Raw genomic sequence first — 54932 nt, forward strand, 5'->3', positions numbered from 1 at the left:
TATGCTCCGGTCCGCATCGATCATCGACCAAACCGCCCGCATATCTCTTCAGATATCTATCAATGTCAAAGAGCGCGGAGACAAAATCAACCGGCCTCGCCTCAATCCCTTGGGGCGCCGCCTGCCAACCGTATCTCCAAAATTTCCTTCGCCTTCAGTCTCTTGCGATCCCTTCCGGCGCCCCGTTGCGGTGTGTGCCGCTTCGGTGAGGCGGTATTTACGGATCACTCCGCGGAGTCGCAAGTGCCTTTTTCGAAAAACTGTCACTTTTCTCGAAAGAACAACGCAACACACTGAAATCGCTACGCTTTCAACACCACCGCAAATGCACCCAATTCACCCCGAACCAGCGCAGGGAAGAATCTTGCGCAAATCACCCGCCCCCGCGAAACCTCCTGAGCACCCTGCCCCAAGGGCAGCAAACCAAACCAACCGAGTCACCAGCGAAACGTACGGAATCGAACAGCAATCAAAGCGAGGAAAACACCAAGCCAGAGCCAACCCTCGCTGGAAATCACCTTCATCTGCCAAAGGTAGTGAATCACGCCGAGCGCCACCGCCGGGTAGACCAGCATGTGAATCCGCCGCCAGTTCTTCCCCAGCTTGCGGATCGAAGCGTTGTTCGACGTGACAGCCAAGGGGATCAGCAGCACAAAAGCCGTGATGCCAAAGAAGAGGTAGGGGCGCTTGATGAGATCCGCCGCGGCTTGTGCCCAGAGCATCCCCATATCCAGCACCACCCAGGCGATCAGGTGCAGCGCCACATAGAAGAAGGCCAGCAAGCCCACCGCGCGGCGATACTTGATCAGGTTAATGCCGAGGAATCGGCGCGCCGGTGTGATGGCCAGCCCGCCGATCAGGAACCACAGGGCGATCTTGCCGAGGCGATGCTCGATCGCTTTCACGGGGTCGACGCCGATGCCGCCGGTCAGAGTCAGCCAGACCACCCATGCCAGCGGGATCAGTCCTGCCAGGTAGACGACCCAGCTGGGCACACGCCGCAGTGCGGTGTTGATCGGGGCGGAGAGGGTTGCGCTGATCATCAGTAATACTTCGCGAGGTCCATGCCCTTGTAGAGCTGCGCGACCTCGTCACCGTAGCCGTTGAACATCAGCGTCTCCTGACGGCCGGCAAAGAGGCCCGCACCCACGCGGCGTTCGGTGGCCTGCGACCAGCGCGGGTGATCCACTTTCGGGTTCACATTGGCATAGAAGCCGTATTCACGCGGCTGCAACTGGTTCCACGTCGTCGGCGGCTGCTTATCGGTCAGCGAGATCTTCACGATACTCTTGATCGACTTGAAGCCGTATTTCCACGGCACGATCAGGCGGACCGGCGCGCCGTTCTGGTTCGGCATCTCTTCGTCATAGAGACCGGTCGCGAGAATGGTCAGCGGGTTCATCGCCTCGTCGATGCGCAGCCCCTCGACATAGGGCCAGTCGATACCGCCCTGCTTCTGCCCCGGCATCTGCTCGGGACGGTAGAGCGTCTGGAAGGCCACGTATTTCGCGGACGGCTGCACGCCCACGCGGTTCAGAAGACTGGACAGCTCGAAGCCGATCCACGGCACGACCATCGACCACGCCTCCACACAGCGGAAGCGATAGATGCGCTGCTCGAGCGTTACGGGCTTGAGAATATCGTCGAGCGGATAGGAGCCGGGCTTGTCGACCATCCCGTCGATCTCGATCGACCACGGGTCGGTGACCAGTTGGCCCGCATATTGCGCGGGGTCCGACTTGTCCCAGCCGAACTCATAAAAGTTGTTGTAGGAGGTGATCTCCTTGAGGGTGTTCGGCTTGGCGTCGGTCGAGAATTTCGAGGGCTTGGCGTCGATGCTGGCAAAGCTGGGCCCGGCAATCGAGCCAAGCGCCATCGCGCCTGCGCCGGCCATGATTTGGCGGCGGTTCAGGAAGTCGGCCTTCGGCGTCACATCGGCCCAGCTCGGATCGTTCGGTCTTATCTTGCGCATGGAAATCTCCTCTCTGCCCCTACATATGGGGCGGTGCCCGTCGCTTACACTTCGGAGCTTACAGCGACATTGTTACCTCTAGGCACGTATAAAAATACGCGCCAGTATCGAGACTGGATCAACGGACGGCGCAAAGTCGTCCGATCGGGAGACAAGGGAGAGAGAGATGAAACGCTTCATCGGCGCCGCACTCGCGGCGGTCATCACAGTGGGGGCGAGCGCGGCAACGGCCGAGGACGCCCATACCTGGACCACCGAAGACACCTTCGACAACGTCACCTTCGCAGTGCAGAACGCAATCATCGGCGCGGGGCTCGTGGTGGATCACGTCAGCCATACCGGTGACATGCTGGAGCGCACGAAAGACGCGGTCGGCAGCACCAAGACGCTTTTCACCGGCGCGGACGTATTCTCCTTCTGCTCGGCGCAGACGTCGCGCGAGGTGATGGAGGCGGATATCACCAACTTCCAGTACTGCCCCTACACGATCTTCGTGTACCAGACGCCCGAGGACACGGATCACGTGACGGTGGGCTTCCGCTCCTATGACGAAGAGTCGATGCAGCCGGTGACCGACATGCTGACCGGGATCGTCAAAGACGCGCTGATGCTCGACTGACGGATATATAGCTCGCGTGCGCACCCGCGCGCGCGAGCACAGCAGCTCAGCTCGCGCCACGCTCGGCCCGGGCTTCCAGCTGGCTCTTGCGCACATGCCGGATCACCTCGACCAGCAGCGCGGTCAGAAGCCCCACGTTCAGCAGTCCGTTCGCCGCCGCCATCCCGCCAAGGATGCGCCATTGATGCGAAAGCAGGATGTCGCCGTATCCCAGCGTGGTGAAGCTCACGAGCGAGAAGTAGACCGACTGCTCCATCGTGTTAAACACGCCCAGGATGCGGAAGCAAAAGGCCCAGAGCCAGACGCCCGCCGTGACCATCGCCAGCGCCCAGAGCGCGGCAACGACGACCATAAGCATCAGTTTCGGGCGGTGCGGCTCACGCAGCATCCACCAGTGCAGCCGCGAGAATGTCGCCTCGATCGCCCAGGCGCTGAGCGCGGCGATGCAAACGGTCAAAAGCATCATCACCGAACCGATGGCGATCTGAATGATCATGGGCGTTCCTCCTGCCCTAGCTATTTCGCGCCACCGCACGGGCGTCAAGCGTAGCGGTGCCGCACTGGACAGAGCCGCTTGCCTGCCCTATCTCGATGCGACTATGGCAAAGCATTCAGACCCCAATTCCAAGCTGATCGCCGAGAACCGGCAGGCACGTTATCACTACGCCGTCGAGGACACACTCGAGGCGGGCATCGTGCTGCAAGGCTCCGAGGTGAAATCGATGCGCGTCGGTCAGACGAACATCGCCGAGAGCTACGCCTCGGTCGAGGATGCCGAATTGTGGCTGATCAACTCCTATATCGCGAGTCTGAACCAAGCCTCGCATTTCGGCCATGAGGAGCGGCGCAAGCGCAAGCTTCTGGTGTCCAAGCGAGAGCTGGCGCGCCTGTGGAACGCCACCCAGCGCGAGGGCATGACCATCGTGCCGCTGAAGATGTACTTCAACGAGAAGGGCATCGCGAAGGTCCTGATCGGGATCGCGAAGGGCAAGAAGCAGGCCGATAAGCGCGAAACTGAGGCGAAACGCGACTGGAACCGCCAGAAACAGCGCCTTCTGAAGCAGAATTACTAGGGACACGGGGCGGATTTACCCGCCCTGCCCTTGCGTCTTGCGCGCCGCTGAGTCTAAGCAATCCCGACCGGCAAAAGAGGCGCATGACGATGGATGACCCGAAAACGCTCGTATCGACGGATTGGCTTGCTGCCCATCTGAAGGACCCCGACCTGCGCATTCTGGACGCTTCGTGGTTCCTGCCGCAGATGGAGCGGGATGCGAAGGCGACCTATGACGCTAAGCACATTCCCGGTGCGCGCTTCTTCGACATCGACGATATCGCCGATAATCGCTCGGATCTGCCGCATATGGCGCCGCCGCCCGAGAAGTTCATCTCGCGGATGCGCGCGATGGGCGTGGGCGACGGCCATCAGGTCGTGATCTACGACCAGCATTCCGTCTTCTCCGCGCCGCGCGTCTGGTGGACCTTCCGCCTGATGGGCAAGACGGATGTGGCGGTGCTCGATGGCGGTTTGCCGAAATGGGAGGCCGAAGGCCGCCCGCTCGAAGACATGCCGCCGATGGTGCGCGACCGTCACATGACGGTGCAACGCCACCCCGGTCTGGTGAAGGACGTCACGCAGGTCGCCCATGCCAGCAAGCTCGGCGATCACGAGATCATCGACGCGCGCCCGAACGATCGCTTCCTCGGCAACGGCACCGAGCCGCGCCCGGGGCTGCGTTCGGGTCATATCCCCGGATCGCGCAACCTGCCCTTCGGCGAACTGCTGACCCCCGAGGGCACTTTCAAATCCCCAGAAGAGATCAAGGCCCTGTTCGAGGCCGCCGGCGTCGACCTGTCGAAGCCCGCGATCACGACCTGCGGCTCCGGCGTCAGCGCCGCGATCCTGTCGCTCGCGCTCGAACTGATCGGCAAGTCCGACTGGTCGCTCTATGACGGGTCCTGGTCGGAATGGGGCATGTATAACGACCTCAAGGTCGCAACGGGAGAAGCATGATGCTGAACAATCTCAAGCCGCAGGCGCCGGACAAGATCCTTGCGCTGATGGAAGAATACCGCGCCGATGAGCGCGACCAGAAGGTCGATCTCGGCGTCGGCGTCTACAAGAACGCCGAAGGCGAAACCCCGATCATGCGCGCCATCCACAAGGCGGAAAAGCAGGTCTGGGACAACGAGACCACCAAGAAATACGCGGGCCTCGCCGGCCAGCCGGAATTCCATGCGGCGATGGCCGAGATGGTTCTGGGCAAGGGCTACCCGGCCGATCGTCTGGCCTGCCTGTCGACCGTGGGCGGCACCGGCGCCTGCCGCATGGGCTTCGAGCTTGCCCGCATCGCGAACCCCGGCACCAAGATCTGGGTCTCCGATCCGACCTGGCCGAACCACCTCTCGATCCTGAAATTCATGGATCAGGACTTCACCACCTATCGCTATTTCGATGCCGAGACCCGCTCGGTCGATTTCGACGCGATGATGGAAGACCTGAAGGGCGCCAAGGAAGGCGACATCGTGCTGCTGCACGGCTGCTGCCACAACCCGACCGGCGCGAACCTGACGCTCGAGCAATGGGGCAAGGTTGCGGACCTTCTGAAAGAGACCGGCGCCGTGCCGATGATCGACCTCGCCTATCAGGGCTTCGGGGACGGTCTTGAAGCCGATGCCGCAGGCACCCGCCTGATCGCCGAGCGTCTGCCGGAAGTGCTGATCGCGGCGTCCTGCTCGAAGAACTTCGGTATCTATCGCGAGCGCACCGGCTGCCTGATGGTTCTGGGTTCGGAAGAGACCAAGAAGACCGTTCAGGGCAACCTCGCCTATCTTAACCGTCAGACCTACTCCTTCCCGCCCTATCACGGGCAGGCGCTGGTCACCCGCGTGCTCACCGATCCCGAGCTGCGCGCCGATTGGGAAGCCGAGCTGGAAGAGGTTCGCACCGGCATGCTGGAGCTGCGCCAGCAACTCGCCGACGAGCTGCGCAAGCTGTCCAACTCCGACCGCTTCGACTTCGTGGCAGAGCACCGCGGCATGTTCTCGCGCCTTGGTGCGACGCCCGAGCAGGTCGCTGCGATGAAGGAAGGCAACGCGATCTACATGGTCGGCGACTCGCGTATCAACATCGCGGGCCTGAACAAAAACAGCGTGCCGCTTCTGGCCCGCGCGCTGATCGACGCAGGCGTCTAACCGCTTCCGACAACACGAAAATTCGAAACGGCGGTCCACTCGGGCCGCCGTTTTTCTTGGCGGATTTTTCCGCATTGCGCACTTGAAATAATAAGCAGGCTCATAATATAGAGGCTTACTTTAATTTCAACGGAGCCCCGGATGCCCGATCAGAGCCTAGGTTTTCTCCTGCACGACGCGACGCGGTTGATCCGCCGTCGCTTCGAGGCACGCGCCAACGAGTTCGGCCTGACGACCGCGCAATGGCGGCTTCTCGTCTACCTCAAGAAGGAAGGCGCGCTGCCGCAGGCCCGACTGGCCGAGCTGCTCGAAATCGAACCGATTTCGGTCTCGCGCCTCGTCGACCGCATGGAAGAAGCCGACTGGGTCTGCCGCAAAGCTGATCCGAACGATCGACGCGTCAAGCTCGTGCATCCCTCGGCCAAGGCGCGCAACGCCTTCGAGGATGCTCGCTCCATCGCGGATGACATCTACGAGCAGGCACTGGCCGGGCTGAGCGATGACGAAGTCGCGACCGCATTGAACACCCTTCGGGCGATCATCCGTAACCTCTCCGAAGACACCTCCTCCACGTCAGAGACACATCATGAGTGACCAGAACCCGACCGCGGACAGCGCGGCAAACCAACCGAAACAGAAACAGAAGAAGGGGCCGAAATTCTGGCTCCTCATTCTCGTGCCCGCCCTCATCGTGCTGGGCGGCGCGTGGTACTGGCTGAGCGCCGGTGGCTCGCAAAGCACCGAGAACGCCAATTTCCAGATGGCGAGAATCCCCGTCGCCTCGCAAATCTCGGGCCGTGTGACCGAAGTGTTCGTGCATGACAACGAGCACGTCAAAAAAGGCACGCCGCTTTTCGAACTCGACAAGAAGCCATATGAGCTGGCGCTGGCCAAGGCAGAGGCCGCACTGTCGCAGGCCCGCCTTCAGGTCGAACAGCTTCGCGCCTCCTACAAGGCTGCGCTCGCCGACGAGAAACAGGCAGCGGATAACGCGGCGTATCAGGAGAAACAGCTGAACCGTCAGGAAAAGCTGATCAAATCCGGCACTACGACGCAGCAGGCGCTCGACCAGCAGCGCACGGCGACGCAAGCGGCGCAGAACACGCTGGCCGCGGCCAAGCAGAAAGTGGCGTCGGCCAAGGTTGCGCTCAACGGCAATCCCGAGATTCAGGTGGACGAGCATCCTTCGGTGAAATCGGCGATCGTGGCGGTCAACGACGCCAAGTACAATCTCTCGCAGACCGAGGTCGATGCGCCTACCGACGGCATCATCTATCAGGCCTCCTCGTTCAAAGCGGGCGAGATGGTCGGCGCCGGTGCCAGCCTCTTCACGCTGGTCGATACCAGCGACGTCTGGGTGATCGCGAACTTCAAGGAAACTTCGCTGACCCATATGCAAGCGGGCCAGTCGGCCACGGTCGAATTCGACGCCTTCCCGGATCGCGAATATCACGCGACGGTCGATGCGGTCGGCGCGGGCACCGGGGCCGAGTTCTCGATCCTTCCGGCACAGAACGCGACCGGCAACTGGGTGAAAGTAACCCAGCGTGTTCCGGTGCGCCTGCGTCTCGACGACGACGCGAAACTCGACGGCCTGCGCGCAGGTCTTTCGGCCAGCGTCACCGTCGATACCGCCTCGCAGCCGCGTTACAAGCGCATCCTCGACAAGGCGAACAGCTCGGCCGCGGTGGCGGGCACGACCCAACAGGGGCAGTAAGTCATGGCCGAGGCCGCAGAGAAACAACCCAAGGGGATCGACCCGCATAACGTGCCGCATCGCGCGCTGATTATGGCGTCGCTGATGCTGGCCGTGATCATGCAGGTGCTCGATACAACGATTGCGAACGTGGCCCTGCCCGACATGCGCGCCGACCTCGGCGCGTCGCGCGATACGATCAACTGGGTGCTGACTTCCTATATCGTGGCCGCAGCCATCGTGACGCCGCTGTCGGGCTGGCTTGCCAACCGTTTCGGGCGGCGCGAAATCTTCATGGTCGCAGTGATCGGCTTCGTCGTCTTCTCGATGCTTTGCGGGATCGCGTGGTCGCTCGACGTGATGGTGATCTTCCGCCTCATGCAGGGCGTGTTCGGTGCGGCCATCGTGCCACTCGCGCAGAACTTCATGCTCGACATCAACCCGCGCGAGAAGCACGGGCAGGCGATGGCGATGTTCGGCGCTGGCATCATGCTTGGCCCGATCATCGGCCCGACGCTGGGCGGCTATCTGACCGAAGTGATCAACTGGCGCTGGGTGTTCTACATCAACGTGCCGCTCGGGATGATCGCCATCGCGGGCTCCGCCTTCTTCCTGCCCGAGACCCCCAAGAAGAAGATCGGTTTCGACTTCTTCGGCTTCGCGGCACTGGCCGTGGCGATCGGGTCGCTGCAGATGATGCTCGACCGTGGGTCCGATCTCGACTGGTTCGCCTCGCGCGAGATTTGGATCGAGGCCGCGCTCGCGATCAGCGGATTCTGGGTGTTCCTCGTGTGGATTCTCAGCGCGAAAAAGCCTTTCCTCGAGCCGAAGATGTTCCTCGACCGCAACCTCTCGATGGGGCTGCTGTTCATCTTCGTGATCGGGATCATCCTGCTCGCCTCGCTGGCGCTGCTGCCGCCGATGCTGTCGAACATCTTCAGTTACCCGACGCTGACGACGGGCCTCGTGATGTCACCACGCGGCGTGGGGGCGATGATCATGATGCTGCTGATCGGGCGGTTGGTGAAGGTCATCGACCTGCGCATTCTCGTGGTGGTCGGCCTGTCCTTAACCGCCTATTCGCTGCACATCATGTCAACCTTCTCGCCGCAGATGGGGCCGAAATGGATCATCATCTCGGGCGTGATTCAGGGCTTCGGGCTGGGCTCGGTCTTCGTGCCGATCTCGACGCTGGCCTTCGCAACGCTCGCCCCGGAATATCGCGGCGACGGCACGGCGCTGTTCTCGCTTCTGCGCAATATCGGCTCGTCCATCGGGATCTCGATCGTGACCGCGCTGCTCACCCACAATATCGCGGTGAACCATTCCGAGATCGTCTCTGCGATCAATCCGCAGAACCTCTCGGGCGTGATGAACGGCGCGAGCGGCATGTCGCGGGAAGCGGCCCTGACGGTGCTCAACAACCTCGCGACGCAGCAGGCGGCGATGATCTCTTACGTGGACGACTTCAAGTTCATGATGTGGGTCACGCTGGCGGCGATCCCGCTCGTCTTCTTCCTGCGCAAGCCGGATTACCAGAACAGCGGCGGGCAGCAGAAGCAACAAGGCGCTCCGGTCACCGAGTAAGCCGACATCAGACGCAATGAAAAAGGCCCGGGATCGCTCCCGGGCCTTTCGCTTTGTCTTGGATGAGGCGTCTTAGTTGACGAACTCCGGATAGGCTTCCATGCCCAGTTCCGCCTTGTCGAGGCCCATCATCTCGTCCTCGGCCGGGGCGCGGATGCCCATGACGGCTTTGAGGATGAACCAGATGATTGCCGAGACCACGAAGACGAAGATGCCGACGATGATGATCGAGACGATCTGGCCGTAGAAGGTGCCGTCGGGGTTGGTGATCGGAACAGCCAGCGTGCCCCAGATACCAGCGCCGAGGTGGACCGGGATAGCGCCCACGACGTCGTCGATCTTCAGCTTGTCGAGCATCGGAACCAGCAGGACCACGATGATACCGCCGATCGCGCCGATGATGGTCGCTGCACCGAGGCTCGGGGTCAGCGGCTCAGCCGTGATCGACACGAGGCCAGCCAGAGCGCCGTTGAGAACCATGGTCAGATCCGGCTTCTTGTAGAGGATCTGGGTCAGGATCAGCGCTGCGATCGCGCCACCGGCAGCTGCCGTGTTGGTGTTGGCGAAGATGCGCGAGATATCGGCGACGTTGCCCACGGTGTTCATGTAGAGCTGCGAACCGCCGTTGAAGCCGAACCAGCCGAGCCACAGGATGAAGGTACCGAGCGTAGCGAGCGTCAGGTTCGAACCGGGCATAGCCTGGACCTTGCCGTCCTTATACTTGCCGATACGCGGACCGAGGATCAGAGCGCCTGCGAGAGCTGCCCAGCCACCGACCGAGTGCACGACGGTCGAGCCAGCGAAGTCGAGGAAGCCGAAATCGGCGTCCAGGAAGCCACCGCCCCATTTCCACGAAGCCTGGATCGGGTAGATGAAGCCCGTCAGGATCACGGTGAAGATCAGGAACGGCCACAGCTTGATGCGCTCGGCCAGGGTGCCCGAAACGATCGACGCGGTGGTGGCGCAGAACATCAGCTGGAAGAAGAAGTCCGAACCGACCGAAGCGTAGGTCAGGTCGACCGAATCCGCGCCGACGCCAACGGGCTCGAGCGAGGTGGTCGAGAAGGCACCGAGCACGCCGTTGATCGACCAGCCGTCGCCCGGGTACATCAGGTTGTAGCCGATGAGGTAGTACATGATCGCCGCGATCGCGAAGAGCGCGATGTTCTTGAGCGACTGCATGGTCACGTTCTTCGAACGCACGAGGCCAGCCTCGAGCATCGAGAAGCCCGCGCCCATCCACATCACCAGGAAGCCGGTGACGAGGAACATGAAGGTGTTCAGGATGAAGCCGATCTCATTGGCCGGCGGATCCATCGCCGCGGGCGCGGCGGCATCCTGCGCCAGCGCCGGCAGAGCCACCGCGGTCAGAGCGACCGCAAGGCCGGTGATTTTCGAAAGCTTGTTCATTTTCCTACTTTCCCCCTGTCGCGCCTTAAAGCGCGTCGTCATTGGATTCGCCGGTGCGCACGCGAACCGCCTGCCCGACATCGAGAACGAAGATTTTGCCGTCGCCGATCTTGTCGGTTTTCGCGGCTTTCATGATCGTGTCGACAACCTCGTCGGCGAGGCCGTCCGCGACGACGATCTCCAGCTTGACCTTCGGCACGAAGTTCACGGCGTATTCGGCACCACGATAAATTTCCGTGTGACCCGACTGGGCACCGAAGCCTTTGATCTCGGTCACCATCATTCCGCGCACGCCGATGGTGGTGAGCGCCTCGCGCACCTCCTCCAGCTTGAACGGCTTGATTGCTGCAATGATGAGTTTCACCTGACATCCCTTCCTTGTTCAGCCCTTTCGATGCCCGCTTGGTGACATCGCACGGTGTTAAAAGGCCCGCTGTGCCCCTTTCGCACAAGGAAACGAGGTTCCGTCCGAGTAGCAGCCTCAGCGGATTCTGGCTCAAATTTGCACAATTTGTGCGCTTTGCCGCTTTTTTAATCACATTGCAAATCTGAAACGTGATTTTTCGCGGGTGCACATCTCGGGTCGGCCCGTGTAGATTGCGCGCAATTAAAACGCAGGCAGCGGAACAGGCAGATGACTCAGAAAGGCGGAGGGCGCGGGCGCCTCGTGGCTGACAAGCGCTATTCCTCTTCGAAGCAGCCTCCCAAGGCATCGAAGCCCACCAAGCCGCGCAAGAATGCGCGCCGGGGTGGAGGTAACGGCGGAGGTGGCCGAGGCAAGCCGCCGCGGCGCAACGGGCCGGTCACCGGTCTGATCATCGGCCTCGCTCGGTTGATCTGGCGGGTCGTATGGGGCGTCGGCTGGCGCCTCGCAATGATCGTCGCCCTCGTGGTGGGCGCAGCGACGCTGTATTTCTACTCGACCCTGCCCGACTACACGAAGCTGCTCGACGGCCGCACCCGCGGCTCGGTCACGATGCTCGACGATCAGGGCAAGGTCTTCGCCTGGCGCGGCGAGACTTTCGGCGGCCAGATCGACGCGAAGAACGTCTCGCCCTATCTGCGCGACGCCGTGGTCGCGACCGAAGACCGCCGCTTCTACCACCACTTCGGCATCTCGCCGCGCGGCATCGCCTCGGCGATGGCAATCAACATGCGCGAGGGGCGCGGACCGTTCGACGGCAACGGCGGTTCGACCATCACGCAGCAGACCGCGAAGCTCTTGTGCCTCGGCGTGAAGTTCGACCCGAAGAAATGGAAGAACGAAGCGGCCTATGAGAATGACTGCCGTTCGGGCGGTCTGCGCCGCAAGATCAAGGAAGTGCCCTACGCCTTCGCGCTGGAACTGAAATACTCGAAAGATGAAATCCTTTCGATCTACCTCAACCGCGCCTATCTCGGTGCGGGTGCGCGCGGCTTCGAAGCCGCGTCGGAGCGCTATTTCGGCATCTCGGCGGCCAATGTAGATCCGCAGCAGGCGGCGATGCTGGCGGGTCTTCTGAAAGCCCCTAGCTATTACGCCCCGACTTCGAGCCTCGAGCGTTCGCAGGAACGGGCCGCGACCGTGCTCAACCTCATGCACGAGCAAAACTACCTGACGGATCGGCAATATCTCGACGCGAAGAACAACCCCGCCACGCTGAGCCAGGCGGCACAGAAACGCGCGGGCGGCTATTTCGCGGATTGGGTGATGGACACGATCCCAGACTTCCTGTCGCGCGACACGACCGAGGATGTGGTCATCAACACGACTCTCGATCAGCGCATCCAGTCGGCGGCCGAAGACGCGATGAAGTCGGTCTACGACAACAAGGTCTCCAAAGGCTCGAAGGCCGAATCCGCTATCGTCGTGATGAGCGCAGATGGCGCCGTGCGCGGCATGGTGGGCGGCCGGGCCACGAAGGTCTCGGGTGCGTTCAATCACGCCACCATGGCGCAGCGTCAGACCGGCTCGACCTTCAAGCCCTTCGTCTACGCGACTGCGCTCGATCTGGGCTACACCCCGGATTCGATGGTGGATGACGCGCCGGTCACGGTGAAGATGCCCGGCTCGCCCGATTGGAGCCCGCGCAACTACGAGCGCAGCTACATGGGGCCGATCACGCTGACCACGGCGCTCGAGCATTCGGTGAACGTGGCGACCGTGCGCGTCTCCGAAGCGGTGGGGCGCGAGAATGTCATCAAGGTCGCGGAAGGGTTCGGCTTCGCGCAGGACCTTCCGAACCTCCCCTCAGTGGCGCTCGGCGTTGGGGAATCGGACCTGCTCGACATGACCGGGGCCTATGCGGGCATCCTCAATGGCGGCTCTTCGGTGCAGCCCTATGGCCTGACCTCGCTGACGCTGAAAGGCGACGACCAGCCGCTCTTCGGCAAGCCCGGCGGGATCGGCGAGCGCGTGATCTCGAAGAAAGCGGCGCAGGAGCTGACCTACATGATGCGTCAGGTCGTGCTGCACGGGACCGGCCGCCGCGCCAACATCGACGGCTACGAGATCGCAGGCAAAACCGGCACCACGCAGAGCGCGCGCGATGCCTGGTTCGTGGGCTTCACCTCGGATTACGTGGTCGGCGTCTGGATGGGCAATGACGACAACACGCCGCTGAAAGGGACGACCGGGGGCGGCCTGCCCGCCGAGATCTTCCACGAAACGATGAAGCGTGTGCTCAACGGCGAAGACCCCAAGCCGCTGCCGATGGCCCATCCGGGCGACTGGCAGGTGCCGGCTCAGCAGTCTCAGGGTCAAAGCCAGAGCGCGGGTCAAGCGCCCGCCCAGCCCCAGCGGCAGCGGCGCGATCCGTCGCAGTCGATCCTCAACGAGTTGCTCAACATCTTCGGCAGCAACTGAGCGACCGAGCCGAAACAAAAGAAACGCCCGGGCCACTGGCCCGGGCGTTTCTTTTGGTACGGCGTCTTGCCAGGCCGAAGCCTGCGCCGCTTAGCCGGCCCGTTTCAGATCCTCGATCATCGCGTTGATATTGCCGCGACGCCGGTCGAGCATCGCACCGATCTCAGCCCGTTCGGAGGCGAGCATATTCACGCCCTCGACGATCAGGTTGAAGAACTTGTCGCTGCCAGAGCGATCCGAGACCTGCCACAGCACCTCGAACGGCGCCTGCCCCGGCAGGGTCGCGAGCGTCTTCACCTCGTAGAAGGTTTTGATCGGGCGGGCGCCCTGAATCTGGAACTTCGCGCCCTGGAACTCACGGAACCGCTTGCCGTATTTGCGCGAGAGGTAGCCCTGGAACGCCTTGGTGAAGGCCGCGAGCTGCGCCGGGCTCGCCTGCCGCGCCGCCACGCCCAGCGCCGAACGCGCGATGACGTTCACATCCGCATATCGCGCGAAAATCCGTTCGAACATCGCATAGAGCGCGGGCCCGGTGCGCCCCGAGGCGATGGCTGCGTTGACCTCGTTCACCGCTTTCTGGATCAGTGCGCGCGCCTGCGCATCGGTCAGCGCATATGCCGACCCCGGCACCATCGCCGCCGCCAGACCCGCCGCGCCGAGGCCCAGAACCTGCCGCCTATTGCGGCAGAAGGTCTTCGTAGGGATCGTAGGCATTCGCATCGGTGGCCTCCTCGCCATTGAGTTCGTAGCGTCGGTTCTGCAGATACAGAAGCCGGCTTTGGGCATAGCTGTCGGCACTGTCATACAGGATCGAATCGACAGTGGTGCCATACATGTTGCGCTTCGCGACATTGCCGCCGAAGCGTAGCGCCCCTGCGGCGATGCGCTCCTTGTCGGGCAGCGCGCCCAGCGGGTCGATCACAAAATCGACGACCATCCCGACTGTATCACGCGTCGTGGACGGCCCGAAGACCGGCAATTCCTGATAATTACCCTCGCCCACGCCCCAGACATGTAGCGTCTCGCCGAAATCGGTATCCGTCTCGGGCAACGAGAAATCCGTCCCTGCCGGATCGAAAATCCCTCCCAGCCCGATCGTCGAGTTGATGAAGAATCGGAAGGTGTTCTTCACGGCCGGCTCGGGTCGTCCTTGCAGCAGAGAGTTGAGCACCTTCCCCGGAAGGCTGAGATTGCTGCCGACATTATAGAGCGTTTTCGTCACCGGACCGGGGCCACTGCCATCGGTCGAATCGGAGCGGAAGAAGGCCGAGTCGAGCTTCTTGTTGAACTCATGCGTCTTGCGATTTGCCGCCTCGTAAGGGTCCTGAATGCCGGTCGCGGGCGGCGCAGGTGCGCAGGCGGCCAACCCCAGCGCAAGCGCCGTCATCGTAGCCACCGCAGACCACCGCACGCCGACGCGCGCCGAGGCCCTCTTTTCTAATTCCTGCGCCAAAGTCGCTCCCCCCTGCGTTGCGGCTTAGGTCCTGAAATAGATAGGGCGCATCCGGTCTTGCCGCAACGCGAGTCGCTCAGAACTCCGGAGTTCCGGAAGAAATGGATCGAATTGACGGGAAAAGGAGCGGCGAAATTAACGCCCCGTTCAGCGCCTTCGCATCACCCTTGCCAAGCGCGGCGCTCCGATCAGCGCCCGTCATCGCGGGGAGAGCACGATGCCATATTCCAACACCGATCAAGCCATCATCAAACGCAACATCGTCAAAGGGCGACGGGAGATGGCCCGGCTGCTGGGCCGGGTACGAAGGCAATTCGTGCTGGTCGCTATATTCGCGGCCTTCATTAATCTGCTCGTTCTCGCAGGGCCGCTGTTCATGCTGCAGGTCTACGACCGCGTGCTGCCCGCGCGGTCCTTGCCGACGCTGATCAACCTGTTCCTGCTGGTGGCCTTTCTCTTCACGATGATGGGCGTCATTGATTGGGCTCGAGGTCGCCTGCTCGCCCGAATCGGGGCGGATCATCAGCGCGGCCTCGAGCGGCGCGTCTTCGACGCCGCCATCATCGACGCCACCATCAACACGCAAGAGCGGTCCTCCAACAACGCCCTGCGCGATCTGGAAATCGTCCAGCGCTATTATGCCTCCCCGGTCGCGGCGGCGGTGTTCGATCTGCCCTGGACGCCGCTCTATCTCGGAGTGCTGTTTGTGTTCCACCCGTGGCTCGGCGCTCTGGCCTTCGCCGGAGGGGCCACGTTGATCCTGCTGTCTCTCGCCACACAGTTCGTCACGCGCGGGCGTATGGAAGAGACGACGCAGCTCGAGAACAAAGCCCGGTATCTCGGAAACGATTTTCTCCGCCAGATCGAAACGGTCGTTTCGCTCGGAATGCGCGAAAGCGGCTTCAAACGCTGGCAGGCGGCGCGGCATGAATCGATGGACAACGCGATTCGGGCCACCGATCTCAGCGGCAGCTTCCATGCCTCGATGCGCGCGCTACGGATGCTGCTGCAAACCTCGATGCTGGCGCTTGGCGCCTATCTCGTCCTGCAAGGCGAGTTGAGCGCGGGGGCGATGATCGCCGCCTCGATCCTGATGGGGCGATCGCTCGCGCCCGTCGAGCTTGCCGTGGGCGGATGGACGCAATGGCAACGCGCCACCGTCGCCCGCGACCGGCTGGCGGCCCTGCTCGGTGCTCACCCGCCCGAGCAAAAGGGCACCGAATGGGTGAGCCCGAAGGCGCGCCTGGCCGTCGAAGACATCACCGTCCGGCCCGCCAATTCCGACCGAGCGGCGATCGAGATGATCAGCTTCTCGCTCGAACCCGGGGAGGCGCTCGGGGTGATCGGCCCGCTCGGCGCAGGCAAATCTGTTCTCGCGCGCAGCCTGTGCAACTTCTCCCATCCAAGCTCGGGCACGATCCGCCTCGACGAGGTGCCGCTGGATCAATACGACCGCGACAATCTGGGGCGGCTGATCGGCTACCTGCCGCAATCGGTAACCTTTTTCCCCGGCACCGTGGCCGAGAATATCGCCCGGCTCGACCTCGCGCCCGACATGGACCGGGTCATCGCCGCAGCCAAACGCGCCGGCGCGCACCAGATGATTCTCAAAATGCCCGCGGGCTACGACACGCCGATCGAGTTCGAGGGGGCTTCGCTCTCCGATCGCCAGCGCCAGCTCGTCGCGCTTTCGCGGGCGCTCTATCACGACCCGATCCTGCTTATTCTCGATGAGCCAAACCTCTTGCTCAGTGGAGATGGCGGGGCCTGTCTGCACACGATGCTGAGCGATCTGAAGGCGCGCGGCGGCGCGGCGATCGTGATGACCAACAGCCCCGGCGCGCTCGCCGAATGCGAACGCATCCTCGTACTCGATCACGGGGCGCAGCGCGCACTCGGCGCGCGTGACGACGTCCTCAAGCGCATGATCGCCTCGGCCACGAAGGCCCGCGTGGTTCCACGCGCGGACAACGCCGCGTGAGCGACGCCTGCATCCATTCCGGGCAAGGGGGCACCTGCTGCACCCCTTCGCAACATGGCGTCCCGATCAGCTTCGGCCTCGCGGCGATCGTCGCCCTCTTCATCGGATCCGCCCTTTGGCTCACCGTCACGCGGCTCGCCGGATCGATCCAGGCCTCAGGACGGATCGAAGTCGACAGCTCCCGCCATGTGATCGAGCATCCGACCGGCGGGACCATCGAACAGATTTATGTCAAAAGCGGCGATCACGTCACCCGTGGCCAAGTGCTGATGCGCCTTGCCTCGGACGACATCCGGACCGAGCTGGCCATCGTCGAAGCCTCGGATTTCGCCCTGCAGGCGCAGCGCGCGCGGCTGCAAGCCGAACGGGACGGCGCGAACACGGTCCCTTATCCGAGGCAGCTTTTGGAGGCGGCCAAGCTCCGCGCGGATGTCACCGATCTGGTCGAGGGGCAGAATTCCCTGTTCGAAGCCCGCAAACAGTCCTTCGCTCAGCAACGCGCCGAAATGGCGCGGCAGCTGCAGCAAATCCGCGCGCAGCGCGACGGGCTCGATGCGCAGGTCACGGCGCTGGAACGCGAAGAGCGGTTGATCGAAAAGGAACTCGCGCTCCGCGAACGGCTGAAGGATCGCGGCCTCGCCACATCGGCGCAAATCCTCGCCCTCACCCGCGAACAGGTCTCGCTGGAGCGACAACTCGGCGCCTTAAGCGCCCAAAAAACGCAGCTCACGGTGCAAAGCGGCGGCGTGGTGCTCACCGCGTCGCGGCTGCAATGGCAACGCCGGGAGGAAATCGAATCGCAACTCGAATCCAGCAATGCGCGCGCCATCGAACTCTCAGCGCGCACCACACATCTGCGCCGCGAATTGGCGCGGCGCACCCTACGCGCGCCAGTCAGCGGCACGGTGCACGATGTGCGCCTGCGCGGCTCGCATGCGGTGCTGCGCCCGGCGGAGATGGCGATGGCAATCGTCGAGACGGGGAGGCCGCTCATCGTCAATGCGCAAGTCGATCCGACCAATATCGACGGCCTGGAGGCAGGCCAGACTGCGATCCTCCGCTTTCCGGGGCTGTCGCGGCGAATCTCGAGCGACGTGACCGGCACGATCACGCGTATCTCCCCGGACACGCTGACCGATCCCGCGACCGGGGTAAGCTATTACGAAGCGCGGATCACCTTCGATATGGACGAGCTCGACGCGGAAGAACGCAGGCTGCTCGTGCCCGGTATGCCCGCCGAGGTTTTCCTGCAGACCGCACCGGTCTCTCCGATCCGCTACCTGCTAAGCCCGTTCCTCGATTTCTTCGCACTTGGCGGCGCAGCGGGGTGACCTCCCGCCCCGACGCGGTCACAACCGATCGAGCAAGGCGCGCGTCGGCCAACCATCCGCGGGCAGTCCGAACCTCTCTTGCGCGCTCTGGACAGCGTTGCGTGTGTTGGCGCCGAGGATGCCATCGACCGCACCCACGTCATAGCCCTTCGCGACCAGCTTATCCTGCAACCGCTTCATCTGCGACACGCTCAGCCCCGGTTCGGGCGCGCCGGGATCGAGGCGCGGCGCCCCTTCGAGGCGCGTCGCGAAATAGGCGGCGCTGGTGACGTAGACGAAGCTCTTGTTCCATTCGAACAGCACACGGAAATTCGGATAGACGATAAAGGCGGGCCCCTTGCGCCCCATCGGCAAAAGGATCGATCCGCGCAGTTTGCTCGCAAGCTGCCCCTGCCGCGCACGGACCCCGCGCGCCGCCCATTCGGAGACCGGCAATTCGGTGGTGAGCCCGGTCTGGGACCAATCGAGGTCATCGGGGACGCTCACTTCCTGCATCCACGGCTCGTTCGGGCGCCACCCCAGATCGCGCAGCATCTTCGCCCCCGACATCAGCGCATCGGGCGCCGAGGTCTTCAGGCGCACATGCCCGTCGCCATCGCCATCGACCCCGTTGTGCAGGATGTCCTCGGGCAGCATCTGCACCTGCCCGATTTCCCCGGCCCAGGCACCGGTGGTTCGCTTGGGATCGAAATCGCCGCGCCGGAACAGCTCGCCCGCGGCAATCACCTGCGGGCGGAACAGCTCGGGTCGGCGGCAATCATGGGCCAGCGTCAGCAGCGCATCGCGCGTGTTGAAATCGCCCTGCACCGCGCCGTAATCGGTCTCGAGCGCCCAGAAGGCCAGCAGAACCCCGCGCGAGACGCCATAGGTCTGCTCCATCCGGTCGAAGGTTTTCGCATAACGCTTGGCATTCTTCGCCCCGTTGACCATCCGGTTCTTGCTGATCACCGCGCTCGCGAATTCGAGAAAGGTTTTGCGAAACACCCCCTGCGCCCGGTCCGCCCGCAACACGGCCTGATTCTGCCGCGCACCGGCGAGGAACGCGTCGGCCTGCTGCGCGTTCAATCCAGCCGCCTGCAGATCGCTGCGAATCCCGGACAGGAAACCGGACCAGCTACCGCCGCACTCGGCTTGTGCCAAACCGGGGGAGAGTACGGGCGAGAGAGCGAGGTTCAGGGTGAGCAGAGCTTTACGCATGAGAGCCTCCGGGTTGCGCGGTCACCCTCGACGCTATCTCGCGCGGCCCAGCGCGACAACCCGATGCGGCGGCCATGCAAGCCGTTGCAATTTCAGCACTCTTTGCAGCCGCAGAATCGGATCGTCTGAATGGTTAACTTGCTTTTTACATTGAGGTGATCAGCATGGATCACGGGGAAGCTGTTGGAGGATGTCATGGAATTCCTGCCTAAGGAGGTCCTTGAAGGACTGCGCGCCGCGCAGAAGCGCGATGCGGCCAAAAAGGCACGCCTGCGTGTTCTCGCGGGCGGTCAGATCTGGCCGGTGCTGCGCCGGGTGCCAGGTGGCTTCGCGTTGGATGCCGACGAGGTCTCGCATCTGCGCGGCCATGTCGATCTCTATGACGGCGCCAAGCACGTCGCGACCTGCCTGATCGTGGCCTCGGAAATTCAGGGGAACGAACTGATCTGCACGGTGAAGCGCGAAACGCCCGTCAGCGATCGCGCGGCGCTCGATTTCGCGCAGGAAGGGCCGACGCTGTCGGGCTACCTGACGAAGATCTGAGCGAGACCGAGATTTCAAAGGAAAGGGCCGGAAAACCGGCCCTTTTTTCATTGCAGATCAGAGAAGGCGGCTTGCAAGCGATCGACCGCTTCGCGCACCCGCGCCCGCGGCGTGGCGAGGTTGAAACGCAGGAAGGTCTCACCGCCTACCCCAAACGTCGCCCCGAAATTCACCGCGATCTTCGCGTCCTTCAAAACACGCGACTTGTATTCCTCCGGCTCCATTCCGGTGCCGGAGAAATCGACCCAAGCGAGATAGGTCGCTTCCAGCGGCATCGAATGCAGCCCCGGGATCTCGGCGATCCCCTGATCGAAAATCCGGCGGTTCTCATCGAGATAGGCGTTCAACTCATCGACCCACGCCGCCCCCTCGGGGCTGTAGGCCGCCGTCGCCATCGCGATGCCGAAACTGTTGGGCGAGATACCCAAGGCCGACATCCGCGTGGCGAATCGGGCGCGCAGATCCGGGTCCGAGATGATCACGTTGCCCGTATGCGTGCCCGCGATGTTGAAGGTCTTCGTGGTGGCCGTCATCATCACCAGCGGCAGATCGGGCGCGGCATTCGCCATCGGGATATGAGTTTCGCCCGGCATCACGATGTCATGGTGAATCTCGTCCGAGACCAGCACCAGCCCGTGGCGCTTCGCGAAAGCCGCCGTGGCCTCAAGCTCCGCGCGGGTCCAGACGCGCCCGCCGGGATTATGCGGCGAGCAGAGGACGAGCATCTTCTCGGCCCCCGTCATCAGCCCGTCCCAGGCGTCGAAATCCATCTCGTAGCGGCCATCGACCAGTTTCAACGGGCATTCGCGCACCTCGCGCCCGGCCGCACGGATGACCCGCGCAAAGGCGTGATAGACCGGCGTCATCAGAACGACCGCATCGCCCGGATCGGTATAGGCATCGACGCAGAGCGCCGTGCCGTTGACCAGACCGTGAGTCGTGAAGATCCAGTCCGGCTCGATCTCCCAGCCGTGGCGCTCGCGCATCCACCACTGGATTGCGGCGCGGTACTCGTCCTCGCCGCCCCAGTACCCATAGATACCCTGCGCGACCATATCCTCGAGCGCGCGCTGCACGCAGGTGGGCGGGCGGAAATCCATGTCCGCGACCCACATCGCGATCCCGTCTTCCGGCGAAACCCCGTAATACTTTTCCATCCCGTCCCATTTCTGCGAATGGGTGCCTACGCGGTCGATGATTTCGTCGAAGTCGGGTTTGCTCATCTGGGCCTCTTATTGGTCGAATTGGGCGCATCTGAGCAAAAGCAAAGCCGGGTTACAAACGGCGTTTTGTCACTGGCACAATCACCGCTGCCATTGCACAGACGCATTGCTTCGCCTAAATCCCTGCCCATGACGCTACGACCGATCCTGATCCATCCCGATCCGCGCCTGAAAAAGGCTTGCGAGCCGGTGCCCGAAGTTAACGACGAGATCCGCAAGCTCGCCGATGACATGCTCGCGACCATGTATGACGCGCCCGGCATCGGCTTGGCCGGGCCTCAGGTCGGCGTGATGAAGCGGATCTTCGTGATGGATTGCGTGAAGGACAAGGAAGCGGCCCCCGAGCCGATGGTCCTGATCAATCCCGAGATCAGCTGGACCTCGGAAGAGACCAATGTCTACGAGGAAGGCTGCCTGTCGATCCCGGATCAATATGCCGAGGTGACGCGCCCCTCCGAGGTGCGGATGAAGTGGCTCGGCCTCGACGGGCAAAGCCATGAAGAACAGTTCGACGCGCTCTGGGCGACCTGCGCGCAGCACGAGTTCGACCACCTCAACGGCAAGCTGTTCATCGACTATCTCGGTCCGATGAAGCGCAAGATGATCACCCGCAAGATGGAGAAGCTCAAGCGCGAGCGCGCCCGTTCGGGCGCCGCCAAGGATCCGATCCTCTGATGGCTTCGCGCGCCTTCATCCCCTACGACGACCGCCGCCTGCATCGCCCCGCCGAGCCGGTCGAGACGATCACCGAGACCGTTCGGATGATCTGGGACGACATGGTCGAGACGATGGATGCGATGCCGGGCGTCGGGCTTGCCGCCCCCCAGATTGGCATCATGATGCGGCTCGCGGTGGTCGATGCATCCGACAAGCGCGGTCAGGCCGTGCGGATGGCGAATCCGGAAGTACTTCATGCGTCGGTGCAGATGCGCAAGCATGAAGAGGCCTCGCCGAACCTGCCGGGTATCTCCGCCCCGATCGAGCGGCCGCGCGCGGTGACGGTGCGCTTCCTCAATGAAGCCGGAGAGATGGAGGACCGCGACTTCGTGGGCCTCTGGGCGACGAGCGTCCAGCACCAGATCGACCACCTCAACGGCAAGATGTATGTCGATCATCTCTCGCCCTTGCGCCGCAAGATGCTGGTGCAGAAGTCGAAGAAACTCGCGAAAGGCTAAGCGATGCGTGTCATCTTCATGGGAACGCCGGAGTTCTCCGTCCCCGTTCTGGAGGCGCTGGCCGGCGCGCATGAGGTTGTCGCCGTCTATAGCCAGCCGCCCCGCCCCGCCGGTCGCGGCAAGAAAGAGCGCCCCTCTCCGGTTCATGCCAAGGCTGAGGAACTGGGGATCGAGGTGCGCACCCCGCGGAATTTCAAAGCCCCCGAGGATCGCGAGGCCTTCGCCGCGCTGAATGCCGATATTGCGGTCGTGGTGGCCTACGGGCTTATCCTGCCGCAGGCCATTCTGGATGCGCCCGCGAAGGGATGCCTGAATATCCACGCCTCGCTTTTGCCGCGCTGGCGCGGGGCGGCCCCGATCCACCGGGCGATCATGGCGGGCGACAGCCAGACGGGAATCTGCATCATGCAGATGGAGGCCGGGCTCGATACCGGGCCGGTTCTGCTGCGCGAGGCGACCGAGATCGGCGCGACCGAGACCACGGGCGAGCTGCATGACCGGCTGAGCGCGATGGGCGCGCGGCTGATCCTCGACGCGCTGTCCGAGATCGACTCGCTGATCCTGCAGCCGCAGCCCGAGGATGGCGTGACCTATGCCGCGAAGATCGACAAGGCGGAGGCGCAGGTCGATTGGACGCGCCCGGCGGATGAGGTGATCCGGCATATCAACGGGCTCTCGCCCTTCCCGGGTGCCTGGACCGAAATCGCGGGTGAACGGATCAAGCTGCTGCGCGCCGCCCCGGCAGAGGGAAGCGGCGCACCGGGCGAGATCCTCGACGGGTTTACCATCGCCTGCGGCACGGGCGCGCTGGAAATCCTCGAAGCCCAACGCCCGGGCAAGCGTCCGATGTCCGGCGCCGACGTATTGCGCGGCCTGCGCCTGCCTGCACGCCTAGGCTGAGCGCAACAGCCTTCCCAAATCGCGGAAGTTGCGGCAAACTTGTGGAAAAACCACAAGGAGCAGTCGATGACCCCCAATTTGATGGAATTCGCTTGATGGGCGTGCTGTTCGGCTTTCTCGCGACCGCGAGCAGTCGTATCCTCGGGATCGGCTTCGCGCTCGCGGTCTGGCTCATCTCACGGCCCGGTGGCTGGGCCGTGCTCGTGGTGCTGACGCTGCTCGCCTTGCGCGTCTTTCCCGGTAATCAAGTGTGAGTTCAGAAGGTCGAGGCCCAGATGTATTTCCTTAATTCCCTAACCGGCAGCGATATCGTGATGATCGCCGTCGCGGTTCTGTTGATCCTGTCGGTCTTCCTCGGCGTGCGGATCGTGCCGCAATCCGAGAAGCACGTCGTGGAGCGCTTCGGGCGGCTGCGCGCGGTACTCGGCCCCGGCATCAACTTCATCGTGCCGTTCCTCGACCGGGTGCCGCACAAGATCTCGATCCTCGAGCGCCAGTTGCCCAACGCGATGCAGGACGCGATCACCGCCGACAACGTGCTGGTGAAGGTCGAAACCTCGGTCTTCTACCGGATCACCGAACCGGAAAAGACCGTCTACCGCATCCGAGATGTCGACGCCGCGATCGCGACGACCGTTGCGGGGATCGTGCGCTCCGAAATCGGGGTGATCGAACTCGACGAGGTGCAATCGAACCGCGCCCGCCTGATCGAGAAGGTCCGCGAACAGGTCGCCGTGATGGTCGACGATTGGGGGATCGAGGTGACGCGCGCAGAGATTCTCGACGTCAATCTCGACGAGGCGACCCGCGCCGCGATGCTGCAACAGCTCAACGCCGAGCGCGCGCGCCGGGCGCAGGTGACCGAGGCAGAGGGTAAGAAGCGCGCGGTCGAACTCGCCGCCGAAGCCCAGCTGTTCCAGGCGCAGAAAGAGGCCGAGGCGCGCCGCATCTCGGCCGATGCCGAAGCCTATGCCACGGAAGTCGTCGCGCAGGCGATTGCGAAGAACGGCCTGGAAGCCGCGCAGTATCAGGTCGCGCTGAAACAGGTCGACGCGCTGGCTCAGGTGGCCAAGGGCGAAGGCAAGCAGACCGTGATCCTGCCTGCCGCCGCCCTCGAGGCCTTCACCGACGCCTTCCAGCTTCTAAGGAAAGCGTGATGGACCTCTGGCAACTTCCGTGGGTCTGGGTTCTGGCCGGTCTGGTGCTGGGCGGGGCCGAGATGATCATCCCCGGCTTCATCTTCCTCGGCTTCTCGATCGGGGCGGTGATTACCGGCGGGCTGATCTGGATCGGCATCGTCGGAAAGTCGGTGCCGATCACGCTGATCACCTTCGCGGTTCTGTCGATCATCGCATGGCTCGCGCTACGCAAACTGATGGGCGTGCGGCGCGGTCAGGTGAAGCAATGGCATGACGATATCAACGAGAACTGAGGACCTGTGACGAAACCGCTGCCGGCGACTTCCCGCGCATCGCGGGAACTGGAAGCGGCCTATCGATGTTCTCTCGCCAATACAGAGAGATGAAAATCGACAGGAGATCATCATGTCTGACACGCATAATCACGAACGCTCGGGTCTGGGCGGCATCTATTTCGTTCTGGGCGCGGTCGTCGTTGCCCTCGGTATCGTTCTTTGGCTCATGATGTCGCCCGGCGACGAAAGCGCCAGCACTGCGCCCACCGAGAGCGATGCGAGCGCAACCTCGGTCACGATCGAGAATAACGACAACGCAGCCCCGGCGGATTCGTCCAGCGCCGACGCCTCGGGCGATGCCGCAGCCAGCGACAGCGGCAGCACCGACACGAGCGGCGCCTCGGCTGAGGCCACCACGCAAAGCGGCGGCTCGAACTGATCCCGCTTTTGCAGATCACGTGCAAGTGAAGCGGCGTCCTGCGGGGCGCCGTTTCATTTTGCGCCATGCTCCGCCTATCTGATGACGGGAGGAGGAACGCAGGTCAGAGCCTCGCGTTTCCTTTTCCGAGGGATCAAAGCGAAGAGGCGAGCAAGAATGGCCAAGGATTCGAACCGACAGAGCAGTATCGGCGGCCTGATACTCACCCTAGTTGCGCTGGTCGCGGCATTGGGTGTCGTGGTCTGGCTCGTTGCCGATACGCCAATCGACGGGGGTGACGACGCCGCCACCGATCCGCCGAGCGAGCAGCAGATGTCCGACCCGAACGCCGCGAAGGTCGACGTGGCGCCCGAATCGAAAACGAGCGGCCCGGCGACAGGCGGCGACGGTCAGTAAGAAATGCTAATCAGCCCTGCAATTCTTTGAGGATCGCTTCCGCCGCAGCGCGCGGATCGGGCGCGCGGTGGATCGGGCGACCGACGACGATATGGTCGGCCCCTGCGCCCACCGCCGCTGCCGGAGTCGCGATCCGCTTCTGATCGCCAAGGTCGGCCCCGGTCGGACGCACGCCCGGCGTCACGATCAGACGGCACTCCGCCTCGGGCAGCGCGCGGATCATCGCAGCCTCCTGTGGCGAGGCGATCACGCCATCCGCACCAGCCTCGAAAGCCCGCCCCGCACGCTCCGCCACGAGGTCGCTGATCGCGCCATCCTTGATCAGCGCACCATTCAGGTCCTCACGGTCGAGCGAGGTCAGGATCGTCACGGCGAGGATCTTCAGATCGGTGCCCGCCGCGCCTTCCTTGGCGGCCTTCACCACATAGGGGTCGCCATGCACGGTGAGAAAATCGAGATCGAACTGCGCCAGCCCGCGCACGGCGTTCTCGACCGTCGCGCCGATGTCGAATAGCTTCATGTCGAGGAAGATGCGTTTGCCCTGATCCTGCTTCAGCTCGCTGGCCAGCGCGAGGCCGCCGCCGGTGAGCATCCCCAGACCGATCTTGTAGAAGGACACCGTGTCGCCCAGCTGGTTCGCCAGCACGAGGCCTTCATAGGCGCTCGGCACGTCGAGGGCGACGATGAGACGGTCGTCGGCGGGCAGGGTCATGTCGGTCATCGCTGGGCGCTCCTTTTCAAGATCGCCCCCTGATGCGGATCAATCACCGCTACGTCAAGCCGTTCGGGGAATCACAGCCCGCCGATGCCACGACGCTGCGCTTCGCGGGTCAGCGCGCGGGCAAGCTGGCGATGCGAAATGTTGGGGCTGGCTTCGACCCGAACAGGCACCCGCAGCGGCTGCGCGATCCGGGCGTGAAGAATTCGACGACCGCCTCGAAACGGCGCTGCGCGGCGTTGTAAATCAGGCGCGCGATATGCGTGGCGCTGGCATGATGCATCCTCGGAGCCTCCTGCATGGGTGTCCTTGCGTAAACGCTAAACCTTGCGTTTTGGTTTCCACCTGCGGCGAAATGGTCGCCATAAAGCTCTTGAAGCGGGATGCGCCACATCCCATTTTTCATATCGAGACCCGGTCAGGACGGCGCCTAATATAGGGCCAGACACATCCCGGGGGCTTTAAAAAAGGAGAATGCCGATGAACATGGAGAAGTTCACGGAGCGGTCTCGCGGTTTCCTTCAGGCCGCGCAGACGATCGCGATGCGCGAGGGTCATCAACGTGTGGTGCCCGAGCATCTTCTGAAGGCTTTGATGGATGACGATCAGGGGCTGTCGGCCAATCTGATCAAGCGCGCCGGCGGCGAGCCTGCCCGCGTGCTCGAAGCCGTCGATCTGGCGGTGTCGAAACTGCCGAAAGTGTCGGGCGGCGACGGGCAGGTCTATGTCGAGCAGAGCCTCGTGCGCGTACTCGACGAGGCAGAGAAGATCGCCAAGAAAGCGGGCGACAGCTTCGTGCCGGTGGAGCGTGTGCTGATGGCTCTGGCCATGGTGAACACGCGCGCCAAGGATGCGCTCGATGCGGGCGCGGTGACGGCGCAGAAGCTCAACGCCGCGATCAACGATCTTCGCAAGGGCCGCACGGCGGATTCGGCCTCGGCCGAAGAGGGCTATGAGGCGCTCAAGAAATACGCGCGCGATCTGACCGAGGCCGCAGAGCAAGGCAAGATCGACCCGATTATCGGTCGTGATGACGAGATTCGGCGCACGATGCAGGTGCTGAGCCGTCGAACCAAGAACAACCCGGTCCTGATCGGCGAACCCGGCGTGGGTAAGACCGCGATCGCGGAAGGCCTCGCACTGCGCATCATCGACGGGGACGTGCCGGAGAGCTTGCGCGACAAGCGGCTGCTCGCACTCGACATGGGTGCGCTGATCGCCGGTGCGAAATATCGCGGTGAATTCGAAGAGCGTCTGAAAGCGATCCTCAAGGAAATCGAGGCCGCTGCGGGTGAGATCATCCTTTTCATCGACGAGATGCACACGCTCGTGGGTGCCGGGAAATCCGACGGCGCGATGGATGCGGCGAACCTGATCAAGCCGGCGCTGGCCCGCGGTGAGCTGCACTGCGTGGGCGCCACGACGCTCGACGAGTATCGCAAGTATGTCGAGAAGGACGCGGCTTTGGCCCGGCGTTTCCAGCCCGTGATGGTGGAAGAGCCGACGGTCGAGGACACGATCTCGATCCTGCGCGGTATCAAGGAGAAATACGAACTCCACCACGGGGTGAAGATCTCCGACTCGGCGCTGGTCTCGGCTGCGACGCTCTCGCATCGCTACATTACCGACCGCTTCCTGCCCGACAAGGCGATCGACCTCGTGGACGAGGCCGCCTCGCGTCTACGCATGGAAGTGGACAGCAAGCCCGAAGAGCTCGATGCGCTCGACCGTCAGATCCTGCAGATGCAGATCGAAGCGGAAGCTCTGAAGAAAGAGGACGACACCGCGTCGAAGGACCGTCTCGAGAAGCTCGAGAAGGAACTGGCCGATCTGCAGGATCGCGCTTCGGAAATGACTGCCAAGTGGCAGGCGGAGCGGGACAAGCTGGAATCGGGTCGCAACCTCAAGGAGCAACTCGACAAGGCCCGGGCCGAGCTCGATCAAGCCAAGCGCGAAGGCAATCTCGCCCGCGCCGGTGAGCTGAGCTACGGCATCATCCCGAGCCTCGAGAAGCAGCTCGCCGCAGCCGACGAGGCCGAAGGCGAAGAGCTGATGGTCGAGGAATCGGTGCGTCCCGAGCAGATCGCCGAAGTGGTCGAACGCTGGACCGGCATTCCGACCTCGAAGATGCTCGAGGGCGAGCGCGAGAAGCTGCTGAAGATGGAAGACGAGCTGCACAAGCGCGTCGTCGGTCAGGATGCAGCGATCACCGCCGTGTCGAACGCCGTGCGCCGGGCGCGTGCGGGGCTGAACGACGAGAACCGCCCGCTGGGCTCGTTCCTCTTCCTCGGCCCGACCGGTGTGGGTAAGACCGAGCTGACCAAGGCCGTCGCGAATTACCTGTTCGACGACGATCAGGCGATGGTGCGGATCGACATGTCCGAGTTCATGGAGAAGCACTCCGTGGCCCGGCTGATCGGTGCCCCTCCGGGCTATGTCGGCTATGACGAGGGTGGCGTTCTGACCGAAGCGGTCCGGCGGCGTCCCTATCAGGTCGTGCTGTTCGACGAGGTCGAGAAGGCGCATCCGGACGTGTTCAACGTGCTGCTGCAAGTGCTTGACGACGGTGTGCTGACCGATGGTCAGGGCCGCACGGTCGACTTCAAGCAGACCCTGATCGTACTGACCTCGAACCTCGGCAGCCAAGCGCTCAGCCAGCTGCCGGAAGGCACGGATGCGAGCGAGGCCAAGCGTCAGGTGATGGATGCGGTGCGGGCGCATTTCCGCCCCGAATTCCTGAACCGTCTCGACGAGATGGTGATCTTCGATCGCCTGAACCGCGAGAACATGGACGGGATCGTGGAGATCCAGCTCAAGCGGCTGGAGAAACGTCTGGCACAGCGCAAAATCACGCTGGAGCTGGACGAGTCGGCCCACAAGTGGCTCGCCGATGCAGGCTACGACCCGGTCTATGGCGCACGTCCGCTGAAGCGGGTGATCCAGCGTTCGCTGCAGGATCCGCTGGCCGAGGCGATCCTTGGCGGCGAGATCATGGACGGTGCGACGGTCGAAGTCACCGCGGGCCCGAACGGCCTGATCGTCGGCGGCCACAGCGCGCCTTTGGGGGGCACGAAGCCTGCCGATGGCGTGCCGCTGCACTAAGGCCATCTGAAAGCCGATTGAGAGGGGCGGAGCGATCCGCCCCTTTTTCGTCAGCATCAGGGGCGCTGCCCCTCTTGGCTACGCCAATTCACCCCGGGATATTTCCGCCAAGCGGAAGAAGGAGTATCTAGGGGATATTCCCCGGATCGAGTCCCCATGCCCGCCCTTTGCCGCCATTGCCTGAAGAGTTTTGACGAGGCGCCGAAGCGTTGCCCCGCCTGCGGCAAGGCGCGGATCGTGGCGCATCCGGAGCTGTTCGACCTGCCCATCGCACATATCGACTGCGACAGTTTCTACGCCTCGGTCGAGAAGCGCGACAATCCCGAACTGTCTTCGCAGGCGGTCATCGTGGGCGGCGGCACGCGTGGGGTGGTGACGACCTGCTGCTATATCGCGCGAATCTCCGGCGTGCGCTCGGCCATGCCGATGTATCAGGCGCGCAAGCTTTGCCCCGATGCGGTGATCATCAAACCGCGGATGGAGCATTACGCCAGCGTCTCGCGCGAGATCCGGGCGAAGATGGTCGAGCTGACGCCGCTGATCGAGCCGCTCTCGCTCGACGAGGCGTTTCTCGATCTGGGCGGGACGGAGCGGCTACATCATGCGCCGCCCGCGCTCCTGATGGCGCGGCTTGCGCGCGAGATCGAGACGGAGATCGGGGTCACGGCCTCGGTCGGTCTTTCGCATAACAAGTTTCTCGCCAAGATCGCCTCGGATCTCGACAAGCCGCGCGGGTTTTCGGTGATCGGGCGCGGCGATACGGAAGAGTTTCTCCGCGACAAGCCGGTGTCGATCCTTTGGGGCGTGGGGGCGGCGACGCGCTCGGCCTTGGGGCGCGCGGGCATCCGCACGCTCGCCGATATCCGCCGCGCGGGGCTGTCGCGGATGGAGGACCGCTTCGGCGCGTCGGGGCGGCGGCTCTTTGAGTTGGCCAGCGGTCTCGATGCGCGGCGCGTCTCTCCCGACTCGCCGATGAAATCGGTGTCGAACGAGACCACCTTCAACACCGACATCGCCGATCGCGAGGCGCTGATGGGCAAGCTGTGGCATCTGGCCGAGAAGGTCTCGGCCCGGATGAAGGCGCGCGATCTGGCGGGGCGGACCGTGACGCTGAAGCTCAAAAAGGCCGATTTCGCGACCGTGACCCGGCAGACCCGGCTGGAGGAGCCCAGCCAATTGGCCGACACGCTCTATCGCGCGGGCGAGACGCTGTTCGACAAGCTGCCGAAGGGGCAGGCCTACCGTTTGATCGGGATCGGGTTTTCGGACCTCTCGGCGGCCGATGGGCGCGATCCGGCGGGCGATCTGCTCGACCCTTACGCGGGCAAGCGCGCAACAGCGGAGCGGGCGAAAGATGCGATCCGGGCGCGATTCGGGGCGGATGCGATCCGCAACGGGCGCGGCTGGGACGGAGAGTGACTTACTCCGCTGCGTGACGCAGCGGATGTGCCCCGAGATCGGCGATCTGACGCGCCACCCGGCTCATCAGCGCCGCGAACGCATTGAAGTTCTCGTTCGGCGCGATGCGGTGCTGATCCATGTAGAGCGCGCGGTCGATCTCGATTTGGATGGCGTGATAGCCCTCGCGCGGATGCCCGTAGCGCTGGGTGATATAGGCCCCGGCAAAGGGGCTGTTGCGCGCCACGTTCAGCCCTTCGCCTTCGAAGATCAGTTCGATCTCGCGCACGATCTCCCGGTCGGCGCTGGTTCCATAGCGATCGCCAAGCACGATCTCCGCGCGGCGCGGCCCGGTCGCGGCCAGTGCCTCGGAGGGCATCGAATGCATATCGAGCAAAATCGCCTGCCCGAATGCCCCATACGCCTCGGCCATCAGCGCCTCGAGCTGCGCGTGATAGGGCCGCCAGACATGGTTGATCCGCGCCTCGGCCTCGATCATCGGGATCTTGCCGCGATAGATCGCCCGCGCACCGGACACCACGCGGGGAATCACCCCGAGACCGGCAGCGACGCGCGGCCCCGGATGCGCCCGGTCCAGCCCGGCGATCAGCGCCGAATCAAGTTCGTCCTCCGCCCGGTTGAGATCGACCCAGGCCCTCGGATACTGCGCGCAGAGAAGCGGCGCGCCGAATCGCGGAACGTCCGCCAGCAGCTCATCGACGAAAGCATCTTCGGAAGACCGCAGGCGCAGCATGTCCAGAACGGCCCGTTCCTGCAGGCTATGCGGGTATTGCGCACCGGAATGGGGCGAGGCGAAGACCGCAGCCGTCCGCAACGCCTTGGGGCGAACCAGCCGGAACGGCGGCAAAAGGGCTGGGCTGTCGGACATGAAACCTCTTATGATCGCCTAATATCTTACACTGGAACGCTTTCACGCCAAAACCCTCTTGAAAGCCGTTTCGACTCTTTATATAGACCCCCAGACCGACGCGACACCGCGCCTTTCGGTTCCCTTCGCGGCCTAGCCGCAAGCGCGAATCAAAGGCATCAAACGGGATCGCACGGGTGTGGGCGGTTAGCTCAGCGGTAGAGCACTACGTTGACATCGTAGTGGCCACTGGTTCGATCCCAGTACCGCCCACCATCTATTCACCGCCCCCGGCTTGCAAGCCCGGGGCATTCGTTTTTCAAGGCGCACCGCGCGCCGCGATACAGGAGAAGGCCGATGAAGGTCCGCAACTCGCTCCGCTCGCTCAAGCAGCGTCATCGCGATTGCCAGGTCGTGCGCCGCAAAGGCCGCGTCTACGTGATCAACAAGACGCAGAAGCGCTTCAAAGCCCGCCAGGGCTGAGGCAGCCGAGCCGAAACGAATAAAGGCCGCGCCAGGGATTTCCCGGCGCGGCCTTTTCCTTTGTTCAGCGATCTGAGGCTGATAGGGATCGGCGCTTAACGCGCGCCGATCGCCCCGGCCAGAAGCTGCGCCACGGTGGCCTGATCGAGATAGCCGGTGGCTTCCAGCCCGCCCGCGGTCTGATAGCGGCGAATCGCGCGGCGCGTATCCTTGTCGAACACACCGTCGACCTTGCCGGGCTTGAGACCCATCTGGGCAAGGCGTTGCTCCACCAGCGATTTCGCGACGCCGGGCAGGTTGAGGGCGGCCTCTTTCGCGGCGGCCGCGTCCATCGCGTCGCTTTGCTGATTCTGTTGCTGCAGCTCGGCGATGCGCGCCTCGGCCTCGGCTTTGAAGGCCGGGTCGGAGCGGCTTGCCAGATAATCGCGGTAACTTGCGATGGTGTCGGCCTTGCGTGCGACGTCCCAATCGGCGCGATCGGCCGACTGCGCTTCATCTCGGCGATCCGCTTCGATCTTGTCGAGGCGCTCCTGCGCGAGTTCCGCGAACAGACCATCGGGATATTTCTTGAGGTAGGCACGCAGCCCGGCCTCGTCACCCGCCTTGCCGGTCTGCTCCCAATAAGCGCGGTCCTGCTGGTCGATCTTGGCCTGACGGGCCTCGGCTTCGGCCTTCAGCTCGGCGGCGCGCTTCTCGCCCTGCGCCGAGAGCGCAGTCAGCTGGGCGCGGGTCAGGTAGCTCGTATCGTCGAAGCCGTTGGCTTTCTGCCAGCGCGCGATCGCCCCGCGCGAGCCGGGCCCGAAGATACCATCGACGCCTTTCGGGTCGAATTTCAGGATCGTCAGGTTCTGCTGCACCTCGCGCTTCTGATCGCGGCTGAGGTTCAGCGCCTCTTCGGTAGCCTTTGCTTGCCGCTGAGGCTCGTCACGCAGCTGCTGGATACGCTGCTTCGCCTGAGCGGCATTGGTGCCATTCGGATAGCGGTCGAGATAAAGCTGATAGGCGGTGATCGTGTCCTCGGAGCGCGCCATGTCCCAATAGGGGGCTGACGGGTCAGCCGCGGGGGTCTTCACCGGGGCGGGCTTCTTGCCCGTCGGCTCGGTGACCAGTACGAAATCCCGCGGCATGTAGCCACTCGCGCGCAGGTCTTCGGACTGCGCCGACTGCATCAGCGAAGCGCCGGGCTCGGTCAGGTTGCCCGACATGAGGCTGGCCACATCCTTAGGGCTGCCGCGCAGCACCGTCACGCCCTGCGGAATGTCGAGCGTGCCGATCCCAGGCTGGGTGAGGCCCTGGCCGTTGCCCTCTTCGTCCGCCGCGCCGAGAAGCAGCACGGCACGCCCCGGATGGGCGGCGAGCACGGTCATCACTGCGGACAGCGGCAGCGCCTCGCTCACCGCTTCGGGCAGCGAGGTGTCGCGGGCGTCGACCGGCAGATACCATGTCTCCCCGTCGGAATGGACAAAACGGCCCGAGAGCGCCACGACCAGCCGCTCGGCCTCGGGCGCGCGGGTCACGAAATCGCGGAAGCGGGACCGGATCTCGGCCGCGTCGGCATCATCCTCGATCAGCACCGAGAAGCCCGCCGTCTGCAGCTTTGCTTCGCTGTCGGTCAGCGCGGTGCCCGAGCGAAGATCGTCGATCCGCTGATAATCGGAATTGCCCAGCACCAGCGCCAGATCGGCGGCATGGGCGGGAAGGCCAAGCGCCGCGATCGCGGCACCTGTCAGAAGAAGTTTACGCATGGGGTCCTCCACTCTCTTTCCGGAGAAACCCCTTGAGTGCGCGCGCGGTTCCTCAGTCGTATTTCCGCTGGTCGTCGATGACCTTCCCATCATTGGGCAAAGAGCCGGGCGACACCAGTTCGATCACGCCCTTCATCTTCAGCGCCTCGCGGATGCCACCGTCGAAACGGGCGGGATCGTCGGCCTCGGTTTCGATCTGCACGGTCATCACGTCCATCTCGCCATCGCGGGTGGCGATGACACGGGCCTTTTGCACCTCTGCATGGGCCGAGACGAAGCTGGCGACCTGCTCGGGGCGCACGAACATGCCCTTGATCTTGGTCGTCTGATCGGCGCGCCCCATCCAGCCTTTGATGCGCATATTGGTGCGTCCGCAGGGGCTGACGCCTTCCATCACCGCCGAGAGGTCGCCGGTGGCGAAACGGATCAGCGGGTAGTCGGGATTGAGCGTGGTCACGACGACTTCTCCAACCTCGCCGGGGGCCACCGGATCGCCGGTGCCGGGGCGGACGATCTCGACGATCACGCCCTCGTCGACGATCATCCCCTCCATCGCGGAACTCTCATAGGCGATATTGCCCAGATCGGCGGTGGCGTAGCATTGCAGGCAGGCGATGCCGCGATCCGCATAATCCTGACGCAGGCTCGGGAAGAGCGCGCCGCCCGACACGGTGGCCTTGGTGATTTTCAGCGCCTCGCCCATCTCTTCGGCCTTCTCGAGAATGATGCGCAGGTAATCGGGCGTGCCCGCGTAAGTGGTGGTGCCGATATCGACGGCGGCGCGCACCTGCAGTTCGGTCTGGCCGGTGCCTGCGGGCAGAACGGCGGCGCCGACCGTGCGCGCGGCATTCTCGAACATCATGCCCGCGGGGGTGAGGTGATAGCCGAAGCAGTTCTGCACGATATCGCCGGGACCGACGCCTGCGGCATGGACGAAGCGCCCCAGCCGCCACCAGTTGTGGCTGGTATCGCCGGGCTCGTAGATCGGGCCGGGCGACTGGAAGATATGCGCGAAGGCATGGGCGGGTTTCGTGACCAGCCCCCCGAAGGGCGGCGCGCCTTTCTGCGCGGCCCCGAGGTCGGACTTGCGCAGCACCGGCAGCTTCGCGAGCGCCTCCCGCGAGGTGATCGCGCTCGGGTCTACGCCTTGCAGATGCGCCGCGATCCCGGGAGCCTTCATCGCCGCGTCAATCAGCGCCGGCAGGCACTCCGCCAGAGAGGCCTCACGCGCGTCGGCGCTGCGGGTTTCCAATTCGTCGAAATGTTCGCGCATCTCTCGACCCTTTCCATTCAGCGGACACACCGCTCCTACTCCGCGCCCAAAATGCTGCGCAGCAATTCAATTGAATCAGTAAGTTACCGTTACGCCAGCCAGCGCTTGCGGCGGCGATAGCTGCGCACGTCGCGGAAGCTCTTGCGGCCTTCGTCGGACATGCCGAGGTAGAATTCCTTCACGTCCGGGTTCTCGCGCAGCTCGGCTGCGGGACCGTCCATCACGATGCGGCCGCTCTCGAGGATGTAGCCGTAATGGGCGTAGCGAAGCGCGACATTGGTGTTCTGCTCGGCCAGAAGGAAGGTCACGCCCTCGTTCTCGTTAACCGATTTCACGATCTCGAAGATCTGCTCCACCAGCTGCGGCGCGAGACCCATCGAGGGCTCGTCCAGCAGGATCGTCTCGGGGCGGCTCATCAGCGCGCGGCCCATCGCGACCATCTGCTGCTCCCCGCCCGAGGTATAGCCCGCCTGCGATTTGCGGCGCTCCTTGAGGCGCGGGAAGTAGTCGTAGACCATCTCGAGATCGGCCTGGATCGCGGCGCGCCCGTCCTTGCGGGTATAGGCGCCGGTCAGCAGGTTTTCCTCGACGGTCAGGTGTTCGAAGCAATGGCGCCCCTCCATCACCTGGATCACGCCCTTGCGGACCAGATCGGCGGGGGAGCCGTCCTGCACCCGTTCGCCGCGATAGGTGATCGAGCCTTTCGTCACCTCGCCGCGCTCGGATTTGAGCAGGTTGGAGATCGCCTTCAGCGTCGTCGTCTTGCCCGCGCCGTTGCCGCCCAGAAGCGCGGTGATCCCGCCCTTTGGCACGCTCAGGCTCACCCCTTTCAGCACGAGGATGACGTGATTGTAGATCACCTCGATATTGTTGACCTCTAGAAGGGTGTTATCGGTTTTCGAAGCGTCGAGCATGGTTCTCTCCGGGACGTTGGGGTGGCCCCCGGCGGCGCGCGCCGGAGACCGTTTTCGATCAGTTACACTGGTCGGTGATGTTGTTTTCCGAAGCGAAGGCTGCGGAATCTTCTTCGATCAGCGGGTTCAGCACGTCCTTGTCGGATTCGATCCAGTCAGAGGCTTCGTTCCACTTCTTCGCACCGGCATCCCACTGGAAGACCTTGGCGGAGCCGGGGCCCCCGTGGTTCTCGCAGCTTGCCTTGATCGGCTGGGCGAAGTTCGGCAGGCCGAGCTCTTCCAGACGGGCTTCGGTGAGGTCGAGGTTCTCGAAACCGTCGCGCACTTCAGCGGCGTTGACGTTCGACTTGCCGGCCATCTCCTGCGCCTTGCGGATCGCTTCCGAGATGATCATCGCCGCGTACATGCCGCGCGAATAGAGCATCGTGCCGACCTGATCGCCTGCGCCCGACGCCTTGCCGGCATCGACGACATATTGCTTGAGGTCCGCATAGACCGGGTAGTCCATGCCGGTGCCGTGGAACGAGAGCGCCTTGTAGCCCGAGGCCTTGTCGCCTGCCGGAGCCACGTCGTTCTCCGAACCCGACCACCAGACGCCGATGAAGTGATCCATCGGGAAGCGGATGTTCACGGCTTCCTGGATCGCGACCTGGTTCATGACGCCCCAGCCCCACATCAGGACATAGTCGGGCTTGTCACGACGGATCTGCAGCCATTGCGACTTCTGCTCCTGACCGGGGTGGTCGACGGGCAGGGTCGACAGCTCGAAACCGTGCTTCTTGGCCAGCTCTTCGAGCGTGCGGATCGGCTCCTTGCCATAGGCGGAGTTGTGATAGACCAGCGCGATTTTTTTACCGCTGATGTCGCCACCTTCCTGATCAATGATGTGTTTGATCGCGACCGAGGCGCCATCCCAGTAGTTGGCCGGGAAGTTGAAGACCCACTTGAACACCTTGCCGTTCGCAGCCGAGGTGCGGCCGTAGCCCGGGGTGTAGAGCGTGATGCCGTCAGCGGTGACCTTCGGGATCAGCTGATAGGTGATGCCGGTCGAGAGCGGGTTATAGGCCAGCGCGCCTTCGCCCTTGGTCGACTCGTAGCATTCCACGCCCTTCTCGGTGTTGTAGGCGGTTTCGCATTCGGGCGTCTTGACCATCTCGCCGCCGATGCCGCCGTCACGCTCGTTGAGCAGGGTGAAATAGTCGTTGAAGCCATCGGCATAGGGAATGCCGTTCGCGGCATAGGGCCCGGTGCGATAGCTGAGGTTCGGCACCACCAGTTCGGCGAAAGCCGGGGCCGTGGTCAGCGTCATCGCCGCCGCGACCAGTGCGGTTAGGGTCTTCTTCATTCGGTTCTCCTCCCAGAATGTTCGAGTGTTGCGCCGGGCGTGTCCCGGTTCTTTGTGTTGGGCGGCCCGGTCCTCAGTGCGGGAAGGGCCAAAGCCGGAGTTTCTCTTTCGCGACGCGCCAGAGCTGCGCGAGGCCATGCGGTTCCGCGATCAGGAAGGCCACGATCAGCCCGCCCACGATCATCAGTTCGATATGCGCGGCGAGGTCCGTCGGCCAACCGAGCGTGCCGACGAGCACGTTCTTGAGGAAGACCGGCAGCAGCACGAGGAAGGCAGCGCCCGCAAACGAGCCGAAGATCGAGCCCAGACCGCCGATGATCACCATGAAGAGGATCAGGAAGGACTTCTGGATGCCGAAGGCTTCGCCCACTTCTGCCGCACCCAGATAGACCGCGAAGAACAGCGCGCCGGCGATGCCGATGAAGAACGAGCTGACCGCAAAGGCCGACAGCTTCGTCGTCAGCGGGTTCACCCCGATGATCTCGGCGGCGATATCCATGTCGCGGATCGCCATCCATTTACGCCCCACCGTGCCACGCGTCAGATTGCGCGCGACCAGCGCCACCAGCGTCAGCATCACGAGGCAGAACATGTATTTCGCCATGGCCGAGGTCTGCGCGCCGGTCACGAAGACGCCGAACACGGTGCGCTCGGGCGCGTTGATCTGACCCGAGGCCGAGTAGTTGTAGAACCACGGCACCTTGTTGAAGAGCCAGACGAGGAAGAACTGCGCCGCCAGCGTCGCCACCGCGAGGTAGAAACCTTTGATGCGCAGGCTCGGCAGGCCGAAGATCACGCCTACGGCGGCGGTGATGAACCCCGCGATGATGACGTGGAAGAAGATGTTGACGTCCGGGAAGGCCGTCATCAGCTTGTAGACGGCATAGGCGCCCACTGCCATGAAGCCCCCGGTGCCAAGGCTCACCTGCCCGGCATAGCCCACGAGGATATTCAGCCCGATCGCCGCGATGGCGTAGATCAGGAAGGGTACCGCGACCGCGTTCGCCCAGTAGTCGTTGATGAACAGCGGAACGATCCCGAAGGCGACCACCAGCACTGCATAATAGCGCAGCCGGTCGAACTTGATCGGAAAGGTCTGACTGTCCTCCCGGTAGGATGTCTTGAAATCACCTGCTTCGCGGTAAAACATCAGCCTCTCCCTTTCGTCAGGGAGAGCGCGTCGTCCCCCGTCAGCAGTTGCCGCGCCGGATCCTCACCCAGGCCCAGAGCCCGGCTCCCGCCCCCAAGGCGGCCAGCACGATATTCAGTGTTTGCAAGGTGGTCGGTTCTTCCGGCGGAGCGGCCAGCGCGATCCATCCGAATGCGAGCGCGGCTCCCCAGCCAATCGTGAACACGGTTGCACAGGTCTTCATCGGTAACGGTCCTCCCAATGATCGTCACATCAGCGCGACGACACTGGGCTCCCCTCCCCTTGACGCCACGACATGTGGCAGCTTGTCGCACCCCTGCGGCTCGATCAAGGAATTTTTCACCGTGGCGTGAAAGCGTCGTGATCATCGGTCAGACCCTCTCGATGATCTTCTCGCCGAACAGGCCCTGCGGCCGGAACACGAGGAAGACGAGCGCGAGGACATAGGCGAACCAGTTCTCGGTCGCGCCACCTAGGAAGGGGGCCCCGATCAGCAGTTCGAACAGCTTCTCGCCCACACCGATGATCAGACCGCCGACGATGGCGCCCGGGATCGAGGTGAAGCCGCCCAGCATCAGCACCGGGAGTGCCTTGAGCGCGATCAGCGACAGCGAGAACTGCACGCCCGATTTCGAGCCCCACATGATGCCCGCGACCAGCGCCACGAAGCCCGCGATGGACCAGACGAGGATCCAGATGAAGCGCAGCGAGATTCCGACCGACAGCGCGGCCTGGTGATCATCGGCCACCGCGCGCAGCGCCCGGCCCTGCTTGGAGTATTGCGAAAACACGGTGAGCGCTGACACCAGCAGCACCGCGACGATCGCCGCCACGATATCGAGATTGTCGATGAAGAAGCCGTAGCCGAACATGTTGTAGGTGACGGTGTCGATGGTCTCGTTGATGCCCTGCGGCAGCCCCACATCGAGCGTCTTGATGTCAGAGCCCCACATCACGTCCCCGAAACCTTCGAGGAAATAGGCCATCCCGATCGTCGCCATGAACAGGATGATCGGCGCCTGGTTCACCAGATGCTTGAGCACCACTTTCTCGATGATGATCGCGAGCACGACCATCACGGCCGCCGCCAGCACGATCGCGACGATTGCCGGAACCTCCCACGGGAAATTCGTGTAGTGATTGCCCGTCATCGCGTTGATGAGATGGGCGAAGGGCACTTGCCCCTTCTGGATGCCGACCAGCGTCAGCGCCGCGAAGAGCGCGAGAACGCCCTGCGCATAGTTGAAGATGCCAGAGGCTTTGAAGATCAGCACGAAGCCCAGCGCCACGAGCGCATAAAGCACCCCTGCCATCAGGCCGTTCAGCGTCACCTCGGCGGCATAGAGAACGATATCAGGCATGACGCGCCTCCGATGTCTGAATTGCGATGCGGATGGTCTCAGTCATGGGCCACCCCCAGATAGGCGTCGATCACGTCTTGATTGCTGCGCACCTCGTCGGGCGTGCCGTCACCGATCTTCTTGCCGTAATCCATCACGACGACCCGGTCGGAGAGGTCCATCACGACGCCCATATCGTGTTCGATCAGGACGATGGTGGTGCCGAACTCGTCGTTCACGTCGAGGATGAAGCGGCTCATGTCCTCTTTCTCTTCGACGTTCATCCCGGCCATCGGCTCGTCGAGCAGAAGGATCTTCGGCTCGGCGGCCAGCGCGCGCGCCAGCTCCACCCGCTTCTTCAGACCGTAGGGCAGACGTCCCACCGGTGTTTTCCGGATATTCTGGATCTCGAGAAAGTCGATGATCTTTTCGACCTTCTCGCGGTTCTCGTGCTCTTCGGCGGCAGCTCCCGTCCACCACCAGCCAGCCTGCGACATGAGACCCTTCTTCATATGGGTCAGCCGGCCGGTCATGATGTTGTCGAGCACCGACATGCCGTCGAACAGCGCGATGTTCTGGAAGGTGCGTGCGATGCCGAGGCGGGCGACCTGATAGGGCTTCATCGGCCCGCGCTTGATGCCCTTGTAGAACACCTCGCCCTCGGTCGGGATATAGAAGCCCGAGATGACGTTCAGCATCGAGGATTTCCCCGCGCCGTTCGGCCCGATGATCGCGCGGATCTCGCCCTCGCGGATGTCGAAGGAGATATCCTTGATCGCCACCACCCCGCCGAAGCGCAGCGTGATGTTCTTCATCTCCATGATGACCCCGCCGATCTGGCGGCCGTCGGCGGTGACGTAACCTTCGTTCATGTCTTTCATTCCGCCGCCTCCGCCATCTGTTTCGGGGCCACGACCTTCGCGTCGGCGACCTTCAGCGTCGCCTTGATCGAGCCTTTGCGCCCGTCCTCGTAGGTCACTTCCGTTTCGGTGTAGATCTCGTCGCGCCCGTCATAGAGCGCCTCGATCAGGTCGTTGAACTTCTCGGCGATCACGTTGCGGCGGACCTTGCGGGTGCGGGTCATCTCGCCGTCATCGGCGTCGAGTTCCTTGTGCAGGATAAGGAAGCGATGGACCTGACAGCCCGAGAGCATCGGATCTTCGGCGATGCTTTCATTCACCTCTTCGACATGCTCGCGGATCATCTCATAGACGCGCGGATGGCCCGCAAGCTCCTGATAGGAGGCGTAGGAGATGTTGTTGCGCTCGGCCCAGTTGCCGACCGCAGTGAGGTCGATATTGATGAAGGCCGTGCAACGGTCCTTGCCTGCGCCGAACACCACCGCCTCGAGGATCGAGGGGTAGAATTTCAGCTTGTTCTCGACATATTTCGGCGCGAACAGGCGACCGTCGGCCATCTTGCCCACGTCCTTGGCGCGGTCGATGATCCGCAGATGGCCGGTGTCTTCCTCGAAGAAGCCCGCATCGCCGGTGGCGACCCAGCCTTCCGGGTCCTTGGTGGACGCCGTGCTCTCGGCGTTCTTGTAATACTCCACGAAGGTGCCGGGGCTGCGATAGAAAACCTCGCCATTGTCGGCGATCTTCACCTCGACGCCCGGAGACGGCACTCCCACCGTGTCGGCGCGCACTTCGCCATCGGGCTGCTGGGTGATGAAGACCGACGCCTCGGTCTGACCGTAGAGCTGCTTCAGGTTAATCCCGAGCGAACGGTAGAAGGAGAAGATCTCCGGCCCGATCGCCTCGCCCGCCGTGTAGCCCACGCGGATGCGCGAGAAGCCCAGCGTGTTCTTGAGCGGGCCATAGACGAAGAAATTGCCCAGCGCATAGGACATCCGCTTGCCGAAGCTGACGGGCTTGCCGTCGAGAATGTCGGGACCGACTTCGCGCGCGACCTTCATGTAATGGTCGAACAGCTTCTTCTTCAGCTTGCCCGCATCTTCCATGCGGATCATCACCGAGGTCAGCTGGTTCTCGAAGACCCGCGGCGGCGCGAAGAAATAGGTCGGGCCGATCTCGCGCAGATCGATCATCATCGTCTCGGGGCTTTCCGGGCAATTCACGGTGAAGCCCGACCAATAGGCCTGCCCGATCGAGAAGATGAAATCGCCCACCCATGCCATCGGCAGGTAGGCCAGAACCTCGTCATTATGGTTCAGGTGATCGAATTCCGAAGACGCCTTGGCGGTCTCGATGATGTTGCGGTTCGACAGGACCACGCCCTTCGGCTTGCCGGTCGTGCCCGAGGTGTAGAGCATCACGCAGGTGCTGTCATAGGTCAGCTCGGCGATGCGCTTGTCCAGCTCGGCCTCGTAGCGCGAATGACCCGCCCGACCCTCGGCCTGCACGTCCTCCAGCGCGTTCATGCGCGAATGGTCGTATTTCCGCATGCCGCGCTTGTCGGTGTAGGTGACATGGGTGATCGCGTGGATGCGGTCCTCGATCTCGACGATCTTGTCGACCTGCTCCTGATCGCCGCAGACGACGAAGCGCGCGCCGCAATGCTCCATCACATAAGCCATCTCGTCGGCCGCCGCGTCCTGATAGAGCGGCACCGGAATCGCGCCGCACATCTGCGCCGCGACCATCGACCAGTAATGCATGGGGCGGTTGCGCCCGATGATGGCGATATAATCGCCCCGTTCCACGCCGAGGCTCAGGAAGCCCAGCGCCATCGCGCGGATTTCCTCGGCCGCTTCGGCCCAGCTCCAGCTCTGCCAGATCCCGAATTCCTTTTCGCGATAGGCGGGGTAGCCACCATATCGGGCCACGTTCCGCGCCAAAAGCGCAGGAATCGATTGGGCAGATTCCTGCCCCTTCGCGACTGCGTCAGCCAAATTTTCCTCCCTCGCGCCGGTATGTCCGGCGTCCCTCGACCGCCCCGGGCGCTCCTCCGCGCACAGTTCGGCATGGCTCGACAGTCCATGTCAAAGTTTTCGTGATCTTTTCGTGATTGTAACGAATTCTTACGACCTCGCGTCGCCGCGAAACACGCTTTGCCGCGCCGCCTGCCGGTGGTAGCAAAAGCCAAGGAGCGGGAGGGGCGAGGTGAGCGAAACAAGCCGCGAGCGGCTGACACAGGCGGGGCTGAACCTGATCGGACAGGCGCTGTCGATCTTCGACAGCGATCTGCGGCTGGCCGTGTCGAACCGGCAATATCAGCTGATGTTCGACCTGCCCGACACGCTGACCCAGCCCGGCACCACCTTCGAGGACACGATTCGCTTCCTCGTGACGCGGGGCGAATATGGCGAGGTCGACGATATCGAGGCCGCCGTCCGCGAGCGGGTCGAGACCGCGCGCGCCTTCGAGGCCCATTACATGGAGCGCCAGCGGGCGAACGGGCGCACGATCTCGGTCGAAGGCGCGCCGCTGCCCGAAGGCGGCTGGGTCACGGTCTATACCGACATCACGCCGGTGAAGCGGCAAGAGGCGCTGTTGCGCGCGCGGTCCGAGGAATTGTCGGACCAGCTCCTCGACCATGCCGAGGCGCTGGCGGCGGCGAACCGGGAACTGGCCGCGACCAACATGGCGCTGGAAGAAACCTCGCGCCAACTGGCTATCACCGAGGCCCGCACGCGGCAGGTGACCGAGATGATGCCCGCCCATATCGCGCGCGTCGATCGCAACCTGATCTACACCTTTTCCAACCGGCGCCTGTCGACCGTGATGCCCGGATCGCTCGCCAATGCGGTCGGCCACCATGCGAGCGAGGCGCTCGGCCCCGAGACCTATCGCAAGATCACACCCGGGTTCCGGCGCGCGCTGGCGGGTGAGGCGAGCGTCGTCGAAATCACCCATGACCCGTCGGGCCGGCGCATCCGCGTCGCGCTGACGCCCGATCTTGCCAGCAAGGCCGAGGTGAGCGGCGTCTACATCCTCTCCACCGACGTCACGCATGAGGCGCAGGCCCGCGCAGCGCTCGCGCAATCCGCGAAGCGCGAATTGGCCGCGCAGCTCTCCTCAGGGCTCGCGCATGACTTCGCCAATCTGCTGACGATCATCCTCGGGCTGCAGGGGCGGCTTGAACGGATGGAAGGGCTGCCCGCCGACGCGCAGGACGCGATCCGGGCGACCCTTGGCGCGGCGCGGCGCGGCGGCACCCTTCTCGACCGGATCGCCGCGATCTCGGGCCCGCGCGAGCTGCGCCCGCAGGCGGTGGTGCTCGACGATCTCTTCGACGATCTCGCCGCGATGGCGGGGCCTACGCTCCATGATCCGGTGACGCTCGATTTCGACAATAGCGATCTGAAAGACCCGATCCTGCTCGATCCCGGCCCGTTGCAGGACAGCCTGCTGAACCTGATCCTGAACGCCAATCACGCGATGCGCGCCGAAGGCGGCACGATCCGGATCGGGGCCCGCGCGGTGCGCGATACATGGGTCGAGATCGCCGTGACCGATCAGGGCGGCGGGTTCTCGGAGGAGGCGCTCGAACATGCGCTCGACCCGTTCTTCACGACCAAGGGCAATGAAGGCTCCGGACTGGGCCTGTCGATGGTCTATGACCAGACCAAGCTCGCGGGCGGCACGCTGCGGCTGGCCAATACCGAGGACGGCGCGCGCGTCACGATGCGCCTGCCGCTGAAACCCGCCGCCCGCCAAGCCGAGCCGATGATGGTGCTCTTGGTCGAGGATGACGAGGACATCCGCGCCGCGACGCGTGACATGCTGCGCGCGATGGATCACACGGTGGTCGAGGCGGGCACGATCGCCGAGGCCGAAGCCCTGCTGAACCTGCCCGATATCGCTCTGGTCCTGTCGGATATCCAGCTTCCGGGGCCGCGCAGCGGGGTGGATCTTGCCCGCAAAATCCGCAATCAGGTTCCCATGATCCTGATGACCTCGCTGCCGCCGGGCGATGCGCTACGCGCGCAGGCCCCCTGCCCGGTCCTTCAGAAACCCTTTACCGCCGCGCAGCTTGCGGCGCTGCTTGCGGGAGTGCCTCGATGAGTGCCGACCATCCCCTTGTCGCGATCCTCGACGACGAGCCCGAAATCCGCCGGATGCTCTCCGACGCGCTCGAAGAGGCCGGGTTCCGTACGACCTGCTACGGCCGCGCGACCGAGTTCGAAGCCGGGCTGAAGCGCTCCTCCCCCGATGTCTGCCTCGTCGATCTGGGCCTGCCCGATCGCGACGGGCTCGCGCTGGTGCATCGGCTGGCGCTGGAATCGGGCGCTGCGATCATCATCATCTCGGGCCGCGCGCAGGTGCAGGACCGGGTGACGGGGCTGGAGCTTGGCGCGGATGATTACATCATCAAGCCCTTCGATCCGGCCGAGGTCGTGGCCCGCATCCGTGCGCGCCTGCGCAAGGGGCGTAGCGAGGGGCCGGCGCAGGCGCAGACCGCCCATTTCGCAGGCTGGACCGCCCATTTCGACCGCTACCTGCTGGTGGCGGAGGACGGGGCCGAGACGTCGTTCTCTCATGCCGAAGGCGAAGTGCTGCGGCTGTTTCTCGAGAGCCCGAACCGGCTGATCACCCGCGCGCAGATGCAGGAATCCTTGGGCGGCGCGGCAGGCGAGAGCTTCGACCGGGCGATGGATGTGCGGATCTCGCGGCTGCGTACGAAGCTGGGCGAAGATCCGAAAAACCCGCGCCTTATCAAGACAATCTACGGCGCAGGCTATATCTTCCTGGGCGAGGTCCGCTGGAGCTGACGACACCGCCTCTAGCGCGGACAGCAAGGCGTTAACCTCTTTTCGCTGGCCAAAACCGCCCCGCTCTGATTCACTTCACGAAATCGGGATACAGGGGCACTGCCATGCTCAATCTCCTTCTTCACACGCCGACGTCGCGACGGTTCTATCGCGTGGAAGTCTCCGACAACCTGTTCGGGGAATATACCGTGCTGCGCGAATGGGGCCTGCAGGGCCAGACCGGCGCGTCCTGTCTGCGGTGGTTTTCCAACCTGCGCGACGCGGTCCATGCGGCGGAGCGGTTTCGTCGCCGAGCGCAGCGCCGCGGCTATGCGCTGAGCGAAGCGGGCGCAGGCGAAGCGCAGGCCTGAGCCCTACTCAGTCTTCGGGGTTCTCGGACTTCCCCGCCACCGCGCGTTCCTCGCGCTTGATCTTCGCCCGCATCTTCTCCAGCCGCGCCTTCAGCTTGCTGCGGCGCCGGTTCTGATAGGCTGTGATTATGGGCAGCGACACGTAGTAGCAGATCGTCGCCGCGATCACGCCGGGACCGATCCCGCCGATCAGATAGGGCAGCCAGACATCGGTGAAGAACCGCTCCAGCCCGCTCCATTCCGCGTGCTCGGGAGTGAACATCGCCCAGAAGTTATGCAGCAGATCGTGGCTCGCAGCCTGAAAGGTCTGCAGCAGGCTTTCGGGCTCTCCTCCATGGTCGAGGCGATCCCCAAGGATCTTGTGCCCCAGCTTCGTCGAGAAGACCGCGATGATCGGGAAGGTGACCGGATTGCCGAAAAACGTCGCTAGGATCGCCGCGAGGATATTGCCGCGCATGATCCAGGCCACGGCCGCAGCGCTAACGAAGTGAAATCCGAACAGCGGCGTGAACGAAACCAAGACTCCCGCCCAGACGCCACGCGCGATCCGGTGCGGTCGGTCGGGAAGCCGGTTGACCCTGTGCTTGACGTATTGGAAAGCGCGGGACCAGCCCGAACGCGGCCAGATCGCCTCGCGCAGGTTGGCCCAAACCCCCCGTTTTTCGCGTCGTCTGAAGACCACGCCGCCGTCCTTTCTCCCCCCTGCGCCGTGTGCGTCAGGGTTTGCGCGACAGGTTTCTGATCCGCTCCACCTGTGCCACGTCGCTCTCCGCCTCCAAGGCGGTAAGCAGGCGATGCATATGTTCTGCATCGCACAGTTCGACCTCGACGAGAACCGAATAGAAGTCCGGCTTGCGCTCCACAAAGTCGAGGTCCGAAATATTTGCCTTCTGCTGGCCGATCAATGTGCAGATATGTCCCAGCACGCCCGCATCGTTCGAGATCGTGACCTTCAGGGTCGCGGTGTAGGCGGGCGGGTGTTGCCCGGTCTTCCAATGCAGATCGACCCAGCGTTCGGGCTGATCCTCGAACTCTTCGAGCGCGGGGCAATCGATCGCGTGGATCACGACGCCCTTGCCGCGATAGGTGATGCCGACGATGCGCTCGCCCGGCAGCGGCTGGCAACAATCGGCGCGGCGGAAGCTCTGATCGGCGCCGAGTCCCAGAACGGCGCGGGTCGGCTCGATCTCGGTGCCTTCGCGGCGTTGGGCGAGCTCGGGATACAGCGCGTCGAGCACATCCGAGGCCGCCAGTTCCGCAGAGCCGAGCCGGGCCAAGACCTCGTCCTGATCGCCGATCCCCAGCGCCTTGCCGGCCGTGCGCAGCGCCTTGTCGGTCACGCGGCGGCCGACATGTTCGAAGGCCACACGCGCCAGTTCCTGCCCCAGCTTGATGAAGCGGTCGCGATCTTCCTCGCGCAGCGATTTGCGGATCGCGGCCTTGGCGCGCCCGGTCGCCACTATATCGAGCCAGGTCAGCTGCGGACGCTGGCCCGAGGCGGTGATCACCTCGACCGACTGGCCATTCTTCAGCCGGGTCCAGAGCGGCACGCGGATGCCGTCGACCTTGGCGCCGACGCAGCTATTTCCGATCCGCGTGTGGATCGCATAGGCGAAATCGATCGGGGTCGCGCCTTTCGGCAGCTTCACCACATCGCCTTTCGGGGTGAAGCAGAAGACCTGATCGGAATACATCTCGAGTTTGACGTTCTCGAGAAACTCGTCGTGATCGCCGTCGCCATCGGGGTCCGAGAACCGCTCGCTGAGCGAGGCGAGCCATTTCGCTGGATCGACCGCGAAGGGGTTCTGCGCCCGCTCGCCATCGCGATAGGACCAGTGCGCCGCGACGCCCGCCTCGGCCACTTCGTGCATCTGCCGGGTGCGGATCTGCACCTCGACGCGCTTGCCGTCACGCCCCGAAACGGTGGTGTGAATCGAGCGGTAGCCGTTGGTCTTCGGCTGACTGATGTAATCCTTGAACCGGGTCGGCACCGCGCGCCAGCGGTGGTGGATCAGGCCCAGCACCCGGTAGCAATCCATCTCGGTGCGGGTAATGACGCGGAAACCGTAGATATCCGACAGGCGCGAGAAGGTGAGCTGCTTCTCCTCCATCTTGCGCCAGATCGAATAGGGCCGCTTCGCGCGCCCGAACACGTCCGCGTCGATATCCTCGTCTTCGAGCAGCGCGCGGATGTCGGCGGTGATCTTCGGGATCACGTCGCCGGTTTCCTTCTGCAGGCTGACGAAGCGGCGAATGATCGAGGTGCGTGCCTCGGGGTTGAGCACCTTGAAGGCGAGGTCTTCAAGCTCCTCGCGCATCCATTGCATACCCATCCGGCCTGCGAGCGGCGCGTAGATCTCCATCGTCTCGCGCGCTTTCTGCGCCTGCTTCTCGGCCCGCATCGAGCGGATCGTGCGCATGTTGTGCAGACGGTCGGCGAGCTTCACGAGGATCACCCGCAGGTCTTTCGACATCGCCATGAACAGCTTGCGGAAGTTCTCCGCCTGCTTCGAGGCCGCGTTCGACAGTTGCAGGTTAGTCAGCTTGGTGACGCCATCGACCAGCTCGGCGATCTGCTCGCCGAACATCTCGGACACTTCGCCATAGGTCGAGCGCGTGTCTTCGATCGTGTCGTGCAGAAGAGCGGTGACGATTGTCGCATCATCCAGACGCTGCTCGGTCAGGATCGCCGCCACCGCGACGGGATGCGAAAAATAGGGCTCGCCCGAATGCCGGAACTGCCCTTCATGCATGTCTTTTCCGTAGGCATAGGCCTTCCGGATCAGATCCGCATCGGTCTTGGGATTATAATTGCGGACGAGCGCGATCAGGTCTTCGACGTCGATCATTCGCGCTCGTTCCAGCCAATCAGTGGATTACTCGCGCCCCTGCGCGTCCATCAGCGCGCGCAGCATACGCTCTTCGCTCATGTCGTCTTCGACGGCACGATCGGGGGACTCGCCACCCATGAGCATCGCCATCGAGTCCTCTTCGGGCTCGTCGACCTCGATCTGGGTCTGGTTGCTCTCGATGAGACGCTCACGCAGATCCTCGGCCGATTGGGTCTCCTCGGCGATTTCGCGCAGAGCGACGACGGGGTTTTTATCGTTGTCACGCTCGACCGTGAGGGGAGCGCCAGCAGCGATTTCGCGGGCACGATGCGAAGCGAGCATTACCAGCTCGAAGCGGTTCGGAACCTTGTCAACGCAATCTTCAACCGTCACGCGGGCCATGAATCTCTCCAGAAGAACTCGGATTGAGGGCCCTACTTAGGCTTTGCAGTGCAGAAACACAAGCGCCCATCCGGCCCGTCCGCAGGGTTTTGACCACGTTACAGAGGGGAAATCGGGGTTTTTTCCGCCTCGGGAAGGGCGGCGAGCATTTCCATCACGCTGTCGCCCGTGATCGGGTGGCGCCAGAGCGGTGCGATTTCGGCAAGGGGAATCAGCACGAAGGCCCTGTCCTGCAAGCGCGGATGCGGCAGGATCAGGTCGGTCGGAGCCTCGCGCTGCTGCGCCTCCGGCGGAAGGCTTTTCCAGCGCAGAAAGCTCTCGCGTTCCGGCAGAACCCGATCCTCCGAGGCGATCAGGTCGATATCGACAACACGCGCGCTCCAACGACCTTCCCGCACGCGGCCAAATTCTTCTTCGACTCCATGAAGTTGCGCGAGCGCATCGCGCGGTTGCAAACTGCTTCGCATTTTGCAACAAGCGTTCACGAAATCGGGACCGGACCCTTCGGGAACGGCAGGCGTCGACCAGAACCGACTGGCGGCAACCAAGGAAAACCCCAATTGCTCGAGCCGCTCGATCGCGGCGCAGAGCGTAGTGCGAGGAGACCCGAATTGGCTTGGTAGATTCGCCCCGAAAGCGACCAAATAGTTAGTGTCCATAAAGACAGATTCCGTTTCCCTCGCGAAATGCGATATGTCCTAGATAAATCTGGTCGGCCCTCCCCGCCTGTGCAACACAATTGATGCGGCTATACTTTCCGTATCGGCACCTGCGCGAACTGGTCCACCCTACCTGTGCAAGAGGACTGTATGTTCTACAAGGACGAACGGCTCGCCCTGTTCATTGACGGATCTAATCTCTATGCGGCCGCCAAGGCGCTTGGCTTTGATATTGATTACAAGCTGTTGAGACAAGAATTCGAACGTCGCGGCAAACTCGTCCGCGCGTTCTATTACACCGCTCTTCTGGAGAGTGAAGAATATTCGCCGATCCGACCGCTCGTGGATTGGCTGAATTACAACGGCTTCGCGATGGTCACCAAACCGGCCAAGGAATACACGGATTCCATGGGGCGCCGGAAGGTGAAGGGCAATATGGATATCGAGCTGGCCGTCGATGCGATGGAACTCGCACCGCGCCTCGATCATATCGTGCTGTTCTCCGGCGATGGTGATTTCCGTCCGCTGATCGAAAGCCTTCAGCGTCAGGGTTGCCGCGTCTCGGTCGTCTCGACGATCCGCTCGCAGCCGCCGATGATCGCCGACGAGCTGCGCCGTCAGGCCGACAATTTCATCGAACTCGACGCGCTGCGCGAAGTGATCGGTCGCCCGCCGCGTGAGCCGCGCGAGGACGAGAACGGCGACGACAGCTGATCCGGGGCCTGACGCGACCCGTAATTCGTGATTGAAGGGGCGTGCAGATCACCTGCGCGCCCTTTGTCTTTCGCGGAAAGCTTTATGCTCGAAAACGTCTCCCTCTTCGGCCTCTTCGTCTCGGCGCTTCTGGCGGCGACGCCGATCCCGTTCCAGTCGGAGCTCGTATTCGTCGCGCTGCAGACGCTTGGCACCCAGAATATCTGGCTGATGATCCTCATCGCCGCCGTGGGAAACACGATCGGCTCGCTCGTCACCTACGTGATCGGACTGGGCGTCACCCACTGGAAAGACCGCAAATGGTTTCCCGCCTCCGAAGCGCAGCTCGCACGCGGGCATCGCTGGTTCGAGCGCTGGGGGATCGGCCTGCTGTTGCTGAGCTGGGCGCCCGGCGGCGATCTTATCTGCCTGATCTCCGGCATCCTGCGCATGTCGCTGTGGCTCTTCATTCCGCTGGTCTTCGTGGCCAAGGCTGGGCGCTACGCGGTGCTGGCCTGGCTGACGGCGGAAGCGATCAAACTCGCAAGCTGATCGCCTCTGGACGCGAGGCGGACGGGGCTTTAGGTCTGAACCCGAACAAAGGAGCGCGCGATGAAACCCTCCCTGACCCTTTATCTGGCGGCCCCGCGCGGCTTTTGCGCGGGCGTCGACCGGGCGATCAAGATCGTCGAGATGGCGATCGAGAAATGGGGCGCACCGGTCTATGTGCGCCACGAGATCGTCCATAACAAATACGTCGTCGACAGCCTGCGCGATCAAGGCGCGGTCTTCGTGGAAGAGCTCGACGAATGCCCCGACGACCGGCCGGTGATCTTCTCGGCCCATGGCGTGCCGAAATCGGTGCCCGCCGAGGCCTCGCGGCGCGAGATGATCTATGTCGACGCGACCTGCCCGCTGGTGAGCAAGGTCCACAAGGAAGCCGAGCGGCACTCGAACGAGGGGCTGCAGATGGTCATGATCGGCCATGCGGGCCACCCCGAAGTGCTGGGCACGATGGGGCAGCTGCCCGATGGCGAGGTGCTGCTGGTCGAGACGGTCGAGGACGTCGCCAAGATCACGCCGCGCGATCCCGATCGGCTGGCCTTCATCACCCAGACCACGCTCTCGGTCGATGACACCGCGGCGATAGTGGCCGCGCTGCAGGACCGTTTCCCGAAGATCGTCGGCCCCGCGAAGGAAGACATCTGCTACGCCACCACCAACCGTCAGGCATCGGTGAAGGCGATGGCCGATCAGATCGACGCGCTGCTCGTGATTGGCGCGCCGAACTCGTCCAACTCGCGCCGTCTGGTCGAGGTCGGCAAAGCCTCGGGCTGCGCCTATTCGCAGCTGGTGCAGCGCGCCGCGGATATCGACTGGCGCGCGCTGGAAGGTGTGCAGACGGTCGGCGTGACCGCGGGCGCAAGCGCGCCGGAAGTGCTGATCGACGAGGTGATCGACGCCTTCCGCCAGCGCTATGACCTGACCGTCGATCAGATCGAAACCGCCCGCGAGGATATCGAATTCAAGGTGCCCCGCGTGCTGAGAGAGGCGTCGTGATGCGCGAAATCGGCCCGAAAATCCCCGGCGGCGCTTTGCTTCTTGGCCTTGCCGGGCTGATCCCGTTCCTCTGGGGCGTGCTGGTCGTGCAGACCGGCCAATTCGCCTTCATCGCGGACCCGCGTGTGGCGGTGCTCGCCTATGGTCTGATGATCTTCTGCTTCATGGCGGGCAGCCTTTGGGGCTTCGCCGCGAGCGCGGAATGGGAGACCGGCTATTTCCTCGCCGTCGCTCCGGTCATCTTCTTCATCGCCTTCGTGGCGCTCGGGATGCCGGTGAATTTCGTGCTGATCCTGGGCTTCCTCGCGCTCTTGCCGCTCGACTGGCTGTTCCAGAAATTCGGCCATACGCCGCGCTGGTGGCTCAAACTACGCATCGGCCTGACCGTCGTCGTCGTCGCCTGCCTGATCGCGCTTGTGAGGACGTAACGAAATGAAGCTTTATTCGATGCCCTCCTCGGGCAACAGCTACAAGGTGCGCCTGCTGATGGCGCTTCTCGGTCAGAGCTACGACCGGGTCGATGTGGAATACAACACCGAGGCACTGGCCGAAGCTCATGAGAGCGGTGCGCTGCCCTTCGGCAAAGCGCCCGCGCTGCATCTCGATGACGGGCGGGTGCTGGCGGAATCCAACGCGATCCTGACCTATCTCGGCGAGGGCTCGCGCTTTATCCCCGAGGACCGGTTCGCCCGCGCGCAGATGCTGTCGTGGATGTTCTGGGAGCAGAACCAGCACGAGGGCGTCATCGCCGTGCGCGCCGCGATCCTGTGCTATCCGCATCGCGCCCATGAGCGCACGCAGGAGACGCTCGACGCGCTGGAAGTGCGCGGCCACGTCCTGCTGGGCATCATGGAGCAGCGGCTGGAGCAGGCGGATTGGCTCGCGGGCGACAAGATGAGCCTCGCCGATATCTGCCTTTACGCCTACACCCATACCGCCGAGACCCGCGGCGGCTATGATCTCGAGCCCTTCCCGGCGTTGCGCCGCTGGCTCGACCGGATCGCATCCCTCGACGGCTATGTGGGTCTCGATGCCTGAGCTTTACGCATGGACGGACGGTGCCTGCAGCGGCAATCCCGGCCCCGGCGGCTGGGGCGTTTTGATGCGCGCGATGGACGGTGAAAGCGTCGTCAAGGAGCGCGAGCTGAAGGGCGGCGAGGCCGAGACCACCAATAACCGGATGGAGCTTCTGGCCGCGATCAACGCGCTGGAGACCCTGACCCGCGATACCGCGATCACGATCACCACCGACTCCGCTTACGTGAAGAACGGCGTGACCGGCTGGATCCACGGCTGGAAACGCAACGGCTGGAAGACCGCGGCGAAGAAGCCGGTGAAGAATGTCGATCTCTGGCAGCGGCTGGACGAGGCGCAGCGCCGCCATCGTGTGACGTGGGAATGGATCAAGGGCCATGCGGGCCACCCCGAGAACGAGCGCGCCGACGAGTTGGCCCGCGCCGGGATGGAACCCTTCAAACCGGCCAAGCAAAAATGACCGCCCTGCCCGACTGGCTGGGGGAGTTTCCCTTGGGCGCGGCGCTGGATTACGCCTCGGTGCTGGTCTTCGCGCTGACCGGGGCGCTGGTCGCCTCGCGCCAGCAACTCGATCTCGTGGGCTTCATCTTCATTGCCGCGCTGACCGCTATCGGCGGCGGCACGCTGCGTGATCTGCTTCTGGGGCGCGACCCGGTCTTCTGGGTCGGCGATCCGACCTATGTGCTGATCGCGGCAGGGGCGGCGGTGGTCGTCTTCTTCACCGCGCATCTTCTGGAAAGCCGCTACCGCGCGCTGCTGTGGCTCGACGCCTGCGCCTTGGCGGTCGCCGTGCCTGCGGGCGTCGCGATCACGATGCGGCTGGAGCATGGCCCGGTGATCGTGCTGATCATGGGCATCGCCACCGGCACGTTCGGCGGCCTGATGCGTGACGTGGTCTGCAACGAGGTGCCGCTGGTTCTCAAACAGGGCGAGCTGTATCTCTCCTGCGCGTTTGCGGGGGCCATGAGCGCGGTAATCGCGACGGCGCTCGGGGCGGATACGCTGATCGCGCTTTTGATCTGCGGTGGCGTGACCTTTGCGCTGCGCGCCGGATCGCTGCGTTTCGGCTGGAAGCTTCCGGTCTACAAGGCGCGCCCACCGCGCCAATACTGACGGGACGGAAGGCGATTAACCGAAGTAACTCAGCACGACCGGCGCGAGGAAGGCGGTCAGCACCGCGTTCAGCCCCATGCCGATGGACGCAAACGCGCCTGCAGTCTCATGCACCTGAAAGGCGCGCGCCGTGCCGATCCCATGCGCCGCGACGCCCACCGCGAAGCCCCGCGCCCGCCAGTCGCGAAAGCCCAGCAGGTTGAGCATCGGCGTCACCGTGATCGCCCCGATCATGCCGGTCAGGATCACCAGCGCCGCGGTCAGCGACGGCTCGCCACCAAGCGATTGCGAAATCCCGATAGCCACCGGGGCCGTCACCGATTTCGGCGCGAGCGAGGCGAGCAGTTCAGGCCCCGCGCCCATCGCCTTTGCAATCGCCAGAACCGAGACGATGGCCGTGACCGACCCCGCCGCCAGACCCGCCGCGATCGGCAGAAGCGCGCGTTTCACCTTGGGCAGGTTCGCATGCAGCGGCACCGCGAGACAGACCGTCGCCGGGCCCAGCATGAAGTGCACGAATTGCGCCCCGTCGAAATAGCGCTGATAGGGCGTATCCGTCATCAGGAGCACCGCGCCGAGGATCACCACCGCGATCATCACCGGATTGGCGAAGGGGCTGCGGTTCAAGCGCCTGAAAATCGTATCCCCGATCCAATAGGCGATCAGCGTCGCCCACAGCCACAGCAGCGGTTCGGAGGACAGGTAGGACCAGAGCTTGAACGGATCAGTCATCGACATCGCTCCGGGTCAGCTTCGCCACCGCGACGAAGGCCGCCGCCCCGACCACGATCGCCAGCATGGTCGACACCACCAGCGCCACCGCCAGCCCCACCCCATGCTCGCGCAATGCGCCCAGATGCGCGACGATCCCCACGCCCGCAGGCACGAAGAGAAGCGACA

General features: G+C 63.6%; 59 protein-coding genes and 1 tRNA gene (1 of these 60 running past the window's edge). 34 read left to right on the plus strand and 26 right to left on the minus strand.

Annotated features, from left to right (window positions below):
• Positions 1 to 437: 437 nt before the first annotated feature.
• Entirely contained in the window at positions 438 to 1043 is a 606-nt protein-coding gene (gene msrQ, locus BMI85_RS17635; RefSeq protein WP_078602222.1) for a protein-methionine-sulfoxide reductase heme-binding subunit MsrQ, read from the minus strand.
• Positions 1043 to 1972, minus strand: a complete 930-nt coding sequence (gene msrP / locus BMI85_RS17640) for a protein-methionine-sulfoxide reductase catalytic subunit MsrP (RefSeq protein ID WP_078602223.1) — start codon at positions 1970 to 1972, stop codon at positions 1043 to 1045. The genes msrQ and msrP overlap by 1 nt, the downstream gene beginning before the upstream one ends.
• A gap of 166 nt (positions 1973 to 2138) precedes the next feature.
• Between msrP and BMI85_RS17645 the strand changes: the two genes are divergently transcribed.
• On the plus strand, positions 2139 to 2591 hold the full coding sequence (locus tag BMI85_RS17645; RefSeq protein ID WP_078550754.1) for a DUF302 domain-containing protein: 453 nt from the start codon (positions 2139 to 2141) through the stop codon (positions 2589 to 2591).
• 46 nt (positions 2592 to 2637) lie between these two features.
• Here BMI85_RS17645 and BMI85_RS17650 read toward each other — a convergent pair whose 3' ends face one another.
• On the minus strand, positions 2638 to 3087 hold the full coding sequence (locus tag BMI85_RS17650; protein WP_078541739.1) for an ion channel: 450 nt from the start codon (positions 3085 to 3087) through the stop codon (positions 2638 to 2640).
• A 103-nt stretch (positions 3088 to 3190) separates the two neighbouring features.
• Between BMI85_RS17650 and smpB the strand changes: the two genes are divergently transcribed.
• The 6 genes from smpB to BMI85_RS17680 all read left to right on the plus strand — a co-directional run bounded on the left by smpB (position 3191) and on the right by BMI85_RS17680 (position 9069).
• Positions 3191 to 3664: an SsrA-binding protein SmpB gene (smpB, locus tag BMI85_RS17655; RefSeq protein WP_078522393.1), complete on the plus strand. Its 474-nt coding sequence runs from the start codon at positions 3191 to 3193 to the stop codon at positions 3662 to 3664.
• Between the two features lie 83 nt (positions 3665 to 3747).
• Positions 3748 to 4605: a 3-mercaptopyruvate sulfurtransferase gene (sseA, locus tag BMI85_RS17660; protein ID WP_143595164.1), complete on the plus strand. Its 858-nt coding sequence runs from the start codon at positions 3748 to 3750 to the stop codon at positions 4603 to 4605.
• The gene (locus BMI85_RS17665; protein WP_078602224.1) at positions 4605 to 5786 is read left to right on the plus strand and encodes an amino acid aminotransferase; all 1182 of its coding nucleotides are present in this window, start codon (positions 4605 to 4607) and stop codon (positions 5784 to 5786) included. The genes sseA and BMI85_RS17665 overlap by 1 nt, the downstream gene beginning before the upstream one ends.
• A 141-nt stretch (positions 5787 to 5927) precedes the next feature.
• On the plus strand, positions 5928 to 6380 hold the full coding sequence (locus BMI85_RS17670; protein WP_078550760.1) for a MarR family transcriptional regulator: 453 nt from the start codon (positions 5928 to 5930) through the stop codon (positions 6378 to 6380).
• Positions 6373 to 7503 carry an HlyD family secretion protein gene (locus BMI85_RS17675; RefSeq protein ID WP_078602225.1) on the plus strand — a complete coding sequence of 377 codons (1131 nt, stop codon included), beginning with the start codon at positions 6373 to 6375 and terminating at the stop codon, positions 7501 to 7503. Before BMI85_RS17670 ends, BMI85_RS17675 begins: the two co-directional genes overlap by 8 nt.
• 3 nt (positions 7504 to 7506) lie before the next feature.
• Positions 7507 to 9069 (plus strand): DHA2 family efflux MFS transporter permease subunit, encoded by a 1563-nt coding sequence (locus BMI85_RS17680; protein ID WP_078602226.1) that lies wholly within the window; start codon positions 7507 to 7509, stop codon positions 9067 to 9069.
• Positions 9070 to 9141: 72 nt separating this feature from the next.
• Here BMI85_RS17680 and BMI85_RS17685 read toward each other — a convergent pair whose 3' ends face one another.
• Positions 9142 to 10479 (minus strand): ammonium transporter, encoded by a 1338-nt coding sequence (locus BMI85_RS17685; protein ID WP_088719786.1) that lies wholly within the window; start codon positions 10477 to 10479, stop codon positions 9142 to 9144.
• Between the two features lie 25 nt (positions 10480 to 10504).
• Positions 10505 to 10843 (minus strand): P-II family nitrogen regulator, encoded by a 339-nt coding sequence (locus BMI85_RS17690; protein WP_078522388.1) that lies wholly within the window; start codon positions 10841 to 10843, stop codon positions 10505 to 10507.
• Between the two features lie 270 nt (positions 10844 to 11113).
• Here BMI85_RS17690 and BMI85_RS17695 point away from each other — a divergent pair, with 270 nt between their 5' ends.
• Complete coding sequence (locus BMI85_RS17695) at positions 11114 to 13324, plus strand: transglycosylase domain-containing protein (RefSeq protein WP_078602227.1); 2211 nt, start codon at positions 11114 to 11116, stop codon at positions 13322 to 13324.
• Between the two features lie 90 nt (positions 13325 to 13414).
• Here the strand turns inward: BMI85_RS17695 and BMI85_RS17700 are convergent, their stop codons facing one another.
• Positions 13415 to 14038: an ABC transporter substrate-binding protein gene (locus tag BMI85_RS17700; protein ID WP_078541733.1), complete on the minus strand. Its 624-nt coding sequence runs from the start codon at positions 14036 to 14038 to the stop codon at positions 13415 to 13417.
• Positions 14001 to 14711: a VacJ family lipoprotein gene (locus BMI85_RS17705; protein ID WP_078551117.1), complete on the minus strand. Its 711-nt coding sequence runs from the start codon at positions 14709 to 14711 to the stop codon at positions 14001 to 14003. The genes BMI85_RS17700 and BMI85_RS17705 overlap by 38 nt, the downstream gene beginning before the upstream one ends.
• Before the next feature lie 283 nt (positions 14712 to 14994).
• On the opposite strand from BMI85_RS17705, the gene BMI85_RS17710 reads away from it, so the two are divergent.
• On the plus strand, positions 14995 to 16758 hold the full coding sequence (locus BMI85_RS17710; protein WP_078602228.1) for a type I secretion system permease/ATPase: 1764 nt from the start codon (positions 14995 to 14997) through the stop codon (positions 16756 to 16758).
• Positions 16755 to 18089: an HlyD family type I secretion periplasmic adaptor subunit gene (locus BMI85_RS17715; RefSeq protein ID WP_078602229.1), complete on the plus strand. Its 1335-nt coding sequence runs from the start codon at positions 16755 to 16757 to the stop codon at positions 18087 to 18089. The genes BMI85_RS17710 and BMI85_RS17715 overlap by 4 nt, the downstream gene beginning before the upstream one ends.
• Positions 18090 to 18107: 18 nt before the next feature.
• On the opposite strand, the gene BMI85_RS17720 is transcribed toward BMI85_RS17715, so the two are convergent.
• Entirely contained in the window at positions 18108 to 19286 is a 1179-nt protein-coding gene (locus tag BMI85_RS17720; RefSeq protein ID WP_078602230.1) for a lytic murein transglycosylase, read from the minus strand.
• A gap of 195 nt (positions 19287 to 19481) precedes the next feature.
• Here BMI85_RS17720 and BMI85_RS17725 point away from each other — a divergent pair, with 195 nt between their 5' ends.
• Positions 19482 to 19829, plus strand: coding sequence for a hypothetical protein (locus BMI85_RS17725; RefSeq protein WP_078602231.1), 348 nt, complete (start codon positions 19482 to 19484; stop codon positions 19827 to 19829).
• Positions 19830 to 19876: 47 nt separating this feature from the next.
• Here the strand turns inward: BMI85_RS17725 and BMI85_RS17730 are convergent, their stop codons facing one another.
• Positions 19877 to 21052, minus strand: coding sequence for a MalY/PatB family protein (locus BMI85_RS17730; protein WP_078602232.1), 1176 nt, complete (start codon positions 21050 to 21052; stop codon positions 19877 to 19879).
• 129 nt (positions 21053 to 21181) lie between these two features.
• Between BMI85_RS17730 and def (BMI85_RS17735) the strand changes: the two genes are divergently transcribed.
• The 8 genes from def (BMI85_RS17735) (at position 21182) to BMI85_RS17765 (ending at position 25376) form a co-directional block, all read left to right on the plus strand.
• The gene (gene def, locus BMI85_RS17735) at positions 21182 to 21727 is read left to right on the plus strand and encodes a peptide deformylase (RefSeq protein ID WP_078602233.1); all 546 of its coding nucleotides are present in this window, start codon (positions 21182 to 21184) and stop codon (positions 21725 to 21727) included.
• Entirely contained in the window at positions 21727 to 22227 is a 501-nt protein-coding gene (gene def / locus BMI85_RS17740) for a peptide deformylase (protein ID WP_078602234.1), read from the plus strand. The genes def (BMI85_RS17735) and def (BMI85_RS17740) overlap by 1 nt, the downstream gene beginning before the upstream one ends.
• Before the next feature lie 3 nt (positions 22228 to 22230).
• A complete protein-coding gene (fmt, locus tag BMI85_RS17745) occupies positions 22231 to 23127 on the plus strand; it encodes a methionyl-tRNA formyltransferase (protein WP_078602235.1) in 897 nt (298 codons plus the stop codon).
• A gap of 95 nt (positions 23128 to 23222) precedes the next feature.
• On the plus strand, positions 23223 to 23381 hold the full coding sequence (locus BMI85_RS21490) for a hypothetical protein (protein WP_165756939.1): 159 nt from the start codon (positions 23223 to 23225) through the stop codon (positions 23379 to 23381).
• 21 nt (positions 23382 to 23402) lie between these two features.
• A complete protein-coding gene (locus BMI85_RS17750; protein ID WP_078602236.1) occupies positions 23403 to 24284 on the plus strand; it encodes an SPFH domain-containing protein in 882 nt (293 codons plus the stop codon).
• On the plus strand, positions 24284 to 24559 hold the full coding sequence (locus BMI85_RS17755) for a hypothetical protein (protein WP_078522376.1): 276 nt from the start codon (positions 24284 to 24286) through the stop codon (positions 24557 to 24559). Before BMI85_RS17750 ends, BMI85_RS17755 begins: the two co-directional genes overlap by 1 nt.
• A gap of 112 nt (positions 24560 to 24671) precedes the next feature.
• On the plus strand, positions 24672 to 24980 hold the full coding sequence (locus BMI85_RS17760; RefSeq protein WP_078522375.1) for a hypothetical protein: 309 nt from the start codon (positions 24672 to 24674) through the stop codon (positions 24978 to 24980).
• 156 nt (positions 24981 to 25136) lie between these two features.
• Positions 25137 to 25376: a hypothetical protein gene (locus tag BMI85_RS17765; protein WP_078541725.1), complete on the plus strand. Its 240-nt coding sequence runs from the start codon at positions 25137 to 25139 to the stop codon at positions 25374 to 25376.
• A gap of 10 nt (positions 25377 to 25386) precedes the next feature.
• On the opposite strand, the gene pyrF is transcribed toward BMI85_RS17765, so the two are convergent.
• Positions 25387 to 26088 carry an orotidine-5'-phosphate decarboxylase gene (pyrF, locus tag BMI85_RS17770; protein ID WP_078602501.1) on the minus strand — a complete coding sequence of 234 codons (702 nt, stop codon included), beginning with the start codon at positions 26086 to 26088 and terminating at the stop codon, positions 25387 to 25389.
• Between the two features lie 41 nt (positions 26089 to 26129).
• Here pyrF and BMI85_RS17775 point away from each other — a divergent pair, with 41 nt between their 5' ends.
• The 3 genes from BMI85_RS17775 to BMI85_RS17785 all read left to right on the plus strand — a co-directional run bounded on the left by BMI85_RS17775 (position 26130) and on the right by BMI85_RS17785 (position 30615).
• On the plus strand, positions 26130 to 26339 hold the full coding sequence (locus BMI85_RS17775; protein WP_078602237.1) for a hypothetical protein: 210 nt from the start codon (positions 26130 to 26132) through the stop codon (positions 26337 to 26339).
• 235 nt (positions 26340 to 26574) lie between these two features.
• Entirely contained in the window at positions 26575 to 29196 is a 2622-nt protein-coding gene (gene clpB, locus BMI85_RS17780; protein ID WP_078602238.1) for an ATP-dependent chaperone ClpB, read from the plus strand.
• Between the two features lie 156 nt (positions 29197 to 29352).
• Complete coding sequence (locus tag BMI85_RS17785) at positions 29353 to 30615, plus strand: DNA polymerase IV (RefSeq protein ID WP_078602239.1); 1263 nt, start codon at positions 29353 to 29355, stop codon at positions 30613 to 30615.
• Position 30616: 1 nt separating this feature from the next.
• Here the strand turns inward: BMI85_RS17785 and BMI85_RS17790 are convergent, their stop codons facing one another.
• A complete protein-coding gene (locus BMI85_RS17790) occupies positions 30617 to 31483 on the minus strand; it encodes an N-formylglutamate amidohydrolase (RefSeq protein WP_078602240.1) in 867 nt (288 codons plus the stop codon).
• Positions 31484 to 31663: 180 nt separating this feature from the next.
• On the opposite strand from BMI85_RS17790, the gene BMI85_RS17795 reads away from it, so the two are divergent.
• Together BMI85_RS17795 and ykgO are read left to right on the plus strand one after the other, a co-directional pair.
• Positions 31664 to 31738: transfer RNA gene (locus tag BMI85_RS17795), tRNA-Val, on the plus strand.
• An 81-nt stretch (positions 31739 to 31819) separates the two neighbouring features.
• Entirely contained in the window at positions 31820 to 31945 is a 126-nt protein-coding gene (ykgO, locus tag BMI85_RS17800) for a type B 50S ribosomal protein L36 (protein ID WP_038074920.1), read from the plus strand.
• A 95-nt stretch (positions 31946 to 32040) separates the two neighbouring features.
• Here the strand turns inward: ykgO and BMI85_RS17805 are convergent, their stop codons facing one another.
• The 9 genes from BMI85_RS17805 to BMI85_RS17845 all read right to left on the minus strand — a co-directional run bounded on the left by BMI85_RS17805 (position 32041) and on the right by BMI85_RS17845 (position 42566).
• On the minus strand, positions 32041 to 33690 hold the full coding sequence (locus tag BMI85_RS17805; RefSeq protein ID WP_168174815.1) for a peptidoglycan-binding protein: 1650 nt from the start codon (positions 33688 to 33690) through the stop codon (positions 32041 to 32043).
• A gap of 52 nt (positions 33691 to 33742) precedes the next feature.
• A complete protein-coding gene (locus BMI85_RS17810) occupies positions 33743 to 34963 on the minus strand; it encodes an AMP-binding protein (RefSeq protein WP_078602242.1) in 1221 nt (406 codons plus the stop codon).
• Positions 34964 to 35052: 89 nt separating this feature from the next.
• Positions 35053 to 35877, minus strand: coding sequence for an ABC transporter ATP-binding protein (locus tag BMI85_RS17815; RefSeq protein WP_078550806.1), 825 nt, complete (start codon positions 35875 to 35877; stop codon positions 35053 to 35055).
• 58 nt (positions 35878 to 35935) lie between these two features.
• Positions 35936 to 37222: an ABC transporter substrate-binding protein gene (locus tag BMI85_RS17820; RefSeq protein ID WP_078570802.1), complete on the minus strand. Its 1287-nt coding sequence runs from the start codon at positions 37220 to 37222 to the stop codon at positions 35936 to 35938.
• Between the two features lie 73 nt (positions 37223 to 37295).
• Complete coding sequence (locus BMI85_RS17825; protein WP_078550808.1) at positions 37296 to 38372, minus strand: branched-chain amino acid ABC transporter permease; 1077 nt, start codon at positions 38370 to 38372, stop codon at positions 37296 to 37298.
• A 40-nt stretch (positions 38373 to 38412) separates the two neighbouring features.
• On the minus strand, positions 38413 to 38595 hold the full coding sequence (locus BMI85_RS17830) for a hypothetical protein (protein WP_078541717.1): 183 nt from the start codon (positions 38593 to 38595) through the stop codon (positions 38413 to 38415).
• Positions 38596 to 38743: 148 nt separating this feature from the next.
• Positions 38744 to 39733 (minus strand): branched-chain amino acid ABC transporter permease, encoded by a 990-nt coding sequence (locus BMI85_RS17835; RefSeq protein WP_078602243.1) that lies wholly within the window; start codon positions 39731 to 39733, stop codon positions 38744 to 38746.
• A 38-nt stretch (positions 39734 to 39771) separates the two neighbouring features.
• Entirely contained in the window at positions 39772 to 40593 is an 822-nt protein-coding gene (locus BMI85_RS17840) for an ABC transporter ATP-binding protein (RefSeq protein ID WP_078522363.1), read from the minus strand.
• On the minus strand, positions 40590 to 42566 hold the full coding sequence (locus tag BMI85_RS17845; RefSeq protein ID WP_078602244.1) for a long-chain fatty acid--CoA ligase: 1977 nt from the start codon (positions 42564 to 42566) through the stop codon (positions 40590 to 40592). The genes BMI85_RS17840 and BMI85_RS17845 overlap by 4 nt, the downstream gene beginning before the upstream one ends.
• A gap of 211 nt (positions 42567 to 42777) precedes the next feature.
• On the opposite strand from BMI85_RS17845, the gene BMI85_RS17850 reads away from it, so the two are divergent.
• From BMI85_RS17850 to BMI85_RS17860, 3 genes are all read left to right on the plus strand, one after another.
• Positions 42778 to 44682: a PAS-domain containing protein gene (locus BMI85_RS17850; protein WP_078602245.1), complete on the plus strand. Its 1905-nt coding sequence runs from the start codon at positions 42778 to 42780 to the stop codon at positions 44680 to 44682.
• Complete coding sequence (locus BMI85_RS17855; RefSeq protein ID WP_078541712.1) at positions 44679 to 45389, plus strand: response regulator transcription factor; 711 nt, start codon at positions 44679 to 44681, stop codon at positions 45387 to 45389. Before BMI85_RS17850 ends, BMI85_RS17855 begins: the two co-directional genes overlap by 4 nt.
• Before the next feature lie 104 nt (positions 45390 to 45493).
• A complete protein-coding gene (locus tag BMI85_RS17860; protein WP_078541711.1) occupies positions 45494 to 45739 on the plus strand; it encodes a WGR domain-containing protein in 246 nt (81 codons plus the stop codon).
• Positions 45740 to 45746: 7 nt separating this feature from the next.
• On the opposite strand, the gene BMI85_RS17865 is transcribed toward BMI85_RS17860, so the two are convergent.
• The 4 genes from BMI85_RS17865 to folK all read right to left on the minus strand — a co-directional run bounded on the left by BMI85_RS17865 (position 45747) and on the right by folK (position 49616).
• Positions 45747 to 46421, minus strand: coding sequence for a DUF2062 domain-containing protein (locus BMI85_RS17865; RefSeq protein ID WP_078602246.1), 675 nt, complete (start codon positions 46419 to 46421; stop codon positions 45747 to 45749).
• A gap of 34 nt (positions 46422 to 46455) precedes the next feature.
• Entirely contained in the window at positions 46456 to 48588 is a 2133-nt protein-coding gene (locus BMI85_RS17870) for a bifunctional (p)ppGpp synthetase/guanosine-3',5'-bis(diphosphate) 3'-pyrophosphohydrolase (RefSeq protein WP_078570796.1), read from the minus strand.
• Between the two features lie 27 nt (positions 48589 to 48615).
• Complete coding sequence (rpoZ, locus tag BMI85_RS17875; RefSeq protein WP_078522357.1) at positions 48616 to 48972, minus strand: DNA-directed RNA polymerase subunit omega; 357 nt, start codon at positions 48970 to 48972, stop codon at positions 48616 to 48618.
• Positions 48973 to 49070: 98 nt separating this feature from the next.
• The gene (gene folK / locus BMI85_RS17880) at positions 49071 to 49616 is read right to left on the minus strand and encodes a 2-amino-4-hydroxy-6-hydroxymethyldihydropteridine diphosphokinase (protein ID WP_246832592.1); all 546 of its coding nucleotides are present in this window, start codon (positions 49614 to 49616) and stop codon (positions 49071 to 49073) included.
• A 165-nt stretch (positions 49617 to 49781) separates the two neighbouring features.
• On the opposite strand from folK, the gene BMI85_RS17885 reads away from it, so the two are divergent.
• The 7 genes from BMI85_RS17885 to BMI85_RS17915 all read left to right on the plus strand — a co-directional run bounded on the left by BMI85_RS17885 (position 49782) and on the right by BMI85_RS17915 (position 54032).
• A complete protein-coding gene (locus BMI85_RS17885) occupies positions 49782 to 50345 on the plus strand; it encodes an NYN domain-containing protein (RefSeq protein WP_078522355.1) in 564 nt (187 codons plus the stop codon).
• Between the two features lie 84 nt (positions 50346 to 50429).
• Entirely contained in the window at positions 50430 to 50876 is a 447-nt protein-coding gene (locus tag BMI85_RS17890; protein WP_078550823.1) for a YqaA family protein, read from the plus strand.
• A 60-nt stretch (positions 50877 to 50936) separates the two neighbouring features.
• A complete protein-coding gene (gene ispH, locus BMI85_RS17895; RefSeq protein ID WP_078541705.1) occupies positions 50937 to 51884 on the plus strand; it encodes a 4-hydroxy-3-methylbut-2-enyl diphosphate reductase in 948 nt (315 codons plus the stop codon).
• Positions 51884 to 52312: a DUF3429 domain-containing protein gene (locus BMI85_RS17900; protein ID WP_078570792.1), complete on the plus strand. Its 429-nt coding sequence runs from the start codon at positions 51884 to 51886 to the stop codon at positions 52310 to 52312. The genes ispH and BMI85_RS17900 overlap by 1 nt, the downstream gene beginning before the upstream one ends.
• Positions 52313 to 52316: 4 nt before the next feature.
• Complete coding sequence (locus BMI85_RS17905; RefSeq protein WP_078602248.1) at positions 52317 to 52922, plus strand: glutathione S-transferase family protein; 606 nt, start codon at positions 52317 to 52319, stop codon at positions 52920 to 52922.
• Positions 52915 to 53379, plus strand: coding sequence for a ribonuclease HI (gene rnhA, locus BMI85_RS17910; protein WP_078551118.1), 465 nt, complete (start codon positions 52915 to 52917; stop codon positions 53377 to 53379). Before BMI85_RS17905 ends, rnhA begins: the two co-directional genes overlap by 8 nt.
• Positions 53376 to 54032, plus strand: a complete 657-nt coding sequence (locus tag BMI85_RS17915; protein WP_078522350.1) for a trimeric intracellular cation channel family protein — start codon at positions 53376 to 53378, stop codon at positions 54030 to 54032. Before rnhA ends, BMI85_RS17915 begins: the two co-directional genes overlap by 4 nt.
• Positions 54033 to 54047: 15 nt before the next feature.
• On the opposite strand, the gene BMI85_RS17920 is transcribed toward BMI85_RS17915, so the two are convergent.
• Together BMI85_RS17920 and BMI85_RS17925 are read right to left on the minus strand one after the other, a co-directional pair.
• Positions 54048 to 54764: an LrgB family protein gene (locus BMI85_RS17920; protein WP_078602249.1), complete on the minus strand. Its 717-nt coding sequence runs from the start codon at positions 54762 to 54764 to the stop codon at positions 54048 to 54050.
• Positions 54757 to 54932, minus strand: partial view of a CidA/LrgA family protein gene (locus BMI85_RS17925; RefSeq protein WP_078602250.1) — the 3' end only. Its footprint extends 181 nt past the window's final position; 176 of the gene's 357 nt are visible here — the last part of the coding sequence; the start codon falls outside the window, past its right edge — the gene reads right to left on this strand; the stop codon is at positions 54757 to 54759. The genes BMI85_RS17920 and BMI85_RS17925 overlap by 8 nt, the downstream gene beginning before the upstream one ends.

It is taken from the genome of Thioclava sp. DLFJ4-1 (assembly GCF_002020145.1).
Lineage (GTDB): Bacteria > Pseudomonadota > Alphaproteobacteria > Rhodobacterales > Rhodobacteraceae > Thioclava > Thioclava sediminum.

Bases quoted from the DNA above. Each gene is read 5' to 3' on its own strand.
- msrQ (WP_078602222.1), bottom strand. From the start codon at position 1,043: ATGATCAGCGCAACCCTCTCCGCCCCGATCAACACCGCACTGCGGCGT.
- msrP (WP_078602223.1), bottom strand. From the start codon at position 1,972: ATGCGCAAGATAAGACCGAACGATCCGAGCTGGGCCGATGTGACGCCG.
- BMI85_RS17645 (WP_078550754.1), top strand. From the start codon at position 2,139: ATGAAACGCTTCATCGGCGCCGCACTCGCGGCGGTCATCACAGTGGGG.
- BMI85_RS17650 (WP_078541739.1), bottom strand. From the start codon at position 3,087: ATGATCATTCAGATCGCCATCGGTTCGGTGATGATGCTTTTGACCGTT.
- smpB (WP_078522393.1), top strand. From the start codon at position 3,191: ATGGCAAAGCATTCAGACCCCAATTCCAAGCTGATCGCCGAGAACCGG.
- sseA (WP_143595164.1), top strand. From the start codon at position 3,748: ATGACGATGGATGACCCGAAAACGCTCGTATCGACGGATTGGCTTGCT.
- BMI85_RS17665 (WP_078602224.1), top strand. From the start codon at position 4,605: ATGCTGAACAATCTCAAGCCGCAGGCGCCGGACAAGATCCTTGCGCTG.
- BMI85_RS17670 (WP_078550760.1), top strand. From the start codon at position 5,928: ATGCCCGATCAGAGCCTAGGTTTTCTCCTGCACGACGCGACGCGGTTG.
- BMI85_RS17675 (WP_078602225.1), top strand. From the start codon at position 6,373: ATGAGTGACCAGAACCCGACCGCGGACAGCGCGGCAAACCAACCGAAA.
- BMI85_RS17680 (WP_078602226.1), top strand. From the start codon at position 7,507: ATGGCCGAGGCCGCAGAGAAACAACCCAAGGGGATCGACCCGCATAAC.
- BMI85_RS17685 (WP_088719786.1), bottom strand. From the start codon at position 10,479: ATGAACAAGCTTTCGAAAATCACCGGCCTTGCGGTCGCTCTGACCGCG.
- BMI85_RS17695 (WP_078602227.1), top strand. From the start codon at position 11,114: ATGACTCAGAAAGGCGGAGGGCGCGGGCGCCTCGTGGCTGACAAGCGC.
- BMI85_RS17700 (WP_078541733.1), bottom strand. From the start codon at position 14,038: ATGCCTACGATCCCTACGAAGACCTTCTGCCGCAATAGGCGGCAGGTT.
- BMI85_RS17705 (WP_078551117.1), bottom strand. From the start codon at position 14,711: ATGACGGCGCTTGCGCTGGGGTTGGCCGCCTGCGCACCTGCGCCGCCC.
- BMI85_RS17710 (WP_078602228.1), top strand. From the start codon at position 14,995: ATGCCATATTCCAACACCGATCAAGCCATCATCAAACGCAACATCGTC.
- BMI85_RS17720 (WP_078602230.1), bottom strand. From the start codon at position 19,286: ATGCGTAAAGCTCTGCTCACCCTGAACCTCGCTCTCTCGCCCGTACTC.
- BMI85_RS17725 (WP_078602231.1), top strand. From the start codon at position 19,482: ATGGAATTCCTGCCTAAGGAGGTCCTTGAAGGACTGCGCGCCGCGCAG.
- BMI85_RS17730 (WP_078602232.1), bottom strand. From the start codon at position 21,052: ATGAGCAAACCCGACTTCGACGAAATCATCGACCGCGTAGGCACCCAT.
- def (WP_078602233.1), top strand. From the start codon at position 21,182: ATGACGCTACGACCGATCCTGATCCATCCCGATCCGCGCCTGAAAAAG.
- def (WP_078602234.1), top strand. From the start codon at position 21,727: ATGGCTTCGCGCGCCTTCATCCCCTACGACGACCGCCGCCTGCATCGC.
- fmt (WP_078602235.1), top strand. From the start codon at position 22,231: ATGCGTGTCATCTTCATGGGAACGCCGGAGTTCTCCGTCCCCGTTCTG.
- BMI85_RS21490 (WP_165756939.1), top strand. From the start codon at position 23,223: ATGGGCGTGCTGTTCGGCTTTCTCGCGACCGCGAGCAGTCGTATCCTC.
- BMI85_RS17750 (WP_078602236.1), top strand. From the start codon at position 23,403: ATGTATTTCCTTAATTCCCTAACCGGCAGCGATATCGTGATGATCGCC.
- BMI85_RS17755 (WP_078522376.1), top strand. From the start codon at position 24,284: ATGGACCTCTGGCAACTTCCGTGGGTCTGGGTTCTGGCCGGTCTGGTG.
- BMI85_RS17760 (WP_078522375.1), top strand. From the start codon at position 24,672: ATGTCTGACACGCATAATCACGAACGCTCGGGTCTGGGCGGCATCTAT.
- BMI85_RS17765 (WP_078541725.1), top strand. From the start codon at position 25,137: ATGGCCAAGGATTCGAACCGACAGAGCAGTATCGGCGGCCTGATACTC.
- pyrF (WP_078602501.1), bottom strand. From the start codon at position 26,088: ATGACCCTGCCCGCCGACGACCGTCTCATCGTCGCCCTCGACGTGCCG.
- BMI85_RS17775 (WP_078602237.1), top strand. From the start codon at position 26,130: ATGCGGATCAATCACCGCTACGTCAAGCCGTTCGGGGAATCACAGCCC.
- clpB (WP_078602238.1), top strand. From the start codon at position 26,575: ATGAACATGGAGAAGTTCACGGAGCGGTCTCGCGGTTTCCTTCAGGCC.
- BMI85_RS17785 (WP_078602239.1), top strand. From the start codon at position 29,353: ATGCCCGCCCTTTGCCGCCATTGCCTGAAGAGTTTTGACGAGGCGCCG.
- BMI85_RS17790 (WP_078602240.1), bottom strand. From the start codon at position 31,483: ATGTCCGACAGCCCAGCCCTTTTGCCGCCGTTCCGGCTGGTTCGCCCC.
- ykgO (WP_038074920.1), top strand. From the start codon at position 31,820: ATGAAGGTCCGCAACTCGCTCCGCTCGCTCAAGCAGCGTCATCGCGAT.
- BMI85_RS17805 (WP_168174815.1), bottom strand. From the start codon at position 33,690: ATGCGTAAACTTCTTCTGACAGGTGCCGCGATCGCGGCGCTTGGCCTT.
- BMI85_RS17810 (WP_078602242.1), bottom strand. From the start codon at position 34,963: ATGCGCGAACATTTCGACGAATTGGAAACCCGCAGCGCCGACGCGCGT.
- BMI85_RS17815 (WP_078550806.1), bottom strand. From the start codon at position 35,877: ATGCTCGACGCTTCGAAAACCGATAACACCCTTCTAGAGGTCAACAAT.
- BMI85_RS17820 (WP_078570802.1), bottom strand. From the start codon at position 37,222: ATGAAGAAGACCCTAACCGCACTGGTCGCGGCGGCGATGACGCTGACC.
- BMI85_RS17825 (WP_078550808.1), bottom strand. From the start codon at position 38,372: ATGTTTTACCGCGAAGCAGGTGATTTCAAGACATCCTACCGGGAGGAC.
- BMI85_RS17830 (WP_078541717.1), bottom strand. From the start codon at position 38,595: ATGAAGACCTGTGCAACCGTGTTCACGATTGGCTGGGGAGCCGCGCTC.
- BMI85_RS17835 (WP_078602243.1), bottom strand. From the start codon at position 39,733: ATGCCTGATATCGTTCTCTATGCCGCCGAGGTGACGCTGAACGGCCTG.
- BMI85_RS17840 (WP_078522363.1), bottom strand. From the start codon at position 40,593: ATGAAAGACATGAACGAAGGTTACGTCACCGCCGACGGCCGCCAGATC.
- BMI85_RS17855 (WP_078541712.1), top strand. From the start codon at position 44,679: ATGAGTGCCGACCATCCCCTTGTCGCGATCCTCGACGACGAGCCCGAA.
- BMI85_RS17860 (WP_078541711.1), top strand. From the start codon at position 45,494: ATGCTCAATCTCCTTCTTCACACGCCGACGTCGCGACGGTTCTATCGC.
- BMI85_RS17870 (WP_078570796.1), bottom strand. From the start codon at position 48,588: ATGATCGACGTCGAAGACCTGATCGCGCTCGTCCGCAATTATAATCCC.
- rpoZ (WP_078522357.1), bottom strand. From the start codon at position 48,972: ATGGCCCGCGTGACGGTTGAAGATTGCGTTGACAAGGTTCCGAACCGC.
- BMI85_RS17885 (WP_078522355.1), top strand. From the start codon at position 49,782: ATGTTCTACAAGGACGAACGGCTCGCCCTGTTCATTGACGGATCTAAT.
- BMI85_RS17890 (WP_078550823.1), top strand. From the start codon at position 50,430: ATGCTCGAAAACGTCTCCCTCTTCGGCCTCTTCGTCTCGGCGCTTCTG.
- ispH (WP_078541705.1), top strand. From the start codon at position 50,937: ATGAAACCCTCCCTGACCCTTTATCTGGCGGCCCCGCGCGGCTTTTGC.
- BMI85_RS17900 (WP_078570792.1), top strand. From the start codon at position 51,884: ATGCGCGAAATCGGCCCGAAAATCCCCGGCGGCGCTTTGCTTCTTGGC.
- BMI85_RS17905 (WP_078602248.1), top strand. From the start codon at position 52,317: ATGAAGCTTTATTCGATGCCCTCCTCGGGCAACAGCTACAAGGTGCGC.
- rnhA (WP_078551118.1), top strand. From the start codon at position 52,915: ATGCCTGAGCTTTACGCATGGACGGACGGTGCCTGCAGCGGCAATCCC.
- BMI85_RS17915 (WP_078522350.1), top strand. From the start codon at position 53,376: ATGACCGCCCTGCCCGACTGGCTGGGGGAGTTTCCCTTGGGCGCGGCG.
- BMI85_RS17920 (WP_078602249.1), bottom strand. From the start codon at position 54,764: ATGACTGATCCGTTCAAGCTCTGGTCCTACCTGTCCTCCGAACCGCTG.